Origin of the sequence: Rhodococcus wratislaviensis, from assembly GCF_041228765.1 — a bacterium.
Classification (GTDB): domain Bacteria; phylum Actinomycetota; class Actinomycetes; order Mycobacteriales; family Mycobacteriaceae; genus Rhodococcus_F; species Rhodococcus_F wratislaviensis.
This window is the reverse complement of record NZ_CP150488.1, coordinates 238,187-293,047: the sequence shown is the minus strand read 5'-3', so window position 1 is coordinate 293,047 and position 54,861 is coordinate 238,187. Positions and strand designations below refer to the sequence as shown.

Here is a 54,861-nt window from a genome sequence, read left to right as displayed (position 1 = left end):
CCGAGCCGTTGGCGGAGTTCGCCGTCTTCGGCCTGCTGGCCGGCGCCAAGACCCTCCCGCGCCTCCTCGCCCAGCAGCGCGACAAGGTGTGGAGCGGCCGGTGGGCCATGGGAACCGTGTCCGGGCAGCGCATCGTCATCGTCGGACTGGGCAGCATCGGCCGCGCGACGGCGCTGAAGCTGAAGGCCCTCGGCGCCACCGTGGTGGGAACGAGCAGGCGCGACACCGCGGTCGAGGGCGTCGACGAGATCGTCCACCCCGACCGGCTGGCCGATGTGGTCGGGGACGCGGACGGCATCGTCGTGACGCTTCCCGGAACCAGCGCCACCGAAGGCCTCGTCAGCGCAAAGGTATTCGGCGCGGTCAAGCCCGGAGTCACGGTGGTGAGCGTGGGCCGGGGAACCGTCGTCGACGAGGAAGCCATGACCGCCGCGATCGAAGACGGGCGGGTCGGGTTCGCCGCGCTCGACGTGTTCGCGTCCGAGCCCCTGGCATCGGACAGTCCGCTGTGGGCTCATCCGAACGTGCTGGTCAGCCCGCACACTGCAGCGTTGAACCCCGCGGAGGATCGCCTCATCGCGGAACTGTTCGCGCGCAATGCCACCCGGTTCCTCGACGGCGAGGAGCTCATCAACCGCGTCGACACCGTCGAGTTCTACTGACGATTCGGCTCACCGCATCTTCAGGACTGGAGTAGTTTCGCCTTCGCCGCGGAAAACTCCTCGTCCGTGAGCACGCCGGCCTCCTTCAGGCGGGCGAGTTCCTGGATGCGGGACACCAGATCGTCGCCCGCGGGTGCCGGTGGCGGCGGAGGCGCCTGCTGTTGCGCTGCTTGCTGTTCCGCATACTGCTGCTGGGCGGCCTGGTCGATCCGCTCCTGCTCCTCCGCCTGCTTGCTGGCGGCGTGCCGGTTCATCGCGTTCGACGTCGCCCGGGCGGTGCCGGTGATGACCGCCGTCCGGGCCACCGTGCCGAGCAGCCCGGGACGTCCCATGCGGCGTGGACCCCTGAAAACCATGATGTGCTCCGTTTCTGTGGGTGACGAGTCAGACCGCGGCGGCGATGGCCGCCTCGACCACCTCGCGCGGGATGTGCACGTGGAGGGCCACCTCGCCACCGGCCTGCCGGGAGGCGGCCGCGACCTTCCGCGCCCACGTCTGCTCGTACACGATCGCCACCGCGGACGTGCCCGGCTCCAGTGATTCGCGCACCACCTCGAGGTCCTCGTCGCTGATCAGGGCCTTGGCTTCGAGGGACAGGGCGGCGAGACCGATGCTGTCGAGGTCCTCGTCCACCTCCACCTGGCGCAGCGTGCCGTCGGCTCCCTTGGAGATGAACACGAGATCGAGAATGGTGACCACTCCCTGGGCGACGACGTCGCGGAACGTGTCGATCACCTGGGGATCGGCCCGCTCTCCCGGAAAAGTGAGGAAAAGAAACGCGACCGGACCGACATCTTCAGCTGTATTCGACATCATCTCTCCCTGCGCTGGGTGCCCTGTGTCGATGCTCGCCATCGGCCGGGAATTGCGCATCATCCACGACGGGTGATGTCCAGTGGTCCGGGCTCTGTGAGGCTCGAACGCAGAGCTGTGTCCGATGGTTCGAGAGACGAGGTGATGCATGCCGTCCGTGGGAGCCTCACTCTTCTGGATCGTGGCGTGCGCCGTGATCGCCCCGCTGCTCGCCGGGTTGTTCCCCCGGAAGCTGGTGCCCGAGGTGGTGCTACTCCTCGTCGCCGGGATCGTCATCGGCCCGCACGTCTTCGACCTGGCGATCGAGGGTAGCGAGATCGAGCTACTGCGCGACCTGGGGCTGGGCCTGCTCTTCCTGCTGGCCGGATACGAGATCGACACGGCCGAGATCACCGGTCGCGGCGGCAGACGGGCCCTGCTGACATGGCTGGTCTCGCTGGCCCTGGCATTCGGGGTGGTATCGCTGCTGAGCCTCGTCCACGTGGTCGACGCCGGAACCGCGGTGGCCATTGCCATGACGTCGACAGCCCTCGGCACACTGCTCCCGATCCTTCGTGACGCGGGCGCCCTCGACACCCGGCTGGGCCGGACGATCCTCAATCACGGCGCCTTCGGCGAACTCGGACCGGTCGTCGCCATGGCGGTCCTGCTCGGCTCCCGCGGGTCGGTGGCGTCCATCGTGGTCCTCGGGCTGTTCACGGCCGCGGCGGTGCTGGTCGCGTTCATACCCGCCCGCGTGCGGCGGGAGGGTTCCCGGATCACCGCGATCATCCGGTCGGGCTCGGAGACGACGTCGCAGACCACGGTCCGGCTGACGATGCTGCTCCTCGTCGCACTCACCGTGCTCGCGGCGTCGTTCGGGCTCGACACCATTCTCGGTGCCTTCGCGGCCGGATTCATCCTGCGGCGGGCCACACCCGAGGGCGACGAAACGCTCGAAACGAAGCTCGACGGCCTCGCGTTCGGGTTCCTGATCCCCATCTTCTTCGTGACGTCCGGGATGGCCATCGACGTCGCCGCGGTGGCGTCCGAACCCGGCGTCCTCGTCGCGTTCGTCGTGCTGATCCTGCTTGTGCGGGCAGGCCCGGTCTACGTCGCCGGGAGGTTCGATCGGGGCACCGACGGCACGGATCCACCCTTCACCGCCCGTGAACGCACCCAGCTGGCGCTGTACGCGGGAACCGGTCTGCCGCTGATCGTGGCCGTCACGGGAGTCGCCGTCGACTCCGGGGACATGACGTCCGCGAACGCCTCGGTGCTCGTCGCGGCAGGCGCGATCACCGTCCTCCTCTTCCCGCTCGCCGCGTCGCTGCTCGCGTCGAGCCCCGAACCGGCGGCCGACGCGGCACGCCCACGAGGAGACCAGAACCCCGGGAGCGGACAGTGACTCGAACCGAAACGACGCAGGCGCCGGCCCGAGCGACGCTGATCCTCGCGACCCTCATCCTCGTCGCCGCCGTCGCCAACCTGAACCTGTCCGTCGCGAACGTCGCGCTCCCCGACATCGGCCGGGCCTTCGACGCGAGTCAGACGCAGCTGAATCTCGTCGCCGTGGCGTACTCCCTCGGGCTCGCCGCCTCCGTCCTCTACCTCGGGGCGCTCGGCGACCGCTACGGGCGCAAGCAGATGCTGGTGCTCGGCATGGCGCTGTCGCTGCCGGCATCGGCGATCGCGGGATTTGCCGGGAACTTCGAAATACTCTTCCTCGCACGTGTTCTCGGCGGTGTGTCCGCCGGTCTCGCGTTCCCCACCACGCTCGCGATCATCACCGCGCTGTGGTCGGGACCGCCCCGGACCAAGGCGATCGCACTGTGGTCGGCCCTCGGTGGCGCGATCTCCTCGCTCGGGCCGATCGTGTCGGGTGCGTTGCTCGAGCACTTCCATTGGGGCTCGGTGTTCCTCGTGACCCTTCCGCTCGCGGGTCTCGCCCTCGTCGCCGCCATCCTGTGGGTGCCCGCCCACGTCAACGAGACGACCGATCCCGTCGACAATCTCGGCGGCATCATCTCCGTCGTCTTCATCGCCGCCCTCATCCTCGCGATCAATTTCGCACCGGTGGACGGCGCCGGTGCGGCGGCTCTCGGCCTCGGGGTGATCGCCCTCGCCGCGGGAGCCGCGTTCTTCCTGCAGCAACGGCGGGCGGCGCACCCGCTGTTCGATCTGCACGTCGCCGCCCGCCCGACGTTCTGGGTGGCCGCCGTCGGCGGGGTGATCGTGTTCGGCGCGTTGATGGGTGCGATGTTCATCGGGCAGCAGTTCCTGCAGAACGTGCTCGGGTACTCCACGCTCGCCGCCGGATCGGCGATCATCCCGGCCGCCGTCGCGATGGTCATCGTCGCACCGCGCTCCGCGAAACTCGTCGAATCGCACGGGGCCCGGTTCACACTGCTGCTCGGCTACCTGTTCGTCGTCCTCGGACTGGTTGTCGCGCTGGTGTGGTGGGATGAGAACGCGACCTTCTGGTGGGTGGCGCTCGCCTACGCGTTCGTGGGCATCGGAGTCGGGTTCGCCGGGACCCCGGCGTCGCGGTCGCTCACCGGTTCGGTGCCGGTGTCGCGGGCGGGCATGGCGTCCGGCACGTCCGACCTGCAACGCGACCTCGGCGGCGCGATCATGCAGTCGATCCTCGGCGCGGTGCTCACCGCCGGTTACGCGAAGTCGCTGTCGGCGACGATCGCCTCGTCGCCGGACTCGAGCCAGATCACCCCGGAAACTCAAGCCGCGCTGACGAAATCGTATTCCAGCGCCGAGGTGCTCGCGGAACGCTACCCGCAGTACGCCGAGCAGATCATCGCCGCCGCCCGCAACGCCTTCCTCGACGGCGACGATCGCGCGTACCTCGCCGCGATCCTGGTGGTGTGCGCGGGGGCCGTGGTGGTGTTCTTCTTCTACCCGCACCGGGAGAAGGAGAAGCGGCTGCTGGCCGAATACGCGACCGAGAGAGCGCAGTAGGGCGGCAGCAGGGCGAATGTATCGCCGGTCGCCTCAGAAGCGCCGAAAGGTACATTCGCCCGGCGGTCGCGGAGTAAGTTCCCGAGAGGGGCACCTCGACGACGGGACGCACGATGACAGCTCAGGTCGTGACCAGGACGAATCGGCGACGAGGCCTCGCGGCGGCCGCAGCGGCACTGCTGCTGGTAGTGCCTGCGGCGTGCTCCGACGACTCGTCCTCCACAGGCACCTCCGCTACCTCCACGACGACGCAGACGGGATCACCGAACGCCGGGGCCGACGCGCAGATCGACCCCGGTGTCGCGGACCGACTCGACGAGGCGATCGAGAAGACGATGTCGATGGCGGCGATTCCCGGCGCGATAGTGGGCGTGTGGGGGCCCGACGGCAACTACGTGAAGGCGTTCGGTGTCGCCGACAAGACGACGGGCGCGCCGATGGAGACCGACTTCTACCACCGAATCGGAAGTGTGACAAAGACTTTCACGGTCACGGGTGTGCTGCAACTGGTCGACGAAGACAAGGTCGCACTCGACGACCCGATCTCGAAGTACGTGGAGGGCGTGCCGCTGGGTGATCAGATCACGCTGCGCCAGCTCGCCCGGATGCAGAGCGGGCTGGCCAACTACTCGGCCAACGAGGACTTCCAGAAGGCGTTGCTCAGCGACCCGCAGGCCGCGTTCACCCCGCAACAACTGCTGGGTTACGCGTTCGCGCAGCCCGCGACGTTCCCGCCCGGACAGGGATTCGAGTACTCCAACACGAACACGACCCTGCTGGGACTCGTCATCGAGAAGGTCAGCGGACTGCCGCTCCCGGAGTACGTGACGCAGAAGATCGTCCAGCCGCTGAAGATGGCGGGCACGAGCTTTCCGACCACCAACGCGTTCCCCGAACCGCACGCGCAGGGCTACACCGAGCAGACCTTGGACGACAAGGAAGCCGTGGCCACCAACTGGAATCCGTCCTGGGGATGGGCGGCGGGCGCGATGATTTCGACCCTCGACGACCTGCACATCTGGGCGCCCGCCCTCGCCACCGGCACCCTGCTGCAGCCGGCCACGCAGGCGCAACGGCTCGAGACGGTGAACGCACCGGGTCTGGCATCCGACGTCGGCTACGGACTGGGCATCTTCGACGTCGCCGGCTGGATCGGGCACAACGGCAGCCTCCCCGGGTATCAGACGGTCTGCGTCTACCTCCCCGAGCAGGAGACCACCCTCGCGATCATGATCAACACCGACGTCCCCTACCAGGGCAGCGAACCCAGCACGGCGCTGGCGGGGGCCGTCACGGAGATCATCTCGCCGGAACACATCTACAAGCTCAGCGCCGGAGTGCAGAATCCGGACGCGTCGTCCCCGGCCACGCCGACGCCCTCGGAGACCCCGGCGACGTCCACGACCTCCGCCCCGCCGACCAGCTGACCCCATGTGAGTGGCAAAGCGTGCGCGAGCACACTTTGCCACTCACATGCCTTGCCGCGGCGTGACCCGGCTCAGTAGCGTGCAGGGCATGACGATTCTGGTGACGGGGGCAACCGGGAACATCGGCAGAATGCTCGTCGACCACCTGCTCGCGCGGGGTGCGACGGACGTCCGGGCCCTCACGAATCATCCTGACAAGGCGCAACTTCCGGGCTCGGTCACCGTCGTCGAGGGATACCTCCGCAGGCTCGACAGCCTGCCCGCGGCGTTCGAGGGCGTTGATTCCCTCTACCTCGCACCGACTCCCGACACCGCCCCGGACGCGCTCGCTCTGGCGAAGCAGGCCGGCGTCCGGCACGTCGTCGACCTGTCCGGTCCCCACGACGGCCACTGGGGTGACGTCGCACGGGCCGTCGAGGCGTCCGGCATCGAGTGGACGCACCTGTGGCCCGGCGAGTTCATGGAGAACGCGGGAATCCTGGCACCGCAGATCGCCGCGGGAGACACCGTGCGCGAGCCGTACCCGACGGCGGCGAACGCGCCGATCGCCATGGACGACATCGCCGAGGTCGCGGCCGTCGCTCTCCTCGCGGACGGGCACATCGGCGCGTCGTACGAACTCACCGGACCCGAGACGATCACCCGCGCCGACCTCGTCCGGGAACTCGGCGCCGCCCTCGGCCGGAACATCGAGTACCGGCAGGTGTCGCTGGACGAGGCCGTCGGCGTCCTGACGCCGGCGATGGGGGAGTACGCCCGCTGGTACCTGGAAGGGATGGCAAGCCTGGTCGACGCTCCCCAGCAGGCGAACCGGCTCGTCGAGCAACTCACCGGACGCCCGGCGACCACGTTCGCGCAGTGGGCGTCGGGGCACGTCGACGAGTTCCGCTGACGTCGTACCGGGGCGCTCGACCGAGTCAGCGGTTCGGGGTGAGCGCGATGACGGGAATCGGCCGGTCCGTCTTCTTCTGGTAGTCGCGGTACCGGCCGTGGTTGATCTCGTTCATCGTCGCCCACATCCGGTCGTAATCCGGGTCGCCCGGCAGAACCTTCCGCGCCACCACGGTGATGTGGTCGCGGCCCACCTGGATCTCGCAGGTCGGCGCGGCCAGCACGTTGTGCATCCACGCGGGCGACGTGGGCGCACCGCCCTTCGACGCGACGACCAGAAACCGTGCGCCGTCGCGGCCGTACGTCAACGCGGACGTGCGCGACTGCCCGGACTTCCGGCCGACGCTGTGCAACAACAGGGTCGGCATCCCGAACAGCAACCGATGCCCCACCCAACCGCCGCTGCGTTCGTAGACGAACTGATGCAGCTGAAGGGCTTTCACGAACAGGTCGGCCACGGCGTCCTCGTCTCGGCACTCGGAACAGATCGTGCCCACACAGTAGACCGTCGTCAGGCCCGGCGAACCGCGTGCAGAACGGTGTCGTGGACGGTGACGGGCCGGCCCTCGGGGTCGCGCGTCTCACGCGAGGGCGTCGCCGACACCAGAATCTCCCACTCCCCGGCGTCCAGTACGGCAGCGACCTGGTCGGGTGTGAACAGCATGTCGGGAACATTGGGCCGCCCGGCCGACGTCTCCAGATCGGAAGGATGATGTCCGACGACGAGAAGCCGCCCGCCGGGGCGGACCGCTCCCGCCAGGCGACGGTGCAGGGCCTCGCGGGCAGGTCCCGGCAGATGCATGAAATGCGCCGACACCAGGTCGAATCGGCGGGCCGGCGGCTCCCACGACAGGATGTCGGCCTGCTGCCACGTCGTCCGGTCCGCGATGCCGGCACCGGCTTCGGCGGCCCGTTCGGCAGCGCGTTCCACTGCCACCGCCGACACGTCCATTCCGGTGACGTTCCACCCGCGGGCCGCCAGCCAGATCGCGTCGGCGCCCTCGCCGCTGCCCACGTCCAGGGCACTGCCCGGAGTCACGTCCGCGACCTCCTCGACGAGGTGCGGGTTGGGGTCGCCGCTCCACACCGCGGTCGTCGAGCGATAGCGCTCGTCCCAGAACTCCTGGCTGAAGAAATCGGTCATGTCCGGTGCCTGCTCGTGGGTCATGCTCCCACTGTGGCCGCCGGAGCCGTCGAACCGGGGATCCTGTTGCCGGAACGGCAACCGGCTACGGGCTGGGGAACGTGTAGATGCGGCAACCGCTCATGTTCGCGGCCGACACGACCCCGTCGGCACGCGCAAAATCGCCCTTCGAGGCGAGGTTGTTGGCGAGGGCGGCCTGGTCGTCGCAGAAACTCTGGTCCGTCGGCTTGGCTGGGGGGTTGCTGATGTAGGTGTCGCCCGGTGCAGCCACCGCAAACGGTGCCGGACCGACGAGTGGGACGGCCGCTGCTGCAAACGCAATGGAGGCCGCCGCGACGATTCGGCGGATCATCATGCCCCTCCGAAGGTGGTCCGAATGGTTGCTGTGACACCATCCTGCACCGATCCGCCGTCGGCGACCAGACCCCTAGGGGTGGAAAATGCAACACCTACGTCGTCAGCGAAGCAGAGCTTCCTGAACCCTGTCCGCGGCGACCGCCGGATTCTCGTGCTCCCAGACCCGCACCACCGTCCACCCGGCGTCGGCCAGCCTCGTGTCGGTGTCCCGGTCGCGGGTGACGTTCCCGGCGAGCTTCTCGGCCCACCACTGTGCGTTGTTCTTCGGGAACGTGGCGTGCTGCGGGCAGCTGTGCCAGAAGCACCCGTCCACGTACACGGCCACCTTCCGGCGCGGAAACACCAGGTCGGCGCGCCGCCGGACGCCCTTCATCGGCGCCCGGTCCACGTAGTACCGGACCCCGCGCCGGTGCAGTTCCCGGCGAAGCGCGAGTTCGGGTGCTGTGTCGCGGCGCCGCTGCGCCCGCATCCGGGCGCTCGTCGCGGGATCGGTGGCGGGCATCGCGGGTCCGTCCGCCTACGCGGCGGCCTCGGGAAAGCCGCCCATGCGGTCGAGGTGGCTCTCGACGTCGTCGATGAAACCGGGAACGAAACGCAGATTGCCCATCCGCGTCCGCTTCAGGAAGCCGGCGGTCGCGCGCGCCGACAGCAAGCGGGTGTCCTCCAGGAATCCGCTGAGATCCTCGTACGGCTCCTGCACCGGCCACGTCGAGGTGTGCACGCGGAACGCCTGACGATTGCTGCCCCACGCCGCCACCGGCCACGCGTCGCCGGGCTTCATCGGCGTCTCGATGCCCCGCTCGTAGTCCGCCGACTCGAGCAGACGCCGACCGACCCACGACGCCATCCGCACACTGACGGCGTTGCCGACGAGCTTCCACCGATGACTGTTCCGCAGACCGGGGACCAGCGCGGCGGGCGCCGTCCAGTCGGGGTCGAAACCCTGCAGGCGTTCGGCGTCGATCAGTCCGGGGGTCACGATCTCACCCGACGGCAGTCGCACGGCGGGTGGGCTCGCGATACCGACGGACGACCCGCCCTTCAGCGTGGGGACCGCGTTGACCGCCCAGCCGAGGCCGCGGGTGCCCTCGGTCCAGTAGAAACCGCACGGGAAGTCGGCGTGGTCGTCGACGGGGCGTTCCCCGGCGTCCTCACCGAACAGCACCGCGCGGGGGTCCTCGGTGCGCGAGGCGAGCATCAGGACCCGCTGACGGCGCTGGGGGAGTCCGAACGCGCGCGCATCGACCACCCGGTACGCCCACGTGTAGCCGAGGTCCTCCAGGGCGTCCGTGATATGCCTCATAGCCGCCCCGCGACCCAGCTGCAGCATGAACGGCACGTTCTCGATCAGAAGCCAGCGCGGACCCTTCTTCCGCTTCACCAACCGGAACACCTCGTCGACGAGGCCGGAACGCGAACCCGTGATTCCGGCGGTCCGGCCGGCCTGCGAGAGGTCCTGGCACGGGAAGCCGGCGGCGACGAGTTCGATGTCCTGGGGGAGGGAACGCAGCTTGGTGACGTCGGAATGCACAGGGACGTCCGTGAATCGGGTACGCAGAACCGCCTGGGCGCCCGGGTCGATCTCACAGAGCAGTTCGGTGTTCCAGCCGTGCTCTCTCAGACCCAACTCGAGCCCGCCGATACCGGCGAACAGGCCCACCATGCTCCCGGTTGACGTCACGGCACCCTTCCTCACGAACCAGTCACCCGAGAACGTTACTCGAGATCTGTGCTCCCTTTGACCAACGACCCGTGAGTACTTATCAACGGCGGGCGGTTAATAAGTACTCACGGGTGGCGAAGCCACATATGGCAGGCTGCTTCGCGGGCAAACGACCGGGTAGAAGAATTGAGCCGAGGAGGCGTCCCCAGCGTGGATCAGCTGATCGTGGTGATCGGGCTCATGCTCGTCACAGTCCTGATCGTCGGCCTCGGTGACCGATTCCACGCACCTTGGCCGGTATTGCTCACGATTGTCACCGCCGGTGCCGCGTTCGTGCCCGGCATCCCGCACGTCGAACTCGAACCCGAACTGATCCTGCCGCTGTTCCTGCCGCCACTGCTGTGGGCGCTGGCCCGCCGGACGTCGTGGGCGATGTTCGTCGACCGCTGGAAGACCATCGTCGTCCACTCCGTCGGCCTGGTCATCGTCACGACAGCTGCGGTCGCGTGGACGGCCTGGGCGCTCGTGCCCGGCATCACCCTGGCGGCGGCGATCGCGATAGGTGCGATGACCGCCCCACCCGACCCGGTGGCCGTCGAGGCCGTCGCCGAACCCGTCGGGATTCCGCGTCGACTCGTCGGCGTCCTGCAGACGGAGGGCCTGTTCAACGACGCCGCCGCGCTGGTCGCGTTCCAGGCGGCGCTAGCCGCGACGATCGCCGGTGAAGACCTGCACTTCGGCTTCGAGGTGCTGCACTTCCTGTACACCGCGGTCGCGGCGGTGCTGATCGGTCTCGCATCCGGCTGGGTGGGGTCGTGGCTGGTCGTGCGGATCGTGGACGTCCCGGGCCGCAGCGGACTGACCCTGGTCATCCCGTTCGTCGTGTACCTGCTGGCCGAGGAGATCCACGCGTCCGGGGTCATCGCCGTCGTGGTGGCCGCGGTGCAGATGAGCGCCGCCGACTCCGAGGTCGACGCCGAGGACCGCCTGGCGAGTGCCTCGTTCTGGCACGTCGCCGAATTGCTGGTCACCGGCATCGCGTTCGGGTTGATGGGTCTCGAATTCCGTCAGATCGTCGACGACGCGGGCAGCGACCTGTGGACGATGGTGCTGCACGGCGTCGTCATCGGAGTGGTGCTGGTGGTGGTCCGCGCCCTCTGGATGGGCGTCACGTGGCTGTACATCCGCGGGTACGAGGACAACGCCTCCTCCGCGCCCCGCACCCCCGCCGAAGCCGTGGTCATGACGTGGTGCGGGATGCGCGGCCTCGTCACCCTGGCGTTGGCGCTGAGCCTCCCGGTCGACGATTTCCCGTGGCGTTCCGAAGCCGTCGTCATCGCGGCGGTGGTGCTGGTGATGAGCATGGTCATTCCGGGATTCACCCTGCCGTGGCTGGTGAAGGCACTCGGCGTCGCCGGTGTCGCCGACGCGGAGGATGCCGAGGAGCGGGCACGGTCGAGCGGGCCCGGCACGCCGCGCTCGAGGTCGTGACGTCCGCGCCGACCAACCTGCCGCCCGAATCGGTGGCCCGGCTCAAGGCGCTCTACGACCGGCTCGAAGAGGACTCCGCGCCCGGCACCCACTCGCCGGAGTACTCGCAGCGCATCGAACAGCTCAAGACCCGCCGCGACGAACTGCGGGCGCTCCAGCACCGGGCGCTGGTCGCGGCGCAGGCCGAAGTGTTGCGGGCCCGCAACGAAAAGGGGCAGGACCCGCACGTCGTCGACCGCGTCCTCGAGCGTCTCGACCGCCTCTCCACCGCGAGCAACACGCAGACTTTCCACCACTGAGAGTCCTAGACTTCCTGTAGGTGGGAGCACAGGGAGGCGCCATGATCTCGGGTTTCCGGAACCGGCCGCACCTCCTGCGCGACGCCCAGGGCAGCGGCCTCGTCGAAGCGTTCGTCATCATCGGGATCGTCACGATCCTGCTCACCCGCGCCTACCTTCACCTCACCGGTTATCCGCAGGTCGGGGGTTCCTCGCTGCACATCGCGCATGTCCTGTGGGGCGGACTCGGCATGGTCGTGGCCCTGGTGACCGTGTTCTCGTTCCTCGGGATGAAGCCGCGCGTCCTCGGCGTCGTGATCGGCGGCGTCGGGTTCGGGTTGTTCCTCGACGAGATCGGCAAGTTCGTCACCAAGACCAACGACTACTTCTACCGGCCGTCCATCGCGATCATGTACGTGGTGATCGTCGTGTTGCTGCTGGTCAACCGGTCGCTGCACGACGTCCGGCCGCCGACCCCGACGGAGGACGTCGCCAACGCCGCCGCCATCGCCCTCGGCGGACTGGACCGTGGGCTGGACCGTGCACGCCGGGAGCAGGCGCTGGCGCAATTGCGCCGGGCGGCCGCCGCCGGCGCGGACGAGGCGACCCTGATTTCGGTCCGGGATCTGCTCGCCCACTGCCCGGACCGGAACGGCCGGACCGTGCCCACGGCCCGGGAGCTGGCCCGGCGCGCGACCCCCGCGTTCGCCAGGGGTCCGGGCATGCTCTGGACCGCGGCGGTCCTCCTCACCCTGTTCTCCACCCTGGGACTGCTCAGCGCCGTGATCACGCTCGACGACGACCTCCGCGGCGACGAGGGAACCGACATCACGACGGTCGGCCAGCTCACCGGGTCCGCGATCGCGTTCGTCCTGTGCTGGTCGGGCATCGTGCGACTGCGGAACGGGAAGCTGTGGCCGTTGCAGTTCCTGCGGGCCGCGGCCCTGGTCACGGTGCTGCTCACCGAGGTGTTCGACTTCGTTGCCCAGGAGTTCGGGGCGCTGCTGAACGTGGCGGTCGGACTCGGCGCCCTCGTCGTCTTCTCGTCGCGCATCGCGGTCACGGAACGAGCCCGGGCACTGACTCTCGACAACTCTGCTGCAACGAAACTCGGCCCGTTGCCACCCCGGGAGCCGTCGTCGCTTACCGTAGACAGGTGAGCATCCAAGCCTCCGGTGCCTCGACCTGGCCCGCAGTACTGACGTGGCGGGCGGACAACGCACCCCGAATGGAATCGGTGCGCGTCCAGCTCAACGGCGACCGCATCAAGGCAGCAGGCCGGATCATCGGCGGCGAGTGCCCCGAGCATCCCGCGTTCAGCGCGTCCTACGACCTCGTCACCGACGAAAGCGGCGTCACCCGCCGGCTGTCGCTGCGGACGTCCGTCGCGGCCGGTGAACGGCAGATGTCGATCAGCCGGGACGAAGAGGGCACGTGGATGGTGGAGCACGGCGCCAACCACCAGCGGTCCACGTTCGACGGCGCCCTCGACGTCGACATGGTGCTCAGCCCCTTCTTCAACGCCCTGCCCATCCGGCGGTACGGACTGCACCTCGGGTCCGAGGACGTCGAGGTCCCCGTCGTCTACGTGAACCTCCTGGACCTGCGGGTCGAGGGCGCGATCCTCACCTACAGCAGCGGTCCGGACGGCATCCACGTGCTGTCGCCGGTGTCGAGTTCCTCGGTGACCGTCGACCGCGACGGGTTCATCATCGACTACCCGGGCCTGGCCGAACGGATATAGGCGGCGCAGCCGCCCGTGCATGGTTAACGAGTCTCTGGACTCGTCGAGCACTCACAGGCGGCGGAGCCGCCCTCCCCGCCGACCCGCATCACGCATGTCGTCGATCCAGCCTTCGCGGCCGGGAACGATGCCGGTGATCTCCCACGTCTCCTGGTTGTCGTACGTCAGGCGCGCGGTGTGACCGGCCTCGACGAGCGTCGCCGTCGACGACTGTTCCGCCAGTTCGGTCCGCGCGTCCTGCAGCAGCACCAGCGCCTCGTCCAGGGCGATCAGCAGGGCGTCCCGGTTGCCTTCGCACATGGCCCGGACGAGTCCGGGCGCGCTGCCTGCCACGCGGGTGCCGTCGCGGAACGAGCCGGCCGCCAGGCCGAGCGCCAGCGGCCCGCCGCGCGCTCCGGTGATCGCGAGGGTCTCGGCCAGTAGGTGCGGCAGGTGCGAGATGCGCGCGACCGCCCGGTCGTGTTCGGCGGATTCGGCGGGCACGACGACGGACCCGCAGTCCAACGCGAGCTGCGCGACCTGCGTCCAGATGGCGGGGTCGACGCCGTCGTCGGTGCCGACCACCCACACGGCCTCCCGGAACAGGTCGGCGCTGCCGACGCTCCACCCGGACGCCGACGTTCCGGCCATCGGGTGCCCGCCCACGTAGCGGTCGGCGAGTCCCTGGCGGGCTGCCGCCGCCGCGACCTCGGCCTTGACGCTGACGACGTCGGTGATCGAGCAGTTCGGTGCGTACAGGGCGATCGCGGTGAGGGTGGCGGCGACGGCGGGCACGGGGACCGCGATCACGATCAGCGCCGACGCGGCCGACGCACGCTGGAGCACCGCGACCAGATCGGTGTCGGCGTCGAATCCGTCCGCCCGGGCGGCGTCGACGGACGGCGCGGATCGGTTGTGACCCCACGCGTCGCGGCCCGCCCGGACCGCCGCACGCAGCAGTGAACCGCCGATCAAGCCCAGGCCGAGCACGCACACGGGAGGTGCGGAAGGGGTATCAGACACCCGAACAGGTTGGCACATTCGAGTGCGGACTTCATTTACCGGCACCCCGCGGGCTACCGTTGCGCTCATGGGTGCACAGCGCGCGGAAAACAACAGCGCCTCCTCGGATCGGGCAGAGGATCTGGAGGGCTTCGGTGTCGCGGTAGTACACGAGGACGGCCGGTGGAAGGTCAAGGCCCTCACTTCGGCTGCTCTGACCAGTCTCAGCGTCGCGGAGGAGGAGCTTCGGGCCCTCCGTAGCGCGGGCGCGTTCTTCGGTCTGCTGGACGTGGACGACGAATTCTTCGTCGTGCTCCGGCCGGCGCCGTCGGGAACGCGTCTGCTGCTGTCCGACGCCACCGCGGCCATCGACTACGACATCGCCGCGGACGTCCTCGAGGCGCTCAACGTCGAGGTCCCGGACATCGACCCGGACGAACTCGACGACATCGAGCCGTGGGAGGAAGGCGACCTGTCGCTGCTCGCCGACCTCGGTCTGCCCGAACCCGTTCTGGCTGTGATCACGTCGGAGACGGACCTCTATCCCGACGAGCAGCTCGGGATGATCGCGCAGCGGCTCGGGTTCACCACGGAGCTGGCCGGGGTTCTCGACAAGCTTCCCCGGTAGTTTCACGTGCCGTGACTCTTCAGGACGACGAGCGGATGATCCGCGCGGCGATCGAGGCGGCCCGTGCCGCCACCGACGCCGACGTGCCGGTGGGTGCGGTGGTGTTCGACGCCGAGGGTGTCGAGGTGTCGCGGGCGGTGAACTCGCGGGAGGCGATGTCGGATCCGACGGCTCACGCGGAGATCATCGCGTTGCGGGCCGCCGCCCGGGTGTACGGCGACGGGTGGCGCCTCGAGGGGGCGACGCTCGCGGTGACGCTGGAGCCGTGCACGATGTGCGCGGGCGCGCTCGTGCTGGCCCGGATCTCCCGGGTGGTGTTCGGGGCGTGGGAGCCGAAGACGGGTGCCGTCGGTTCACTGTGGGATGTGGTCCGCGACCGCCGTCTCACGCACCGCCCGCAGGTCAGGGGCGGTGTTCTGGAGGACGAATGCGCAGGCATCCTCGAAGACTTCTTCCGTGAACGGCGCTGACCGGTTTCAAACTCTTTCGTGGGGTACTCGACACAATGTGGCCGGGTCCGCATGACCCGTGCTTCTCTGGAGACAGGCGCCGACGAGGCGCCGCCGGACCCGTCCCCGGGTTCGAAATCGGATTCACGGAGGTATCTCGTGGGAATCGCAGACAAAGCTTCGAACAAGGCGGAAGACCTCAAGGGCCAGGCGAAGGAAGCCACCGGTAAAGCCACGGGCGACCCGGACCTGCGCGACGAGGGCAAGGCCGACCAGGCGTCCTCGGCGGTGAAGGATGCCGGCGAGAAGGTCAAGGACGCCGCCAAGAACCTCAAGGACAAGCTGACTTAAACGGCTTCACCTGGCGATTTCGGGCTCGGGCGCCACATCCGGTAAAGTCACCGGCGGTGGCGTGTCCGAGCGGCCTAAGGAGCACGCCTCGAAAGCGTGTGACGGGTAACCCCCGTCCGAGGGTTCAAATCCCTCCGCCACCGCCAAAGCTCCCCACCTGCGCACGCAGGTGGGGAGTTTTTTGTGCATCCGTGCCGGGAATGTTCGTTAGCGTGTCCTGGAGGGAAGGGGCACAGACATGCGCATCGACTCGACGGGCAGGACGGCGCTGGTCACCGGATCGACGCAGGGCATCGGTGCCGCGATCGCAGCGGGTCTCGCCCGCTCCGGCGCGCGGGTGGCGATCAACGGCCGCACCGAGAAGTCCGTGGGTGCGGCGATCGAACGATTGCGGGCCGAGGTCCCGGACGGCGAATTCGTTCCGGCGGCCGCCGACGTCACGACGGACGAGGGCGCGCGCCGCGTCCTGGAGATCGTTCCGGGCGTCGACATCCTCGTCAACAACCTCGGGATCTTCGGCTCCCAGCCGGCCCTGGACATCGACGACGACGAGTGGCGCCGCTACTTCGAGGTGAACGTGCTGTCCGCGATCCGGCTGACCCGCCTGGTCCTGCCCGGCATGGTCGAACGGTCCTGGGGCCGGGTCCTCGACATCGCCAGCGACTCCGCGATCGTGATTCCCGCGGAGATGATCCATTACGGGATGTCGAAGACGGCGCTGCTGGCGGTCTCGCGTGGCTTCGCGAAAGAGGCGGCGGGGACGGGCGTCACGGTCAATTCGGTTCTGGCCGGTCCCACTCACACGGGAGGTGTGGAGGATTTCGTCTACAGCCTGGTCGACAAGGACCTGCCGTGGGACGAGGCTCAGCGCGAGTTCATGAAGAAGTACCGGCCGCAGTCGTTGCTGCAGCGCCTCATCGAGCCGGAGGAGATCGCGAACATGGTTGTCTACCTCGGTTCGGCGCAGGCGTCGGCGACCACCGGCGCCGCGGTGCGGGTCGACGGCGGCTACATCGATTCCATCGTCCCGTGACCGTCGTTCACAGCACTCTCCCAGGTCGTACCGAGTGACATCCATTGAAGCTGCAACTAGCCTGATCTCATGAAAAAGCTGTGGTGGTTGGTCGGCGCAGTCGTCATCGTCGTGATCGCGGTGCTGGTGGGCCCGTGGTTCTACGGCCAATTCATCGCAGAGGACGACGCACCGGCGGCCTCGGTGTCGACCGAGGGTGCGGAGGCGGCCACCGGATCGGTCGACGGACAGTGGACCGTCACGCCGGGGCAGGGCTCCAACCAGACGGCCGCGGGGTACACCGTTCACGAGATCCTCAACGGCGCGAGCGTCACAGTGGTCGGATCGACCGGCGACGTGACCGGCACCGCGACCGTCGAGGGCGAGAAACTCACCGCGGGTGAGGTGACCGTGCAGGTGGCGACCATCGCGACCGATCAGTCCCGCCGCGACAACCAGTTCCGCGGCAACGTGATGGACACCGGCACGTTCCCGACCGGCACGTTCACGGTCGATTCCCCGGTCGATCTGTCGGGGCTGCCTGCGGACGGTTCCGTGGGGACGGTCTCCGCCCAGGGCACGCTGACGCTCAAGGGGCAGTCGCGTCCGGTGACCGTCGACATCGACGTGCTCCGTTCCGGCGACGACCTGATCGCCTCGGGCAGCATCCCGGTCACCTGGACGGACTTCGGTGTGACGCCGCCGTCACTGGGCTTCGTGACCGTGGACGGCAACGGCACGGTCGACTTCCTGGTCAGCTTCGCGCGTTCCTGACGGCGTCCAGCCGGGCGGCCCGAACACGTAGCCGAGCTTGTCGCGCCACGACGACGCCCGGCGCCAGTCCCGGACGATGGCCCCGTATTCGTGGGTCTGCAGTTTCCAGATGTTGTAGGTGCCCACGGGTTTGGTGAGTCCGTAGGTGGGGCGGTGGGTTTCGGGCTGGAACGTGCCGAACATCCGGTCCCACACGATGAGGATGCCGGCGTAGTTGCGGTCGAGGTATTCGAGGTCGCAGCCGTGGTGAACGCGGTGGTGTGAGGGAGTGTTGAACACGAACTCGATGGGCCGGGGCAGCTTGTCGATGCGCTCGGTGTGGACGAAGAACTGGTAGACGAGGTTCACGGAGAATCCGATGAACACCATCCACGGCGGAATGCCGATCAGTGGCAAGGGAATCCACATCAGGATTTCGGCGCCGTTGTTCCACTTCTGGCGGAGGGCGGTGGAGAAGTTGAAGTATTCACTCGAATGGTGCGCCTGGTGGGTGGCCCAGATGAGGCGGATGCGGTGCGCCATCCGGTGGTACGCGTAGAACAGCGCGTCGACGCCGAGGACGAGGATCACCCACGTGTACCAGGCGTCCGGGGGGAGGTGCCACGGCGCGAGGTACACCCAGATGGCGGAGTACCCGATCAGGGCCAGCAGCTTCCAGAACGTGGTCGTCAGGATGGACACGGCGCCCATCGACACACTCGCGCGCGCGTCGCGGCGCTCGTAACCTCCGCGTACCGGGCGGGACCGTCCGTCGGGGTCGAACGTCGCGTCCTCGAGGTGCCGGGCCGCGAACCATTCGATGGCGAGGAACAGCACGAACGCCGGGATGGCCAGCGTGACCGGTTCGTGCAGAGGCGTCAGCAGCGCCGAATTCCACGCCGACGTCACGGTCTCCCACATGCTGCTTCCTCCATACAAGACGATCGTCCAGTTCAATGTACCTCGGAGTGACACGCATCACTATCGGCCCGAAACGCAGCGACGAAAAGTGCTCATTGGGTGCGCACTTTGCCGCGGAGAATGAATCCCGTCAGCAAGATCGGATCAGTCGAAAGGACTCGTCATGTTGCGAGGACTCACCACCATCAGTCTCTTCGCCGACGACATCGCGGCAGCCCGCGAGTGGTACAGCGCGCTGCTCGGCATCGCCCCCTACTTCGAACGCCCCGACTCCGAGAACCCGGCATACATCGAGTACCGGATCGGCGACTACCAGCACGAGCTCGGCATCATCGACCGTCGATACGCCCCGCACGCAGCCGCGGACGGTCCGTCCGGCGTGGTGGTGTTCTGGCACGTCGACGACGTGACCGCCGCCGTCGAGAAGCTGCTGTCGATGGGCGCGAAGGAGCATGAGCCGCGCACCGAACGTGAGTCGGGGTTCGTCACCGCGTCCGTTGTCGACCCGTTCGGCAACATCCTCGGCGTCATGTACAACCCGCACTACCTGGACGTTCTGGGTGCGCGCGGCGAAGCGTGAGTTGCCGGTTTTCATACTGGGATGGTAGGAATTCGGTGTGCACATCACCGCAAAGGTGGACTACGCCGTGCGGACGCTGATCGAACTGGCCGCTGCCGGGCCGTCCCCGTCCAAAGCCGAGTTCCTGGCACAGTCGCAGACCATTCCGCACAAGTTCCTCGAGGCCGTTCTCGCCGACCTTCGCCGCGGGGGACTGGTCAACAGCAGACGGGGACCGGACGGCGGGTACTGGCTGGCCCGTCCCGCCGAGGACATCACGATCGCCGACGTGATCCGGACCGTCGAGGGTCCGCTGGCGTCGGTGCGGGGTGAACGCCCCGAGGACGTCGACTACTGCGGGCCGGCCGCCAAATTGCAGGACGTGTGGATCGCGGTGCGGGTGAACCTGCGGGCCGTGCTCGAGAACGTGAGTCTCGCGGACGTCGCGAACGAGCAGCTGCCGGGTTTCCTCACCACGCTGACGTCCGACCCGGGGGCCTGGGAGCGTCGTACCCGACCGGTCACGACGGCTGACGAGGGCGCAGCGCGCGGCTGATCGTCCGGCCGGCCGCACGCACCAACGGGACCAGTGCGTTCAGCGACGCATTCTCCGCCGACACCACGAGCGATACCGCCGCGATCGCCGTTCCGGGGCGCTCGAAAATCGGTGCCGCGACGGAGACGGCGTCCATGGTCACCTGACGATCACTGATCGCGACCTCGGATCGGCGGATCTCGGCAAGCGTCCGCCGCAGTACGACGGGGTCGGTGACGGTGCGGTCGGTGAACTTCTCGATCGGCCCGCTCAGCACCTGCTCCTGCACGTCGGCGGGCATGTACGCGAGCAGGGCCAGGCCGATACCGGACGCCGTCAGCGGGAACCTACCGCCGACGCGGGTCTGGACGGGCACGGCCTTCTGTCCGGCGATGCGTTCGACGAACACGACCTCGGTGCCCTCGGCGATGCCGAGCTGGACGTTCTCCCGCGTGATCTGCGACAGGTCCTCCATCACCGGCATCGCCAGTTCGCGCAGCATCGTGCCGCGCGGCGCGAGCGACGCGATCTCCCACAGCTTGAGCCCGACGGTGAAGCGGCCGCTGCTGTCACGTTCGAGGGCGCCCCATTCGATGAGGTCGCTGGTCAGCCGGTGCACGGTGCTCAGCGGATACCCGGACTTCCGCGACAGATCGCTGAGGGTCAGCCGCGGCGCCGAGGGGGTGAAGAGCTCGAGGAGCCGCAACGAGCGAATGGTCACCGATCCGGTGATCGCCATTGCTCGTTCTCCGTCTCACAGTTCCAGCGTCAGACGTGGACAGCTCGCACGCGAGACGCAGATCATCATGGTGTCGCCCTCGGCCTGCTCGTCCGCTGTGAGCAGGGAATCCCGGTGATCGACAGTACCGCCGAGCACGGCCGTCTCGCAGGTTCCGCAGGTCCCTTCCTCGCAGGACGACAGCACCTGGACGCCGGCGGCGGTGACGGCCTGCAGGATCGACTGCCCGGGTGCGACGGTGACGGTCTTGCCGCTCAGTGTCAGCTCCACCTCGAACCCCTCGGCCCGGACCGGCTCCTCGAGATCCTTGGCCGCGAAGCGCTCGGTGCGCAGCGCGCCGGACGGCCAGCTGTCGCAGTGACCGGTGACGGCGTCGAGCAGCGGCGCGGGCCCGCAGCAGTAGACGAGGGTGTTCTCCCGGACGTCGCCGAGCAGCCCCGGTAGGTCGATGAGGCCGTGCTCGTCCTCGGGGTGGATCACCACCCGGTCGCCGAACTTCTCGGCGAGTGCGTCGGCGAACGCCATCGAACCACGGCTGCGTCCGCCGTAGACGAGGGTCCAGTCGGCGCCGGCGTTCTCCGCGGCGTGCGCCATGGTGAGGATCGGCGTGATCCCGATGCCGCCCGCGACGAACACGTACTGCGGTGACGGCTCGAGCTCGAAATGGTTGCGCGGTCCCCGGACCGTGACGCGGTCGCCCTCGCTCAGCTTGTCGTGCACGAACTGCGAACCCCCGCGGCCCATCGCCTCCCGTAGCACGGCGACGCGCCAGATCCCGGTGTCGGCCGGGTCGCCGCACAGCGAGTACTGGCGGGTGAGCTCCGGAGTCAGCACCAGATCGATGTGCGCACCCGGCGTCCACTTGGGCAGGTCGGCGCCGGACGGGTCGCGGAACTCCAGGACGACGACGCCGTCGGCGCCGGTGGTCCTCGTGGTCAGCTCCAGCTCGAGTACGGGTTCGGGTGGGATAGGCATGGCGGTCTCTCCGGGGTCAGACGGGAACGGGAGCGGATTCCGGCGCGGCGGGCAACGGCGTGGCGGTCACCGGCGGATCGACGGGGTGGTGCCCCTCTGGGTGGGCGAGCAACCATTCCCAGAGGGCGGCGGGTTCTTCCGCGACGTGGCGTGCGCCGCAGTGGCACTCGCCCTCGAGCAGGTCCGACCCGGGAAGCCAGACGATACGCATCACGTTGGCGCCGCGGAGCATCCTGGTCGGCTCCACGGTTCAGCCCACCGCCGCGGCGGTGACGGCCTGCGGCGCGTCGACCAGCTTCTTCAGGATCCGGCGTGCGCCGAGGCCGCCGGCGTCGATGTTGATCGACAGTTCCTGGTAGCCGTCCTTCTCCGTGTCGAGCGCCTTCTGCAGGATGTTCAGAGCCACGACGTCCTGCATCACGACGGTCCGGTTGTTCTCGGCGAGGAACGTCGTGACGGCGTCGTCGCCGAGTGCGAAGTCGCGGGCCACGGCCCAGAAGTCGAGGGTGGAATTCTCCGTGGACGGGGTGATCGCGTAGACGATCTCGCTGTGGAACGCGTGCGGGTCGGTGCCCTCGTCGCCGGGCAGGGGTGCGCCGATCGGGGCGATGCGGCTGTGCAGCAGGTACAGGCACGGCGGCGTGTACTCGATGTCCTGCCAGCGGGTGATGCGGCCCTCGATGCCGGTGGACTTGGAGTAGAACGGCGGGCACTCGGCGTCGTCCATGTGCCGGGACACGTAGATGACGTTCCGGTCCTCGTCGATCTCCGTGGTGATCGGGGTTTCCGCCACCTCGGGGGTGCCGATGTAGCCGCCGTGCAGGTACGTCTCGTGCGACAGGTCCATCAGGTTGTCGACGAGCAGGCCGTAGTTGCAGTCGATCGGTTCCATGCCGCTGACCACGGTGTAGTCGGGGGAGTCCATCCACGGTGCGCGGGGGATGCGGGTCGGGTCGCCCTGTTCGGGGTTCTGCGGGTCGGCGATCCAGACCCACACGAACGAGTCCTGCTCGACCACCTGGTACTGCTTCAGCCGGGCGGTGCGGGGAACGCGCTTCTGGCCGGGGACGAACACACAGCCGCCGTCGCTGCCGTAGGTGAAACCGTGATAGCCGCAGACCACCGTGTCGCCGTCGAGCCGGCTCGGCGCCTCGGACAGCGGGTAGCGGCGGTGCACGCAGCGGTCGCTCATCGCGACGGCCTCGCCGGCCTCGGTTCGCCAGAACAGAATCGGCTCCTCGCAGATGGTGCGCGAGAACAGTTCGCGTCCGACCTCACGGCCGTAGGCTGCGACGTACCACTGGTTGCGGGCGATCGTGGACATGAGGGCCTCCGGAATATGCTGGGCTGCTGCGTTGTTCGTGACGCCGGACTCGGTGGGGCATCAGCGTCGTCCCCACCACTGTGCGGCACCGGAGGTGATCCACCACACTCGGTTTCCGAATGTCGGAAGGGTTTCGTCAGGGCTGGCGGACGAGGTAGGCGAACATCGTCACCGACATGTGGAAGTCGCCGCGGCGGGCGGCGGCGTTCAACTGGTCCAGCAGTTCGGCGCTCTGCACGTCGGTGATCGCACCCTCGGCGATCGCCGCGGCGGTCATCATCTGGACGAGTGGGCCGGTCACGTCGCCCGGATCCTGGATCAACGCCTCCGTGCCGATGTCCTCGACGACGAGCCCGGCGGAGGTGAGCTGCCCCGGGAGCAGCCGTCCGGAGTGCGGGTTCGCGGTGTGCGAGAGCATCACGTCCATGATCTTCTGCAGGACCAGGGGATCGCCGGGGTGCATGATCGCCGTGCCCCAGTCGCTGTCGACGATCACGCCGCGCCCGCCCGGCCGCAGAACGCGGGCCACTTCCGCCGCCGCGCGGTCCGGTTCGCTCAGGTGCTGGAACACCCGCTCGCACCGCACGACGTCGAGGCGGTCGTCGGGGAACGGCAGCGAGTAGGCGTCGCCGATCACGAACTGCGCGGTCGAGCCCTCCTCCTCGGTCCGCTCCCGGGCGAGGAGGGCCATGCCGGGATTGGGATCGAGTCCGATCGCGCGGCCCGACGGGGTGACCGCGGCGGCGAGGGCACGCGTCTCCGACCCGGTGCCCGAGCCGATGTCGAGGGCGCTCTCACCCGGCTGCACCTGCAGGGCCGCAAGCGACCACTCGCGCAGTCGCCGGATTCCCGGGCGCGCGGCCTGCAGGTCGAGGACGGCGGCGAGTTGGTCCAGGGCGGCGCGGTCGATCTCGTCCGCCCGGAACGACAGCGGCGCCGTCGGATCGGACATGTTTCCACCGTAACGCCGTGGTGACTCCCGACACAGTGCCGCGCGGACTGTGGGCAAGAACATAAAAGTTGCACGGTCACGCAAATTTGCAGAGCTCTGCAAGTTCTGTACCGTCGGAGTAGTGATTTCGGAAATCGGACTGCGGGACCGCAAGAAGGCCGCCACGCGCGCAGCCCTCAGCGGCGCCGCCGCACGCCTGGCCCGCGCGCTGGGCATCGAATGCGTCACCGCCGACGCCATCGCGTCCGAGGCGGGAGTCTCGACTCGGACGTTCCACAACTACTTCTCCAGCAAGGAGGAGGCGGTACTCGCGCACTTCGAGCAGTCCGTCCACGACTGGGTCGACCTGCTCCGCGCCCGTCCCGAGGACGAGCCGATCTGGGATTCCCTCGAGCACGTGGTGGTCCAGATCGTCACCGATCCGGCGAAACCGCTCGAAGAGACCGCGGTGATGATGGAACTCGTCGAGACCAGCCCCGCGCTGCTCGCGAAGAAACTCGAAGTGCACCTGCGCGTCACCCGTCTGGTCGGTGAGGTGATCGCCGAACGCACGGGCACGAACATCGACACCGACCTCTACCCCAACCTGCTGCACCTGGCGGTCGGATCGGCGTGCAAGGCGTCGCTCGACCTGTGGATGAGCGGCAAGTCCGGTGCCAGCGGGCCCGAAGAACTGGTCCGCGACGCCATGCGTCAACTCCGTCAGGGAATCCCGCAGCCGTAGCCGGCTGCCCGAATCAATCTTCGTTCCACCGACTCAGAAGGAGTCTCTCGTGGCCACCTATCTCTATCGGATCGGCAGATTCGCCTACCGGCGAAAAGGCGCGGTCCTCAGCGTCTGGTTGGTGATCCTGGTCCTCATGGGCGTCGGCGCGGCAACGCTGTCGGGGCCCACGAAGGACTCGTTCTCCATCCCGGGCACCCCCGCGCAGCAGGCGCAGGACCTGATGGCCGAACGGTTCCCCGAGGCCGCGGGCAGCGACCCGATGAACGCCGTCAGCGCGCGCTATGTGTTCGCCGCACCCGAGGGGCAGACCCTCGAGAGCGAGCAGAGTCAGCAGGCGATGGACGCGGTGCTCGCCAAGGTGCGCGGCATCGAACAGGTCCAGGACGCCGCCAAGGTCGATCCCGCCACCGCCTCGGGCGCCGACGCCGCGAAGGCGCTGGTCAACCCCGTCACCGCGAACGAGCAGCTCGTCGAGATGGCGAAGTCGTCCGCGGCCGACAAGGGAATCAGTGAAGACGCCGCCGTCGCGAACGCGCAGGCGCTGTCCCCGCTCAACGCCGACAAGACCGTCGGCTACGTCGAGGTGCCGTTCAAGGGCGGCATGGGCGACGTCGACCAGGCTCTGCGCGACCACATCTCGGCCGCAGCCGACGCCGGCCGCAACGCCGGACTGACCGTCGAGATCAGCGGTTCGGCCGCCAACGAAGCCGAACCGCCCGGCGGCGCCACCGAACTCGTCGGTATCGGCGTGGCCGCTGTCGTGCTCGCGCTGACGTTCGGTTCTCTGGTCGCCGCGGGTCTGCCGTTGATCACCGCGATCATCGGCATCATGATCGGCAGCCTCGGGATCACCGTCGCCACCGGCTTCACCGACCTCAGCTCGATGACACCCACGCTGGCCATCATGATCGGCCTGGCCGTCGCCATCGACTACTCGCTGTTCATCGTGTCGCGGTTCCGGCACGAACTCTCCCTCACGGACGACCGCTCGGAAGCGGCCGGACGTGCCGTCGGCACCGCCGGTTCCGCCGTGGTGTTCGCCGGTCTCACGGTGATCATCGCCCTGATCGCGCTGCGCGTCGTCGGGATCCCGTTCCTCTCCGACATGGGTGCGGCCGCCGCGTTCACGGTGTTCATCGCCGTCTCGATTGCGTTGACGCTCCTGCCCGCGATCCTCGGGCTGTTCGGGAAGAAGGCGTTCGCAGGCAAGATCCCGTTCCTCAGCAGTCGTGACCTCGAGGACGACGAGGGCAAGCCGAGCCTCGCCCTGCGATACATCAGCGCCGTGGTCCGCAGGCCCGCGATTCCGCTGATCGCCGGAGTCGTGGTGCTCGGGGCGCTCGCCATCCCCGCGACCGGACTGAGCCTGGCCCTGCCCAGTGAGGGCACCGGCGACCCCGCCACCAGCTCGCGGCAGGCCTACGACCTCGTGAGCGAAGGCTTCGGCCCCGGCAAGAACGGTCCGCTGCTCGTCGTCGTCGACGCCAAGGACGTCACCACCGGCACGCCCTCGGAGGCGTTCGGTGAGGTCGTGAAGACCATCACCGCACAGGACGACGTGTCCAACGCTCAGGTCGTCGGCGTGAACAAGGCCGGTGACACCGCGCAGATCCTGGTGACGCCGAGCAGTGCCCCCAGCGATCCGGCGACGATGGATCTGGTGAACAACATCCGCGGTGCGGAGACAGATCTGCACGACTCGATCGGCGTCAACTACGGCGTCACCGGGCAGACCGCGCTCGAAGGCGACGTGTCCGAGACGCTCCAGGACGCGCTGATCCCGTACCTCGCGGTGGTCGTGGGCCTCGCGTTCCTCCTGCTGCTCCTGGTGTTCCGTTCGGTGCTCGTGCCGCTGACCGCCACGCTCGGCTTCCTCCTCAGCGTCGCGGCCACGTTCGGTGCCACGGTCGCCGTGTTCCAGGAGGGCTGGGGCGGCATCATCTCCAACCCGCAGCCGATCGTCAGCTTCATGCCGATCTTCCTCATCGGCGTCGTGTTCGGTCTCGCGATGGACTACCAGGTGTTCCTGGTGACCCGGATGCGGGAGGAGTACGTCCACGGCGCGACCGCGAAGCAGGCCGTCACCGTCGGCTTCAACCACGGTGCCCGGGTGGTCAGCGCCGCCGCGGTCATCATGATCTCGGTGTTCGCGGCCTTCATCGCCGAGCCGAACTCGTTCATCAAGTCGATCGGCTTCGCCCTGGCGGCGGCCGTGTTCTTCGACGCCTTCGTCGTGCGCATGGTGATCATCCCGTCCGTGATGGCACTGCTCGGCGACAAGGCGTGGTGGCTGCCGAAGTGGCTGGACAAGATCCTGCCCAACGTCGACATCGAAGGCGAGAAGCTGAAGAAGGTCCTGCACGACGCGGACAGGCGCTTCGCGCCCGTGAGTGGTTGACGAGTCTCTGGACTCGTCAACCACTCACGGGGCCGCAGGCCCCGAAAATCTGCGGGCCTGCGGTCGTTTCTGTTGGTAACCTTCGGACATAATGATGACCCGCCAGGATCGCTGCCCATGTTGAATGCCCTGCTCACCACGTACCTCCGCCCGTACAAGCGGGAGCTCACGGCGGTCGTCCTGTTCCAGCTCGTCGCGACCGCGGCAGCCCTGTACCTGCCCAGCCTGAACGCCGATCTCATCGACAACGGCGTCACCAAGGGCGACACCGCGTACATCCTGTCCACGGGCGTCATGATGCTGCTCGTCACCGTCGTGCAGATCATCTGCTCGATCGGTTCGGTGTTCTTCGGCGCCCGTGCCGCAATGGGTTTCGGGCGCGACGTGCGCCGCGCCGTGATGCATCAGGTCGGAAGCTTCTCGTCCCGCGAATTCGGCCGTTTCGGCGCGCCGTCCCTGATCACCCGCAACACGAACGACGTGCAGCAGGTGCAGATGCTCGTCGTGATGAGCTGCACGATCCTGGTGATGGCGCCGATCATGTGCGTCGGCGGTGTCGTGATGTCGATCCGGGAGGACGCCGGGCTCGCCTGGATCCTGGCGGTCACCGTGCCGGTACTCGCGCTGTCCATGGGTTTCGTGATTTCGCGGATGGTGCCCGCGTTCCGGGAGATGCAGACCCGCATCGACGGGGTGAACCGGGTGCTGCGTGAGCAGATCACCGGTATCCGGGTGGTGCGGGCGTTCGTCCGCGAGCGCTCCGAGATGCAGCGGTTCGGCGACGCGAACGAGCAGCTCACCCAGACCGCCCTGCGGGTCGGCAGGCTGACCGCGGTGATGTTCCCCCTCGTGATGGTCATCGCGAACATCACCAGCGTCGCCGTCATCTGGTTCGGCGGTCACGAGATCAACAGCGGCACCATGCAGGTCGGCTCGCTGACCGCGATGCTCAGCTACATCATGCAGATCCTGATGTCGGTGATGATGGCGTCGTTCATCGCGATGATGGCGCCCCGCGCCACCGTCTGCGCCGAACGGATCGGCGAGGTGCTCGACACGGATTCCACCGTCGTGCCGCCGGTCGATGCGGTCACCGTGCTGGAAAGCCCCGGTGTGGTGGAACTGCGCGACGCCCAGTTCAAGTTCCCCGGCGCCGACGAACCCGTGTTGCGCGACATCAGCTTCCGCGCCGAACCGGGCAAGACCACGGCGATCATCGGCGGCACGGGTTCGGGTAAGACGACGCTGCTGTCGCTGATCCCACGCCTCATCGACGCCACGTCGGGTGCGGTCACCGTGTCCGACACGGATGTGCGTCGCATCGACTTGGACATTCTGCGGTCCGGCATCGGACTCGTTCCACAGCGGCCGTACCTGTTCTCCGGCACCGTCGCCACCAACCTCCGGTACGGCAAACCCGACGCCACCGACGAGGAACTGTGGCGGGCGCTGGAGATCGCGCAGGCCGCCGATTTCGTCCGCGCCATGCCCGAGGGTCTCGACACCCCGATCGCGCAGGGCGGCACGACCGTCTCCGGCGGTCAGCGGCAGCGGCTCGCCATCGCGCGGGCACTCGTCCGTCGTCCGTCGATCTACCTGTTCGACGACTCCTTCTCGGCCCTCGACCTCACCACCGACGCGCGGCTGCGTGCGGCGCTCAAACCCGAGACGTCGGACGCGTGTGTCATCGTCGTCGCCCAACGCGTCTCGACGATCGTGGAGGCCGAACAGATCGTGGTCCTCGAGGACGGCGCCGTCGTCGGAATCGGCACGCACGACCAACTGCTCGAGACGTGTCCGTGTTACGTCGAGATCGTGGAATCCCAACGATCGGTCCAGGAAGCACTATGAGCGATCGCGCAACCACCACCACCACCGAAAGGCCCGCCGGCCCGCGTATACCGGGACCGGTCGCTCCGGGTGCCCCGGGGTCCAAGCCGAACGACCTGTGGCCGTCCACCAAGCGGCTGCTGCGGCGGCTGCGTCCCCACCGGATCGCCGTCGGCGTCGTGCTCCTGGTCGCTGCCGTGTCGGTGGTGCTCACCTCGATCGCGCCGCGCATGCTCGGTCAGGGCACGAACCTGATCTTCGACGGCATCATCGGCGCGCAGTTGCCCGCCGGGATGTCGAAGGACCAGGCCGTCGCCGCGCTGCGGGCCGACGGTCAGAACACGTTCGCCGACATGGTGTCCGGCATGGCCGTCGTACCCGGTGTCGGTATCGACTTCAGCGCGCTCGGCCGGGTGCTGGCGATCGTGCTGGCCCTGTACCTGGGGTCGTCGGTGTTCATGTGGCTGTCGGGTTTCCTGCTGAACATCATCGTGCAGGGCGTCGTGAAGAATCTGCGCGCCGAGGTCGAACGGAAGATCCACCGACTTCCGCTGCGCTACTTCGACTCCCACTCCCGCGGCGACCTGCTCAGCCGCGTCACCAACGACATCGACAACGTCTCCCAGTCGCTGCAGCAGACGATGAGTCAGCTGATCGTGTCGGCGATGACGGTGATCGGCATCCTCGTGATGATGATCGTCATCTCCCCGCTGCTCGCGTTGATCGCGGTGCTGACGGTGCCGCTGTCGATCCTGGTGACCGCGCAGATCGCGAAGCGGTCCAAGACCCACTTCGTGTCGCAGTGGAAGTCGACCGGAGCGCTCAACTCTCACGTGGAAGAGGCGTACACGGGCCACGAACTGGTCACCGTGTTCGGCCGCAGCCGTGAGGTGGAGGCCCGCTTCGAGGAGCAGAACGAAGCGCTCTACCAGGCCAGCTACCGGGCCCAGTTCATCTCGGGCCTGATCATGCCGGCGATCATGTTCCTCGGAAACCTCAACTTCGTGGCCATCGCCGTGCTCGGCGGCATGCGCGTGGCGTCCGGCACGATGAGCCTCGGCGACGTGCAGGCATTCATCCAGTACTCGCGCCAGTTCACCCAGCCCCTCACCCAGATCGGGGCCATGGTCAACCTCATGCAGTCGGGTGTCGCGTCCGCCGAGCGGGTCTTCGCCATCCTCGACGAGGACGAAGAGCAGCCCGACCTCACCGAAGCTCCGACGCCGGCCGAACCACTGGGCCGGGTGGAGTTCTCGGACGTGTCGTTCAGCTACTCGCCGGAGAAGCCGCTGATCGAGAACCTGTCGCTGGTGGCGGAACCCGGTCAGATGGTCGCCATCGTCGGACCCACCGGGGCCGGCAAGACCACACTCGTCAACCTGATCCTGCGGTTCTACGAACTGGACGGCGGCAAGATCCTCCTCGACGGCGTCGACATCGCCGAGATGTCGCGCGACGACCTGCGGTCCCGCATCGGCATGGTGCTGCAGGACGCGTGGCTGTTCGGCGGCACCATCCGCGACAACATCGCGTACGGACGTCCCGACGCCACGGAGGAGGAGATCCAGGCGGCCGCCCGGATCAGCTACGTCGACCGGTTCGTCCACTCGCTGCCCGACGGTTACGACACCGTCATCGACGAAGAGGGCAGCAACATCAGCGCGGGTGAGAAGCAGCTGATCACCATCGCCCGCGCGTTCATCTCGCAGCCGTCCATCCTGATCCTCGACGAGGCGACCAGTTCCGTCGACACCCGCACCGAGCTGCTGGTGCAGCACGCGACGGCGGTTCTGCGCAGTGATCGCACGAGTTTCGTGATCGCGCACCGCTTGTCGACCATCCGCGACGCCGACCTCATCGTCGTCATGGAGGACGGCCGCATCGTCGAGCAGGGCAGCCACGACGACCTGCTCCTCACCCGCGGAGCGTACTACCGCCTCTACAACAGCCAGTTCGTCGGCGCCGATGTCTGACGACTTGTGAGTACTTATCAACCCCCCGCGGTTGACAAGTACTCACAGGCAGGCGGCGGCGCCTCCGGATTCGAAGGTGGCGGTGTCGCAGTAGGCGGAGCGCGGATAGTACGGACCCATCGTGGTGGCGGGGTCGGTGTGATTGCTCTGCGAGGCCTGCACCGACTGTGGGTAGAAGGCGTCGGACGGCAGCATGTACCGCAGGAACAGCACCTTCTTCGCGACGTCGGTGGAACCCCAGGGGATGACGGTGACGGTCGGGTCGGATGCGGCGCGAGCGGGGACGTCCTGCGGTGCGGCGACGACGTAGGTGTAGTTGCCGTCGCCGTCGGTGCGGGTTTGGAAGTCGGCGGCGCATGCGACGACCGGATAGGGCGTCACCTGATCGTTCTGGCACATCGACCAGTACCGCACCTGGCGGCCGGGTGCCGTGACGGGTTGGCCGGCACGGGTGTCGGGGAACGTCGGCGCCCGGCCCTGCACGACGACGATGCGTCCGGGCTGATACGTCAGCCCCGCCCCGACATACTTGTTGTCGCCGTTGGGAAACAGGCCCGACGTGCTCGCGGGGTTCACGAACGTCGCCTCGGGCACGTTGCCGGGGAACGCGCCGGACGCGGCGCCGGCGATGACCTGATCGAATCCGGCCTCCGCGACCTGCCCGAGTGGGCCGTCGTCGTAGGCGGAGGGATCGAATGCGGATCCGCAGGTCGGCACGGGCGACGTGCGGCCCCCGGATGTCAGCGTCACGTCGGGAAGGGGAACGCCGCCCGTGGGCGATGCCGGGTCGTCGGGCACGTACACCCGGATGATGAGGAATCCGACGGGTACCGACTGCGCGTTCGCACCGGTGGGCAGGGCCTGAATCTGGTTGCGCGAGTGATCGGCCGGACCGGTCACGACCGTCGCGTGCCAGCGCTTCTGCGCGGAGGGCAGGGAGCCGGCGGCAGCGTCGGCGAACGGGTTTCCGCTGCCGGGGTCGGGTCCGATCTGGTTGTCGCGCAACGTGTCGACGGTGTCGAAGTTCGTCCCGTACGTGTTGAGCGAGAAGTAGCGGGCGGCCGGATATGTGCCGCTCAGTTCGATGGTGTCGCCCGGCCCCAGCGCGTAGGGCAGAACCCAGTACGTCGCGTTGGCGTCGGGGAAGGCGACGTCGAGCACGGTCGAGTCGGACATGAACTGCCACGCGCACTGCGTCGTCGGGGCGGGCTGCGCGTACGCGAGGGATGCTCCGCCGGACCACAGCAGCAGAACCAGCACGGCGGCAACGACTTTCCCGGCCATGGCCGTCAGAACACCTCCCCGAACGCGGTCAGCTTGTCGATGCCCTCGCGGTCGATCTCGCCGGGTGTGTACCGGTTGATCAGCTGGATGTAGGCGAGGTACCGGGCCATCGCGTCGGCACCCTGCTGGGCGAACGCCGGGGGGAGCGGCGCGGCGAGCTGAGTCGGCAGGTACTGGGTCATCAGCTGGGCGGCCATGGCCGGACCGCGCGGGTCGTGATCGAAGGTGTTGTCGAGTTCCGCCCGACCGCGTTCGGTGGCGTAGTCGTAGAACTCGTACTGGAACGACGCCGGGTCGACGTAGGCGGTGGGCCCCAACCACTTCGAGTACACCGCGACCTTCGCCTCCGGGGTGCGCAGCACGTAGATGTGGGTGGGGGAGTTGTTCCAGTTGACCCCCTGCGGTGCGTGCTCGTTGGTGGCGAGGACGACGTGGTCGCGCCCGGCCGCGGCGTTGCTCCGCAGCAGCGGCACGAGGTCGACGCGTTCGGCGTACGTCGCGAACAGGTCCCCGGCCATCCAGTTCCGGTCGCCGTGCCCGAGCGTCGCGAGCAGCGGCACCACGTCGACGCTCGATGTGAGCTGCCCGCGCGGGGTGTCGGTGTCTCCGGTGAATCGCCCGGTCGGGTCGGCGACGATCAGCGGGATGTGGAAGGCCTCGTCGTAGGCGGTGGACAGTTTGCCGGCGACGAAGCCGTGCGCCCCGGCGTATTCGCCGTGATCGGACGTCATGATGAAGACGGTGTTCGCCGCGACGTCTTCCGGCAGCGAGTTGATCACCGTGCCGATGTGGTGATCGACCATCGACAGCACGTTGGTGTAACTGTCCAGGGCCCGCTCCCAGTACGTGTACGGCGCGAACGCGATGTGACGGTCGGGATCGGTGCCCTGACCGTAGGGCTGGAGGTAATAGTTCGACAGATTCTGGATGTCGTCGGTGACGCCGCCCCACACGAGGGCCTGGAATTCCCGCGCGAACACCTGGGTGCTCGGTTTCGACTGCAGTGCCTTCTCGGGTTCCCAGTTGGGCGGCACGGACGGATAACCCAGCCGCGGAGGGTCGCCCTCGCCGGTGGTCACCGACCAGGCCCGGGCGGGACTGAGCGGGGGAACGTTGTTCGCGTACAGCGACTGATACCGTTCCGCTTCCGTTCCGGCCCAGAAGAACTGCTGGTCGTGGGGATTGACGAAGCTCGCCGTGAGGCAGAACGGGCCGTCGCCGGGTTTACGTGTCGACAACCACGCCGCGGCCTGGTCGGCGATGTGCCCGTCGAATTCGAATCCCTCACCGTTCAATCCGATGATGTCGGGCATGGTCAGTCCGTCGAACCCGTACTCCTCGAGATAGCCGGGGGCGAGTCCCGAGTCCTCGTCGGGGGACGGCGACAGATGCCACTTGCCGACGTACGGCGTGACGTAGCCCGCCTGCCGCAGCAGCTTGCCGTACGTCGGAAAGTCCCTGCCCATCGCGGGCGACGGGACAGGGGAGGCTCGATTACCGGTCCGCGTCTGCAGCATCCAGTTCTGCAATGGATACAGCCCGGTGACGAAACACGCACGGCCGGGGCTGCAGGCCACCCCGGCCGTGTAGTGCTGCGTGAACTTCACCCCGGGCGCCCACAGCGTGTAGAGGTTGGGCATGAACCGCTGCAGGAACTGGTCGGCAGTGGTGATTCCGGCCGGAAAGACCTGGGGAAACCGCATCTCGTCGACGACGATGAACACGATGTTGGGCTGCACGTAATTGCTGGGCTGACGCCGCAGCGGCTTCTCCGACGCGTCCGCTCGACGATCGAACAGGCCCGACATCACGGTCACCCCGCCCGCCGCTGCCGCACCCGAGAGAAACGTTCGCCTGTCGATCCGATGGCCGGCCTTCTCGTCGCTCATGGCGGTTCCTCCGGTCGAAGGGATGGGATCGTCTCACTCTCTGTACCCACTTTCGAACGAAGTAGTGATGTGTCGCCGGAAATGTCGCCCGTGATTGGATACACCGGTGAATGCTGTAGTCCCGACCCCGCCCGATCCGTTCTTCACCGTCGGCACCCGACTCGACGGGCAGCTGGGCCGAACCGGAACCATTCACACCCCGCACGGCGACATCGCGACGCCGTCGTTCGTCGCCGTCGGCACCAAGGCCACCGTCAAGGCGGTGCTGCCGGAGAGCATGAAGGAGCTGGGCGCGCAGTCGCTGCTCGCCAACGCGTACCACCTGTACCTGCAGCCCGGGCCGGACATCGTCGACGAGGCCGGCGGTCTGGGCAAGTTCATGAACTGGGACGGCCCGACGTTCACCGACAGCGGCGGATTCCAGGTCATGTCGTTGGGCGTGGGGTTCAAGAAGGTCCTCGCGATGGAAGCCGTCGGGGTGCGTTCCGACGACGTCATCGCGAAGGGCAAGGAACGCCTCGCGACCGTCGACGACGACGGCGTCACGTTCAAATCGCACCTGGACGGGTCGCGGCACCGGTTCACGCCCGAGGTGTCGATGCAAATCCAGCACCAGCTCGGCGCCGACATCATGTTCGCGTTCGACGAGCTCACGACGCTGCTGAACACCCGCGGGTACCAGGAGCAGTCGGTGGAGCGGACGCAGGCGTGGGCGGTGCGCTGCATCGCCGAGCACGAGAAGCTCACCGCGGAGCGTTCGCATCGCCCGTACCAGGCGCTGTTCGGGGTCGTGCAGGGCGCGCAGTACGAGGACCTGCGGAGGCAGGCGTGCCGAGGGCTCGAGTCGATCACGGGGGAGAGTGGCCGCGGCTTCGACGGGTACGGCATCGGCGGGGCACTCGAGAAGCAGAACCTGGGCACCATCGTCCGCTGGTGCAACGAGGAGCTTCCCGAGCACAAGCCGCGGCACATGCTCGGCATCAGCGAGCCGGACGACTTCTTCGTGGCCATCGAGAACGGCGCCGACACGTTCGACTGCGTGAACCCGTCTCGGGTCGCGCGCAACGCCGCGATCTACCACCCGGACGGCCGGTTCAACATCAACACCAGCCGCTTCCGTCGTGATTTCACGCCCATCGACGAGAACTGCGATTGCTACACCTGCGCGAACTACACCAGCGCCTACATTCACCATTTGTTCAAGGCGAAGGAAATGCTGGCGTCCACGTTGTGCACCATCCACAACGAACGCTTCACCGTCCGGTTGGTCGATCAGATCCGCGCCAGCATCGAAGGCGGCTACTTCGGCGAGTTCAAAGCCGACACTCTGGGCCGCTTCTACCGCACGTGAGTGGGAAAGCGTCCTCGGGCACGCATCCCCACTCACGTGGGCGGGTCAGAGCTGGTAGGTGGGTTCGCGCTTCTTCACGTAGGCGATGACGCGGTACGTGATCGGCATGACCAGCACCTCCACGAGGGTCTTCCACAGGAAGCCGACGATCACGTAGTTGACGAAATCGCTCCACGTGCTGATGCCGATCGCGCCTGCGGCGATGGAGCAGAAGATCAGGGTGTCGGCGAACTCACCGACGATGGTGGAACCGATCAGCCGCGCCCACAGGTGCTTCTCCTTGGTGCGCTCCTTGATCAGGACCAGTGTCACCGAGTTCAGCATCTGCCCGACGAGGTACCCGGCCAGCCCGGCGAGCAGCAGTCGCGGGTAGACGCCGACGACGGACCGCAGCGCTTCCTGGTTCTCGTAGAAGTCGGCGGACGGCAGTTCGATGAGGAGCCAGAAGCAGAACGCGGCCAGGATCAGGGCGCCGAAGCCCAGGTAGATCGCGCGACGCGTCGACTTGAACCCGTACACCTCGCTGAGCACGTCGCCGAGAATGTAGGCCAGCGGGAACAGGAAGAAGCCGCCGTCGGTGATGATCGGCAGGATCTGCAGCGGCCCGACGGTCAGCGACGAATCGGCGAAGAATGCGACGCCCTTCGTCGCGCAGATATTCGAGATCAGCAGCGTCGCGGTGAAGAGGGCGACGAACGTGGGGTAGTACCCCCGGCTGACGTGCGCGAACGTCGCGTGGTCGTCTGGTTTGGTCTGCTGGTCTGAGGCTGTCACGCCGCAATCCAAGCACCTGCACGGGGAAGGGCGCGAATCAGGAACGGGTGAACGTACCTTTTGTCCGATCTGACGCGACGAAAGGTACGTTCACCCGCACGATAGGAAGTGGCTCGGACTAGCCCTGGACGACCCGCGTGCCGCCGGCCAGTTCGTCGTGCTTGCCCTGCTTGGTGGGGCTGCCGTTGATGGTCACGCCGATGACGACGGCGGCGACGACGCCGAGCAGTCCGAACAGGAACCCGAGGAACGGAAACCCGCCGAGCGCGGAGAGGACGTAAAAGCCGTTCCTGGTCAGCGACTGTTGCTGGGTGGGGCGTCCGCCGTTCGGACCCTCGACGCGCAGGCCAAGAATCTGCTTGCCCAGGGTCTGCCCCCTCGTCGTCTCGAGGAACACGAAGTAGCCGACGGCGGCGGCCGCGGTGAGGATCGCGCCGAGGACGCTGCCCAGGAAATTGCCCAGCACCAGCGCGAGAACGGTGCTGACCACAGCCATCGGGATGCCGACGATCAAGCCGTCGATCACCCGTGCGCCCAGGCGGGGAAGAAGTTCACCGGGGCGGGACGGGTCGAACCCGAAGTCCGGCTGGGCGAACGGCTGGGTGCCGAACGGCTGCGCCGAATCGAACTGCGGCGGTGCGCCGAACTGCTGTCCGTACTGCTGCTGCCCCGCCCCGTTGTGGTGCGGTTGCCCGCCGAACGGCTGTTGTCCCTGGCCTGGATCGAATCCACCGGTAGTCATGTGTTCCCCCTCGAATCTCGAGTCCTGAATGTCTCGGATGACGCCTGAGCACCTTACGCAAGGGGTGGGAGTGACTCGAGTGACGGGAGTAGCAAAACGGGTGAGCGTCCTTTCCGTCCCGAGGGACGGAAAGGACGCTCACCCGTGGGAGCGAGCAGTCAGGCCGCGACGTAACGGCCGGTGAGCACGCGGTACGCGTAGGTCGACGCGATGATCGTGATCGGGATCGAGACGAGAAGTCCGACGCCGCAGAGGATTGCACCGACGATGTTGATGCCGACGAGAGCGAGGGCCAGCAGCAGCACCGGGCCGACGTTCTGCGAGATCACGCGGAAACTCGACTTGATGCCGGTGATTGCGTCCTCGTTCTGATCGATGACGAACTGCAGCGTCCACCAGGTCAGGAAGATGACGATGAGGCCGGGGATGATGAGCAGGACGAAACCGATGGTGGCGGCCACACCGATGATCACGCTGGCGATGATGATCGCCGCGACGTTGGTGAACTGGAAGAACGAACCGAACGCCGGCTTGTTCCCGTCCACCTCGTGCAGTGCGCCCCGCACGAGAGCCGCATTGATCAGATAGCCGACGATGGTCGTGACGATCGTGCCGATGATGCGCCACACCGAGAACGCCGCGCTCATGTCGGACGACGTGCTGAAGCCGCCGAAGACGAGGTTCAGCACCACCTGGATGATGGCAGCGATCAGCAGGATGCCGATCCAGATGAGCGCGTTGTCCTTGAACTTGTTCCAGCCGTAGCCGATCGCGTCGCCCACGGAGAACTGCCCCGGCGTCTGCCCGGGCGTGCCGTAATCCGACATCGGAGGGGGCGGCGGATATCCGCCGGGCGGCGGTCCCTGCGGCGGCGGGTAATTGCCCTGCGGCGGCGGGTAATTTCCGCCGGGCGGCGGCGGGTAATTACCGGGGGGCGGTGGATAGTTTCCGCCGGGCGGAGGCGGGTAGTTTCCGCCGGGCGGCGGTGGCGGATATCCGCCGGGCGGCGGTCCCTGCGGCGGCGGCGGGTAATTCCCCGGGGGCGGCGGATAACCACCGGGTGGCGGTGGAGGATTGCCCTGCGGGGGGTATCCGCCCTGGTCACCACCTTCAGGTTTGTCGTTAGGGTCGTGTCCACCAGTCGTCATGTGATCCCCTCAGCAAGAGTTGAATGCTCGCGCGTGACAGTGCGAATAAACACTACGTGGACAATCCTTTACTCGCCTCCCTTTGGTCTGCTTCTTCTCCTGCGGTTTTGATGCTTTACGCTGGTTATCGTGACTAATTCTGGGGGATCGGACGATTCGAATCCGTACAACGGGCAAACACCACCCACTTACGGTGAGGTTCCCGGCTTGCCGCGCGACGGATACGGGGTCGACGAATCCGGTTATCCCACCTATTCGGCGCCCACCGAGAAGTACCCCGACTATCAGCAGCCGGGCGCGTACGGGACTTCTCCGAATCCGTATGCCGCGCCCAATCAGAATCAGTACGGCGGCGACCAGTACGGGGCTCCGAACCAGCAGTACGGGACGCCGAACCCGTATGCCGCCCCGAATCAGTACAGCGCCCCCAACCAGTACGGGGCTTCGGGCCAATACGGGGGTCCCGCCCCGCAGTACGGCCCACCGAACCCGTACGGCGCGCCCTACCAGCGGCCGCTGGGGACGAACGGTCTCGCGATCGCGTCGCTGATCACGTCGATCGTCGGCGGATGCTTCTACGGCCTCGGCTCCATCGTCGGCATCATCCTCGGCATCATTGCGCTGGGCCAGATCAAGCAGTCCGGGCAGGAGGGCCGGGGACTCGCGATCGCCGGAATCGCCATCGGCGGTGCCTACGTCGTCGGCTGGATCCTGTTCTTCCTGATCATGGTGATTGCGGCGGCGTCGGGAGCCTGACCACCCACGGTTCGCGGTGCAGGCGGGCGGGGTCGAACCGGTCGAGGAGTGTCCCGAGATCCACGACCTCACCCGGTTCCGCGAGCCGGAGTGACGTCGCCAGCACCCCGAGGACGTCGCTCGGGGTGCGTCCCAACGCTTTCTGGTCGGCGAGGGTGACGGCGCCGTCGCGTTTCGCGAGCCGGTTGCCGTCCTCGTTGAGCGCGAGGGCCACGTGCGCGTAGGTGGGGGCGGTCAAACCGAGCAGCCCCGCGAGGTAGGCCTGGCGGGGCGCGGACGAGAGCAGGTCGTCGCCGCGCACCACCTGATCGATTCCCTGGGCGGCGTCGTCGACGACCACCGCGAGGTTGTAGGCGGGTGTTCCGTCGCCGCGCCGCAGCACGAGATCGTCCACCATGCCGGAATAACTGCCGTGCAGGATGTCGTCGATGGTGAACGACGTGACGCCTGCGCGCAGACGCAGCGCGGGTGGTCGTCCGCCGGCGAGCCGGTCTGCGCGTTCGTCCGGTGTCAGGTTGCGGCAGGTCCCCGGGTACGCGCCCTGCGGCGCGTGCGGCGCCGACGCGGCTTTCAGGATTTCTCTTCTCGTGCAGAAGCACTCGTACGTGAGGCCGGCGGCGTGGAGTTCGGCAATGGCGGCGTCGTACCGCGACAGTCGGTGCGACTGCGACACGACGTCGCCGTCCCAGTCGAGGCCGAGTTCCGCGAGGTCGGCCAGTTGCCGGTCCCGGGCGCCCTCGCGGACGCGGTCGAGGTCTTCGACGCGCAGGAGGAACTTCCGGCCGGTGGACCGGGCGAACAGCCACGCCAGCACGGCGGTCCGCAGGTTGCCGAGGTGCAGGTCGCCGGACGGGCTGGGCGCGAACCGTCCCGCGCCCTCCGCCCGAGGTGACAGCGGTTCACTCTGACGAGACGGGTGTGACATCGGCCGAGGGGTCAGCTGGCGAGTTCGATCGACGATGACACGACGTCGGCACCCTGCAGAATCATGCCGATCTGGGTGTCGAGGGCGTGCTCGAGGTACTCGGGCGGGTACAGCGCCGGACTGCCGATCGCATCGAGGGCGAGGCCGTCGACGGTGGCGAGGAGAAGCGCCGCACGGGTTTCCGCCTCCGGGGTGCCGATCCCGATGAGCACGGCGGACAGTCCGGTGCGGATGGTGAACAGGGTCTTGCGCCGGATCTCGGCGAGCGACGGGGAGGTGGCGGCCCGGACGGCGAATGCCGCCATGACATGCGCCTCTCGCGACCGCGCCTCGTCGAGCGGCAGCAACTGGGACATCGCGGCGAACAGGGCCCGGGCGGGATCGCCGCCGCGCTCGACCTCCGACAGTCGGGTGAGCAGTGTGTCGACGAGGGTTCGCAGGGCGAACGCGAACATCTCGTCCTTCGTGGAGAAGTGGTGCTGCACGGCTCCGATGGACACACCCGCCCTCTTGGCGACCTCGCGCACGCTGGCGCCCTCGAGACCCGACTCGGCCGCGACGTCGAACAGGGCTGCGGCCAGGCGTTCGGGGCTGGTGGACGAGTATCGGCGTTCGCGCATGCCTCGAACATTACTGACGTATTGAATCAATACACGCGTCAGGTGCCCGTGTTGCCGCGAGTGGCGGGTGTGACTTCGGTTATCGGCGGACGTACGTCAGGAAGATCATCCCGCTCTCGAAGGCGCGGCTCGCCGCCAGCCGGAACCGCTGAGGGCCGAATTCGCCGTCGAACAGCGGAATGCCGGTGCCGATCGCGACGGGGTTGAGCTTGATCCGGAGCTCGTCGATCTCGGGTTGCACCGCGGCGGCGAGCTTGCCGCCGCCGCACAGCCAGATGTCCTTGCCGTCCTCCCGCTTGAGTTCGCGCACCTTCTCGATCGGATCGCCCGAGACGATCTCGACGTCCGGGTCGGGCGACTCGGTGATCGTGGTCGAGAAGACGTACTGCCGCAGATGCGCGTACGGGCTGGTCACGCCGAGGTCGAGGCCGGGCTGATAACTGGCACGGCCCATGAGCAGTGTGTCGAAATGTTTGTTGGGGGCATCGATTCCCAGCGGTGCCCGCATGTGGGTGGGGACCGTCTCGGGGTACTCGGCGATCATCACGGGCATGTGATCGCCCTCGATCTCGAAGATGGTGCCGGTGGGGTCCGAGCCGTCGGCGCCGGCGATGAATCCGTCGATGGTGGCGGCGGCGTAGTAGACGAGCTTTCGCATGTGAGTCCTCCCATGGTCGGTAACTACTCCATTTGTAGTACTATGACTGCAGTGGTTGCAAGTCCTTTTGTCGAGGAGTGTCGATGGCGCAGAATCCGGAACGACGTGCGGCTCTCGTGAACGCCGCGATCGAAGTGCTTGCGCGCGAGGGTGCGCGCGGCCTCACCTTCCGCGCCGTCGACGTCGAGGCGAACGTCCCCAAGGGGACCGCGTCCAACTACTTCGCCAGCCGCGATGACCTGTTCGATCAGGTCGGTAAGCGGATTCACGAACGCATGGGCCCCGACCCCTCGGTGATCGAAGAAAGCGGGCGCAAGCCGCAGAATCTCGCGCTCGCCATCGAGTACATGCAGGGCCTGTTCGGCAGGATCACCCGCGACCGCACCGGCTATCTCGCGTTGCAGGAATTGCGACTCGAAGCGGTCCGGCGTCCCGAGCTGCGGACCACGCTGACGCGCACGATCTCCGAGAACCTGGAGCGCGACATCGGGTTCCATCTCGACTCGGGACTGCCCGGTGATCGCAGCACCGTGCTGATGCTCTACCTCGCGATGAATGCGCTCATCGTCGAGCACCTGACGTTGCCCGGTGTGCTCGAGGGGATCGACACGGAGCGGCTCGTCGCCGATCTCGTGACACGTGCCGTCGCTACGCCGGACGCCTGAGCGCGTAGTCGTCCACGTACTCCTGGCCCGACAGCGTCATGAGGGCGTGCATCAACTCGTCCGTCGCGGCCCGGACGACGTGCCGGTTGTCGCGTAGCTCGGAGAATCGGGAGAAGTCGAGCGGTTCGCCGACGGTCACCGTCACCTTGCCCAACCGCCACATCCTCGATCCGACGGGGTTGACCTGCCGGGTGCCGTGCATGGCGACGGGCACGACCGGGGCGCCCGTCGCGAGCGCGACCCGGGCGATTCCGGTCTTGCCCTTGTGGAGTCGGCCGTCGGGCGACCGGGTGCCCTCGGGGTAGATTCCCCAGACCTTGCCGTCGTCCAGGATCTTCCGGGCGGTGTTCAGTGCGGATTCGGCCGCGGAGGCCCCGGATCGGTCGATCGGCACCTGACCGGCAGCGGTGAAGAACCAGCGTTTCGCCCGGCCCTTCGCGCCGCTCTCGGTGAAGTACTCGCTCTTCGCCACGAACGTGATGCGCCTGCGCACCATCAGGACGAGGAAGAACGAGTCGACGACGGTGAGGTGATTGCTCGCCAGGATCACCGGACCCGACGCCGGGATGTGGTGTGCACCGTCGATCGTGGGGCGCCCGAAGATGCGCAGCACCGGTCCGATCAGCAGGTATTTGAAGACCCAGTACCACACGGTGAACTCCTCACTCGGGTGCCGAAGCGTGCGTAGACATTGTCTACTCCGCCCATGATAGACACTGTCTACATGAATGGAGAAGTGCAACCCCTGCGGGTGCGGCTGCTCGACAGTGGCCGCGAATTGCTGGACCAGGGCGGCATCGACGCCGTAGGGCTGCGCGCCGTCGCCCGGCACGCGGGTGTCTCGCACGGCGCGCCGCGGCGGTACTTTCCCACCCACAAGGCGCTGCTCGCGGCGATCGCCGCATCGGGATTCGCCGAGCTGTCCGAAGAACTCCGGTCGGCGATCGCGTCCGAGACGGACCCCCACGCGCGGTTGCGGCGGACGGCACGGCAGTACCTCTCCTTCGCCGACACCCACCGCACCCTGTTCGAGTTGATGTTCCGGCACGACCTGCTCGAGGGGTCGGGAGAAGACCTGCGGCAACACTCGAAACCCCTGTTCGAGACGGTCGTCGCACTCGTCGCGGACGCCGGCGCCGAGGACCCGCACGTGGTCGCGTTGAACCTGTGGACCCAGCTGCACGGCGTGGCGACCCTCCGCGCCACCCGCAGCATCGAGGTGATCGTCGGCGACTTCGACGTGGAAAGTTTCGTCGCGCAGCTGATCGACCTACATCTCAGGGCGCGGGCATGACGGCGCGCGGCAGATCCGCCCGCAATTCCACATCGGTGACGAAGTCACCGTCACCGGGCTGATAGCGACGCTGCGGATCGAAGTCCTCCACCCGGAAGCTGTCCAGCGTGGGGGAGTGCGTCGTGACGGCGAGCGTTCCGCCGTCGAGATCGAACTGCAGGAGTCGCTGGAACCCGGTCTCCCGGCGGCTGTCCACCGTGAAGTACTGGTAGTCGGCGAGCAACTCCACGACCTTCCGGTCCGTGTCGCCCACCTTCCGGTCGGTGACCGTCGTCTGCCCGTCGACATGTCCCGCGAGCACCAGGAACACCGTGTCGAACGGAACGACGAGCCGGTTCCAGATCTGCTGTCCCGCACTGCTACCGATGTCGCCGAACCCGCTCATCCGCAGCGAGCCGTCCTCGTCCAGGTAGTAGTGACTGCCGATCACCACGTTGCGGTCCGGGTGCTCGGCGAGCACGCCCTCGGCCCACTGCAGCACGTGTTCGGGCGGGTTGTAGCCGATGTAGAGCATCAGGAATTTCGCGCCGGCGATGTCGAGCAGGTCGTAGTGTGCCGAATTGTCCGTGTCCGTGACGGATTCGCCCCAGTACGGCCGGTCGCGGTACCGCCACGGCCCGAAGAACTCGTTGTAGAGCGCGTGATTCTTCTCGTGCTCGCCGGGAATGAGCCGCCCGCCGACGTTCCACAGGTTGTCGTGGTTGCCGGGCAGGACACCGTAGGGAATGCCGGCCTCTTCGAGCGTCGCCATCGCCTTGTCCGCCACCTCGAACTCGGGCCGGGCGCGGGACTCGGGCGCTCCCGGACGAATCCAACTCTGGACGAGATCTCCGGTGTGCATGGAATAGGCGATCTTGCGTTCGGCGGCGTTCTCGGCCGTCCAGCGGGTCATGTCGAAGTACACCTCCGGCCGGTCCCGCGACACGTACTGGGTGTCGCTGATGTGCTGCAGCGCGAAGTCGTACGCGTTCGAGTCGGCGAACTGCTGATCGGCCATCGCGTTGGCCTCGCGGAAACTCCGGTCCCGTCGCGGACCGTCGATGACGAGGATCTCCGCGGAGTCCTCACCCTCGATCCGAGTGGTCAGGGTGACCGGACCGCCCGGTTCGGACGGCTGCGCCGTCGCGACCGGCTCACCCCAGCTCTGCTCCTCCTCGTCCCACACGTGCATCGCGAGGTCGTTGAGATTCACCGAACGCCCGTGCCAGGTCACGTCCGTGCCTGCGGAGTCCGGACCGAACCGGACCTCGTACCGCATGTACGGGTACTCGTCGAAGCGGTGGCTGGTGGCCGGCATACCGTCCGACTCCTCACCCGGAACCCGCTGAGAGGGAGCCTTCTCGCCGGTGGTCCCGGCGAACATGACCGCGGATGCGAGGGGCGCCGAGGTGACGAGGCCACGCGCCGGCAGACCGGACGCGCCCAAGGTTTCGGGATCGGCCACCGCGACCACGTCACCGCCGAGCAGCGCCGCGGCCAGTGACACCGCCGTCAGCGCGGCAATCCTGCCCGGCACGCTCATGACCCGAGGTTACAAGCGCGACCGGGCGGGCGCTCGGGTCAGGCCTTGCGGCCGAGGAAGGCCAGGACCCTGGTCTGCTCGTCGGCGTCCGCGGGGACGTCCACGGCGGGGCCGCACACCCCGGCGGTGCGGATGTTGTCGCCCAGCCCCTCGGCGACGCCGCCGACCCAGGTCAGGTCGTCGGCGGGGATGGTCTCGTCGAGGCCGGTGGCCCGGGCCAGGTCCCAGCCGTGGATCACCAGGTCGAAGCAGTAGAAGCTGTCGACCGTCTTACCGAGGTCGGTGCGGCCGAAGTGTCCGTCGTACTCGCGGCTCACGAGAGCCGGATCGTCCAGGATCGCCTGCATGCCGTCGCGTGTGGCCGCCCAGGCGGCAACCGGGTCTTCGTCGACGGACGGCGGCTCCGGCAGTTCCAGGTCGACGACGGTGACGATATAGCGCTGCGTGTCGATCACGTGCCGCACGACGTCGCGGGCCGTCCAGCCGTCACACGGGGACGCGTCGTCCCAGCGGTCGGCGGGCACGGATTCGACGCGCTTCGTGAACTTCGCGGCGAGGTCGCGGTAATGGGCTGCGGGGGTTTCGGTTGTCGAGGTCATGCTGCCGATTCTTCTCCCGTTCGGCGCCCGAGGGCTTGAACATTTCCGACATCGACGACGGATTCCGCCCCGTGCCAGTCGGGGGCCTCACTGGCGAGGAGGCCGGACGTGGTGAGCGAGGAGATCCGGCGGCATTCCCGCGACAGATGCGCCTGGTCGCTGTAGCCGGCGGTGGCGGCGAGTTCGGCGAGTCCGGTCCGCGTCCCCGACTGCGCCAGCGCCATGAACCGTTGCAGCCGCAGGATTCCGCGGAGGGTCGCGGGCCCGTATCCGAACGCGTCGTTGCATCGCCGCTGCAGTTGCCGCTCGGTGACCGAGGCGGCGTCGGCGAGCGCGCCCACGTTCCACGAGTGCCGGGCGAGGGCCTGCCGGACGGCGCCGATCAGCGGGTCGGCCTCCGGTCCGCGGGTTCGCCACGCGCGCACGGCGTTCTCGAACAGGGCGATTCGTTCCGCGTCGCCGGGCGCATTGTCGAGCCGGTCGGTCAGTTTCCGTTCCCACGTGGACCCGAGCACGTCCCCGAGACCGACCCGGATGTTGCGGATCTCGGCCGCCGACGTCCCGAGCAGATGCGAGGCGGCGCCGGGACGGAAACGGACGCCGACGGACTCGGTGCCCGGCGGCAGCGCGAAAGACCACGCCGTGGTTTCGGGACCGCACACGCGGATTCCCACACCCCGGATCCACAGGATGTCCATGCACGCGTCCGGCACCAGCAGGTGCTCGCCCTGCGTGCGCGCGGTCCACCCGCACACCAGGGTGTCGGCGAGGTCGGGCGACGGTGAGGTCGGCGAGTACCAGCCCATGCACAGGAGCCTAATCACGGATACCGACACGTGCGGGCCGGTCACATCGCCCGAAGTGCCCGCACCGGCACGCAACTCGAGGTGAACTGTATGCACGGGTCCGCAGAGGTTCCCCGAAGGCCCGCCACTTCGCCGTCACAGAGAACGAGGACTCCATGAGACGAACATGGGCGCTGGCCGCGATCGCCGCCGTCAGCCTGACATTCTCGAGTTGCGCCTACGACAGCACCGATTCCGGCGACACGGGCGGCAACGCCCCGGTATCGCCGACGCCGACGTCTCCGCCCGCCGCACCCGGAACACCCATCCTGAAGATGGGACCGACGACGCTCGGCGAGGTGATGGTCGACGACGGTGGCATGACTGTCTACGTGTACGACAACGACGAGGTCGGCTCCGGCGCCAGTTCGTGCCGGGACACGTGCCTGCAGTCGTGGCCGCCGGTCACCTCCGTCACGGAGAACCCGACGGTTCAGGGGTTGCAGGAAGTCGTCATCGACACCATCCCGGCGCCGGACGGCACCCATCAGCTCACCGTGAACGGCCGCCCCGTGTACCGCTACAAGGACGACAACGAACCCGGTGACGCATTCGGGCAGGCGGTCGGCAGCGTGTGGTGGACCCTCGACTCCGCCGGCAACCCGGTCACGACAACTGCGGGCGGCGAGTAGCCCGGTCGATCCCCAGGTGGACGGTGACGGTCAGCGCTGTCGACAGCACGGCAGCGAACCACAGGGCGTCCAGCCCGATCCAGTGGTGCGCGAGAGCGCCCGTCACCGCTCCCACCACCAGGCCGGCCCACAACGCGAAGTGTCGTAGCCACGCCCACCGCGGCCCGCCGAACAGTGCCCCGGCCAGCCGATGTCCCATCTTCACGAGCGCGCCCGTCATGTAGGTGAGACCGATGGTCACCTCACCGTCGCGCTGGAAGAAGGAGTTCTCGGCGCCCATCGCGAGCAGCATCGCGGCGACGGCCACGGTGCTCGCCCCGAGAGTCGCGGCCACCGCGCCGACGATCAGCAGTCCCGACACGACTGCGAGCACCGTCGTCCGGATGGGCAGGCGCCGACGATCGGACAGGTGCACGACCACGGCGCCCAGGGCGCAGCCGAGGACGAACATGCCGATCACCGCGGCAGCAGTCGCCGCGTGCGCCCACGCGGCGTCCGCGAACCCGACACTGAACCGGGTGAGGTTGCCGCTCATGAACGCGACGAAGAACCCGCCGAGCGTGATGAATCCCAGGGCGTCGACGTAACCGGCCAGCGTGGACAGCACCACCGCCAGCGCGAGCATCCGCCTGCTGTCGTCGATCGGCACACCCCACATCAAACACCGCAGTCGACGACAGTGGCCCCCGATCCGGAGATCGGGGGCCACTGTGGCGTAGGTCAGGCGGTCACGACGCCTGGCTCAGGCGGTGCCGAGGGCGGGCGCGAGAGTGCTGGCCCAGGACTCGTGCAGGCGGTCCTGCCAGTAGTTCCACGTGTGGAGGCCCTCGTCGGCGATGTGCGTCTGCACGTTGGCGCCTGCTGCCTTCGCCGCGGGGACGAAGGTCCTACTGCTCAGGCCGGAGGCGGTCTCGAGGGGAACCGTCTGCGAGAACTTCACCGGGTCGAACGAGTCGCTGTCCGGGTCGACGGTCGGATCGCCCGCCGCCGCACCCGCACCGGACGAGATGTAGACGGACTTGCCGCGCAGTGCGCCGACGTTGAGCAGCGGATCGTTGCGAAGCCACGCAGCCGACGGCCAGAAGCCCCACATGTTCAGCGCGTTGCCGCCCATCTGGGCGACGGACACCTGGATGCCCTGCGCGAAGCCGGGCGAGCTGGCCGTCGGGTAGCCGCTGTAGGACGCGACCGCCTTGTAGAAGTCGGGGCGGTGAGTGGCCAGGTTCAACGCGGAGGTTCCGCTCATCGACAGACCTGCGACCGCGTTGTTCACCCCGTCGCTGCCGAACTGCGAAGCCATCACCGGGGGCAGTTCCTTGGTCAGGAAGGTCTCCCACTTGACCCGGCCGAGCTTCGGGTCGTCGCGCAGCCAGTCGGAGTAGAAGGTGCCGCCGCCGCCGAACGGGATGACCACGTTGACGTGCTTGCCCGCGAAGAAGTTCTCCACGTCGGTCTCGATCAGCCAGCCGTTGTTGTCGTCCGGTGCCCGCAGTCCGTCGAGCAGGTACAGGGTCGGCGCGGGACCGCCGCCCGCGGCCTTGAGCACCTTGACGGGAATGTCCTTGTCCATCGACGGTGAATACACCGAGATCAGGGCGGAGTCGGCGTGGGCGACGCCGGTTCCCGCCAATACGGACACGAGGCCCGATGCCAATACTGCGACCAGGCCCACGATCAGTGCGCGGGTGCGACGAATCGCCATACGAATGTCCTTTTTATCTCGAATCGACACACAGCACAGCGAACGCTGCACCGCAGACGATAACAGGGAGATAACGGATTGCGCCCGCTGTGGCCAGGACTTTCTTCGCCGGTCGGTGTTCGCTGACACAAAAAGGAACCCCTGTGAACTGCTTTTCAGCAGTTCACAGGGGTTCCTGTGGCGGAGGATAGGGGATTTGAACCCCTGAGGGCGTTAACCCAACCCGCGTTCCAGGCGAGCGCCATAGGCCACTAGGCGAATCCTCCGTGGAGGAGCATACCCAACGACGGCGGCTCACCGTTAAACGACCAGGTAGCCGCCCGTTCTAGGCCCACTTCAGCTGGGTGAGGGCATGCTCGGCGAGGGGGACGGACCGGTCGCAGGACGTGTCCGGGTTCGCGGTGGCGTCGAGGCCGAATTTGGTCTCGATCGACAGGGTGCCCGCATCGGTGGTGACCTCGAGGATGCACTGGTACTTGCTCTCGGCGAGTGCGCGCCCCTCGAGCCCGCCGACGTCGATCGTGCGCAGGGGGTCGACCGGTTCCGGCGCGCTCGTAGTGGTGATCGTCACAGTGTTCAGCGCCTCGGGCTTGCCCCACGTGCAGGCGCGACGTTCGGGACTGTCGGTGGCGGTGCCCTCGCCGGCGCCTGCCGTGAGAAGCGGTGCGAGCGTCGCATCGTCCGCGAGCGTGCACGGCTCGGCCGCGTCCCAGCCCACCGCGTCCGACGTGGCTGCGTCGTCGCTGCCTCCGCCGCACGCCGACAGTGCTGCCACGACGGCGGCGAGTGTCACCGCGTGTGCTGTCCTTCTGAGTTTCATCCCGATCCTTTGCCGAAGGTGGCCGAATGCGGGGGCGACGGTAGCACTGGCCGTGGTCAGAGGTGCGGCGTCGGGCCCGGGCCGGGGTGGATCCCGACCACGGCTCGGGGCCGTCTACACTCTGTGGTGGATCCCGCGCGGCGCGCATCCTGTGAACTCCCCCAGGGCCGGAAGGCAGCAAGGGTCAACGGGCTCTGCCGGGTGCGCGGGGTCCCCTATCTTTCGCATACCCGACCCACGATGTCGGTGAGAGGCCGCTCCTGATGACCAACCAGACCCAGATCGGGTTGATGAGCCATGAGGAACTAGTTTCGGAGCACGAGCGCCAGACTGCGAGTTACGCGCAGCTGAAGACCGAGAAGCTCACGCTCGACCTCACTCGCGGCAAGCCCTCGCCCGAGCAGCTCGATCTGTCGGCGGCGCTGCTGACACTGCCCGGCGACGGCGACTTCCGCGACGGCAACGGCACCGACACCCGCAACTACGGCGGGCTCACCGGCCTGCCGGAGCTGCGCGCCATCTTCGGTGAACTGCTCGGCATCCCCGTCGAGAACCTGCTCGCCGGCAACAACGCCAGCCTCGAGATCATGCACGACAACGTCGTGTTCGCCCTGCTGCACGGCACCCCCGACTCCCCGCGCCCGTGGTCGCAGGAGGAGAAGGTCAAGTTCCTGTGCCCGGCGCCCGGTTACGACCGCCACTTCGGGATCACCGAGACGTACGGCATCGAGATGATCCCGGTGCCGATGCGCCCGGACGGCCCCGACGTCGGCGTCATCTCCGAGCTGGTGGCCAAGGATCCGCAGATCAAGGGTCTGTGGGCCGTACCCAACTACTCCAACCCGACGGGCGCGGTGTACTCGGAAGAGGTCACCCGGGCGCTGGCGTCGATGCCGACCGCCGCCCCCGACTTCCGGCTGTTCTGGGACAACGCCTACGCCGTCCACCCGCTCGTCGGCGAGACGGCGCCGTCGCTGGACATCCTCGGGATGGCCGCGGAGGCCGGTAACCCGAACCGGCCGCTCGTGTTCGCGTCGACGTCGAAGATCACGTTCGCCGGTGCGGGCGTCAGCTTCTTCGGTTCCTCGACCGCGAACCTGGCCTGGTACCAGAAGTACCTCGGTAAGAAGAGCATCGGTCCCGACAAGCTGAACCAGCTGCGGCACCTGCGGTTCTTCGGCGACGCCGAGGGCGTCCGCGCTCACATGGAGAAGCACCGCGAGATCCTGGCGCCGAAGTTCGCGCTCGTCCTGAAGATCCTCGAGGATCGTCTCGGGGCGTCGAAGGTGGCGTCGTGGACGGAGCCGAAGGGCGGCTACTTCATCAGCCTCGACGTCGTCGAGGGCACCGCGAAGCGTGTCATCGCTCTGGCGAAGGACGCGGGGATCGCGCTCACCGCCGCCGGATCGGCGTTCCCGTACGGCGTCGACCCCGAGGACAAGAACATCCGGCTCGCGCCGAGCTTCCCCTCGATGGAGGATCTGGACAAGTCGATGAACGGTGTCGCGACGTGCGTGCTGCTCGCCGCCACCGAATCACGCCTGGACCTGCCGAAGTCCTAGGGTGTGTCTCCCAATGATTTGTGGTGTTGTGCTGCAGACTCTTCGGTGTGGCAGACGTTGTTGATCGGTTTGAGGTGTTGACGGACAAGCAGTGGGAGTTGCTCGCGCTGCTGTTGCCCAGTTCCGATGGGCTCCGGGGGCGGAAGTTCCGGAACAATCGTGTGGTGGTCGAGGGGATGCTGTATCGACTGCGGACCGGGTTGCCCTGGCGAGATCTCCCGTCGCATTTCGGGCCGTGGAAGACGGTGTGGAAGCGACATCGCCGATACGCCGGAGACGGAACCTGGGATCGGGTGCTGACTGCTCTGGTCGCGATGGCCGACGCCGGCGGGAACCTGGACTGGGCGGTATCGGTCGATTCCACAGTGGTCCGTGTCCATCAGCACGGTGCGAACGCCGCCCGCCACACAGGGGGATCTACCGAATTACACGAACCTGCGTGACGAGCCTGCCGATCACGGCATCGGCCGGTCGAGGGGCGGGTTGACCAGCAAGGCGCACCTGGCGTGCGACGGTCACGGGCGCCCGCTGTCGGTGCTGGTCGGCCCAGGCCAAGCCGGTGACAGTCCGATGTTCGCCCACGTGCTGGAGGGCATCTGCGTGCCGCGGCTCGCGGGCGGAGCGCACCGCACGCGCCCCGACGAGGTCCGGGCCGACAGGCGTACTCATCACGGGCAAACCGGGAACTGCTGCGAAGCAGAGGCATCAAGGCGGTGATCCCCGAGAAGACCGATCAGGCAGCGAACCGGGTGAACAAGGGCCGCGCGGGCGGGCGGCCACCGAACTTCGACCCGGAGTCCTACAAGGGGCGCAACGTGGTCGAACGGGCCTTCAACAAGGCGAAACAGTGGCGTGCGGTGGCCACTCGCTACGACAAACTCGCCCTCACCTACCGCGCCGGATTCCTGCTCGCCGGCATCGTCGAGTGGCTCAAGTTATTGGGAGACATGCCCTAGTAGTACACGACGTCCGGCCGTTCACCCTCGCAGGTGAGCGGCCGGACGTGCTCTACATCCTGGCGTAGCGCGCCATCACGAAGCTGTACACCCCGTACGCGGCGATGCCCAGTGCCGCGAGGATCAGCAGGAACTGCCCGAACGGCGCCGAACCCAGGGTTTTGACCGCGCCGTCGAGTCCGGTGGCCTTGGACGGGTCGGCGTTGAAGACCGCCACGATCACCAGCACGCCCGCGCCCGCGATGACGAGGCCCTTGGCTACGTAGCCGACCAGTCCGAGGGGCTCGACGAGCTTCGACGGGGTGCCCTTCAGGTCGTCCAGGAAGTTCTTCGACGCCCCCTTGTAGATGTGGTAGCCGCCGATCGCGATGGCGACCAGACCCACCACCACGAGAAGAATCTTGCCTCCCCCGGACTCCATGAGGCGTGCACTCATTCCGGCGTTCTGCTGACCACTCGATTTCCCGCCGCCGCTCGCGAACTGGTATGCCGAAAAGGCGAACGCGAAGTAGACGACGGCCAGGCCGAACGCCTTCGCACGGTCCAGCAGGGACGTCTCGTCGCCGTCGCCCCCGGAATTCTCGGTCGCGTGGGGTCCGAGGACGGTCTCGGCGAGCCGCCACAGTGCCATCGCGATGAACGCGACCATCGCCACCCACAGCACTAACCGGCCACCGGGTTTGGCGGCCAGGGCGCCGAGGGCCCCGGACTGATCGGCGTTGCCGCCGGTGCCGAACGCCAGCTGAACGATGATGTACGCGATCAGCAGGTGGACGAAACCGCTCATCACGTGGCCCGCGCGCGCGACGCGTTCGAAAGTGTTGCTGTCGGTTGCCCTGTCGACGGCGCGGCTCATCCCGTTGGCTCGATTCGTTTCGTTCTGGGCCATCGGGTGTCCTTCGGGGTTGAGTGAACGGACCGGAGTCCCTGTGAACGTAGATGTACCCGATATGGGCCGCGCCGACACGGGGCGAGCGTTATCGCACTGCGTTCGTGACCCGGTCGATCAGGTTGGACGCGCTGTAGTAGTCGAGGCGGAAGCTGTCCTTCCCGAGCCCGATCACCTGCTTCTTCTCCGCGGACGGGGTCTGCTGCAGCGTCGGATCCGCAAGGAACCTGTCGGCGTCCGCTGCTTCACCGATCACGATGAACGTGGTGTTGCCGGGCACCGCTCGCGGCAGGTTCTCCTGCCCGGCAGGCACGACGTCCTTGCGGCCGGCCATGATGCCCTTGTCGGCGGCGGTGAGGTCGGACGGCAGCTCGGCGAGCGAGAATCCGAGGCGTTCCAGCAGGATGCCCTGCGCCGATTCGGCAGTGAAGATCCGCGACTCCTCCGGCGAGTTGTACGCGAGCACATTCACCGGGTTCGCCGCGGCGACCCTGTCGCCCAGCGCCGACTTGGCGTCGTCGAGTTGCCGGTCGAACTTCGCGACGAGGGCGTCGGCCTGCTCCTCGGCCCCGATGGCCGCGGCGATCTGTCCGCTGAGGTCCTGCCACGACTTGTCGTCGTACCGCAGCACCACGACGGGTGCGATCTGCTTCAGCGTGTCCACCTGATCGAGTGCCGAGTCGCCGCCCGTGGCGGACACGAAGATGAGGTCGGGATCGGCGGCGGTGATCTTCTCGACGTTGGGCTCCCCCTGATACAGCGTTTCGACGCCGCGCTCGGCGGCGATGGCCGCCCACTGGGTGAACAGACCGTGCTCGTCGGTGACGTCGCTGGCTCGCTGCGCGCCGGTACCGATCAGGGGGGCGTCGAGGGCGAGCAGTGAGCCGGTGAGGGTGACGCTGGTGGACACGATCCGCTCGGGCTTCCGGTCGATCGTGATGCTGCCGGTCTCGTCGGTGACGGTGCGGGGCAAGCTCTGGTCGGCCGCGGCCGGGGTGCCGGCGGTCGCGGCGTCGGAATCGGGATCGGACGAGCACGCGGCAGCGCCGATCCCGACGGCGAGGACAGCGACGGCTGCCAGTGAGCGACGAAGTTTCACGGTAAGACTCTCTTTCGCACGGGTAAGAAAACTAATTTAGGCTAGCGTTACCTACATTCGAAGGGGAAGTGGATGCTGCAACGAGTGCCGGGGCCCGAGCGTCGCGTCGTGCGGGCACGGTGGATCGACGACCTGACGCGTGACGGCGTCCCCGCGTTCTGGGACCGCCTCGCCGCCGCGGGCAGTCCGCTGATCGAGCCGGACGGGGCAGGCCCCGGCTGCGTGATCGCGACGTTCTGCTGGCGCGATCCGGACGGCGACGAGCGCACCTCGCGCACGCGGCACGTCTACTTCGACGCCAACGGAATCACCGACCGCTCCCGTCCGGAACGGGCCGCGCTGTCGCGGCTACCCGGCACCGACCTGTGGTCCCTGTCTGTCGAGGTCCCCGAGAAGTGGCGGGGCGCTTATCGTTTCATCCCCCGCGCGGAATCATTGACGGTTCCCGGCGACACCCCGGGCTGGCAGTGGTGGCGAAGCGTGCTCGTCGACGCGCAGTCCGACCCGTTCAACCCGCTGCCGACGCGGGTGGTGAAGACCGGCGACAGTTCCGAGGCGGTGATGCCCGCGGCACCCGCGCAGCGCTGGTGGACGGAGCGGCCCGGCCGTGGCGCACTCCACGAGACGACGTTCAGCCTGTCGGGCACGCGGCGGTCGGTGTGGGTCTACGAACCGCGCGGACTCGCTGCTCGGAATCGTCCGGTCGTGGTGATGCTGGACGGCCGGACGTGGGCGATCGACCTGCCGATCGCGGGGGCCGTCGATGCGCTCGGACGTGCGGGGCATCGGGTTCCGCTCGTCGTGATGGTCGACAGTGTCGGGCCCGAACTGAGATCCGAAGAGTTGGGCTGCAGCCCCGCGTTCGCCGCCGGTCTCGCCGGCGAACTGCTGCCCTGGCTGCGGCGCGAATGGGGCGTCACCGACGACCCTGCGTCGACGATCGTGGCCGGCTGCAGCCTGGGCGGACTGACGGCGTGCCACCTAGCATTGACGGCACCGCAGGTGTTCGGCTGCGCCGTCAGCCTGTCCGGATCCTTCTGGTGGCCCGGCTCCGGGCCGGGGGTCTCATTCCAGGACCGCGTCCGCGCCACGCCCCCGTCGAACAGCCGGTTCAGCGTGGAGGCCGGGACACTCGAATGGATGCTCGTCGAACCCAATCGCGAGGTGCGCGACCTGTTGGCCGGCACCGGCCACGACGTCCGGTACCGAGAGTTCTGCGGGGGCCACGACGTCCTGCACTGGCGCGACGGTCTGATCGCCGGCGTGGCCGCGATGCTGGAGCGTACCGACCGGTAATGCAGTGATGTGGATAACTCTGTGGATATGTCAGTCCGCGTCCGGCCGATAGCCGGCAATCACCTCGGCGTCTCGTTCCGGATGCACCAGGAGGACTGCAGCGAGCGCCCCGACCAGCATGATGATGCCGACGATCACGAATCCGCGGCCGTAACCGGCAGCGGTTCCGGCGGATCCTGCTACGAGGGAACCGATGAGCAGCGGTGCCGCGACGCCGCCGATGCTGTAGATCGCGACTGTGATGCTCATGACCGAACCACGCTGTTTCCGGGGCACCACATCGGACAGCAGTGAGAATGCCAAG

Annotated in this window: 59 protein-coding genes, 2 tRNA genes, 1 other RNA gene and 1 pseudogene (2 of these 63 only partly in view); 30 read left to right on the top strand and 33 right to left on the bottom strand. The window is 67.8% G+C overall.

Annotated features, from left to right (window positions below; all coding sequences use genetic code 11):
* Positions 1-662: the 3' portion of a D-2-hydroxyacid dehydrogenase gene (locus WKC72_RS01340; RefSeq protein ID WP_112301645.1), read on the top strand. The gene continues 412 nt to the left of window position 1, outside the view; 662 of the gene's 1,074 nt are visible here — the last part of the coding sequence; its start codon lies beyond the left edge, outside the window; it ends in the stop codon at positions 660-662.
* A 20-nt stretch (positions 663-682) separates the two neighbouring features.
* Here the strand turns inward: WKC72_RS01340 and WKC72_RS01335 are convergent, their stop codons facing one another.
* Positions 683-1,018: an SHOCT domain-containing protein gene (locus WKC72_RS01335; RefSeq protein WP_112301646.1), complete on the bottom strand. Its 336-nt coding sequence runs from the start codon at positions 1,016-1,018 to the stop codon at positions 683-685.
* A 28-nt stretch (positions 1,019-1,046) separates the two neighbouring features.
* On the bottom strand, positions 1,047-1,475 hold the full coding sequence (locus WKC72_RS01330; RefSeq protein ID WP_037228418.1) for a DUF6325 family protein: 429 nt from the start codon (positions 1,473-1,475) through the stop codon (positions 1,047-1,049).
* Between the two features lie 148 nt (positions 1,476-1,623).
* On the opposite strand from WKC72_RS01330, the gene WKC72_RS01325 reads away from it, so the two are divergent.
* From WKC72_RS01325 to WKC72_RS01310, 4 genes are all read left to right on the top strand, one after another.
* On the top strand, positions 1,624-2,862 hold the full coding sequence (locus WKC72_RS01325) for a cation:proton antiporter (RefSeq protein ID WP_370181523.1): 1,239 nt from the start codon (positions 1,624-1,626) through the stop codon (positions 2,860-2,862).
* A complete protein-coding gene (locus WKC72_RS01320) occupies positions 2,859-4,427 on the top strand; it encodes an MFS transporter (RefSeq protein WP_037228058.1) in 1,569 nt (522 codons plus the stop codon). The genes WKC72_RS01325 and WKC72_RS01320 overlap by 4 nt, the downstream gene beginning before the upstream one ends.
* 113 nt (positions 4,428-4,540) lie before the next feature.
* A complete protein-coding gene (locus tag WKC72_RS01315) occupies positions 4,541-5,854 on the top strand; it encodes a serine hydrolase (RefSeq protein WP_128640272.1) in 1,314 nt (437 codons plus the stop codon).
* 88 nt (positions 5,855-5,942) lie between these two features.
* Positions 5,943-6,746, top strand: a complete 804-nt coding sequence (locus tag WKC72_RS01310; RefSeq protein ID WP_112301649.1) for an NAD(P)H-binding protein — start codon at positions 5,943-5,945, stop codon at positions 6,744-6,746.
* Positions 6,747-6,771: 25 nt separating this feature from the next.
* On the opposite strand, the gene WKC72_RS01305 is transcribed toward WKC72_RS01310, so the two are convergent.
* From WKC72_RS01305 to WKC72_RS01285, 5 genes are all read right to left on the bottom strand, one after another.
* Positions 6,772-7,203 (bottom strand): nitroreductase family deazaflavin-dependent oxidoreductase, encoded by a 432-nt coding sequence (locus tag WKC72_RS01305; RefSeq protein ID WP_037228416.1) that lies wholly within the window; start codon positions 7,201-7,203, stop codon positions 6,772-6,774.
* 53 nt (positions 7,204-7,256) lie between these two features.
* Positions 7,257-7,913 (bottom strand): class I SAM-dependent methyltransferase, encoded by a 657-nt coding sequence (locus tag WKC72_RS01300; RefSeq protein WP_370181522.1) that lies wholly within the window; start codon positions 7,911-7,913, stop codon positions 7,257-7,259.
* Between the two features lie 61 nt (positions 7,914-7,974).
* Entirely contained in the window at positions 7,975-8,244 is a 270-nt protein-coding gene (locus WKC72_RS01295; protein ID WP_037228052.1) for a hypothetical protein, read from the bottom strand.
* A 102-nt stretch (positions 8,245-8,346) separates the two neighbouring features.
* The gene (locus WKC72_RS01290) at positions 8,347-8,748 is read right to left on the bottom strand and encodes a very short patch repair endonuclease (RefSeq protein WP_370181521.1); all 402 of its coding nucleotides are present in this window, start codon (positions 8,746-8,748) and stop codon (positions 8,347-8,349) included.
* 15 nt (positions 8,749-8,763) lie between these two features.
* Entirely contained in the window at positions 8,764-9,909 is a 1,146-nt protein-coding gene (locus tag WKC72_RS01285; RefSeq protein WP_112301652.1) for a DNA cytosine methyltransferase, read from the bottom strand.
* A 210-nt stretch (positions 9,910-10,119) separates the two neighbouring features.
* Between WKC72_RS01285 and WKC72_RS01280 the strand changes: the two genes are divergently transcribed.
* Genes WKC72_RS01280 through WKC72_RS01265 form a run of 4 tightly spaced genes read left to right on the top strand, consistent with a single transcriptional unit; the run spans position 10,120 to position 13,422 of the window.
* Positions 10,120-11,400 (top strand): cation:proton antiporter, encoded by a 1,281-nt coding sequence (locus WKC72_RS01280; protein ID WP_370181520.1) that lies wholly within the window; start codon positions 10,120-10,122, stop codon positions 11,398-11,400.
* Positions 11,397-11,699 (top strand): hypothetical protein, encoded by a 303-nt coding sequence (locus WKC72_RS01275; RefSeq protein WP_370181519.1) that lies wholly within the window; start codon positions 11,397-11,399, stop codon positions 11,697-11,699. The genes WKC72_RS01280 and WKC72_RS01275 overlap by 4 nt, the downstream gene beginning before the upstream one ends.
* A 41-nt stretch (positions 11,700-11,740) precedes the next feature.
* A complete protein-coding gene (locus tag WKC72_RS01270) occupies positions 11,741-12,838 on the top strand; it encodes a hypothetical protein (protein ID WP_037228041.1) in 1,098 nt (365 codons plus the stop codon).
* Positions 12,835-13,422: a putative glycolipid-binding domain-containing protein gene (locus tag WKC72_RS01265; RefSeq protein ID WP_005248751.1), complete on the top strand. Its 588-nt coding sequence runs from the start codon at positions 12,835-12,837 to the stop codon at positions 13,420-13,422. The genes WKC72_RS01270 and WKC72_RS01265 overlap by 4 nt, the downstream gene beginning before the upstream one ends.
* 51 nt (positions 13,423-13,473) lie before the next feature.
* On the opposite strand, the gene WKC72_RS01260 is transcribed toward WKC72_RS01265, so the two are convergent.
* Positions 13,474-14,442, bottom strand: a complete 969-nt coding sequence (locus WKC72_RS01260; protein WP_128640268.1) for a prephenate dehydrogenase — start codon at positions 14,440-14,442, stop codon at positions 13,474-13,476.
* A gap of 49 nt (positions 14,443-14,491) precedes the next feature.
* Between WKC72_RS01260 and WKC72_RS01255 the strand changes: the two genes are divergently transcribed.
* The 6 genes from WKC72_RS01255 to WKC72_RS01230 all read left to right on the top strand — a co-directional run bounded on the left by WKC72_RS01255 (position 14,492) and on the right by WKC72_RS01230 (position 17,617).
* Positions 14,492-15,031: a tRNA adenosine deaminase-associated protein gene (locus WKC72_RS01255; protein WP_037228037.1), complete on the top strand. Its 540-nt coding sequence runs from the start codon at positions 14,492-14,494 to the stop codon at positions 15,029-15,031.
* 11 nt (positions 15,032-15,042) lie between these two features.
* Positions 15,043-15,501 carry a nucleoside deaminase gene (locus tag WKC72_RS01250; RefSeq protein WP_112301655.1) on the top strand — a complete coding sequence of 153 codons (459 nt, stop codon included), beginning with the start codon at positions 15,043-15,045 and terminating at the stop codon, positions 15,499-15,501.
* Positions 15,502-15,639: 138 nt separating this feature from the next.
* Entirely contained in the window at positions 15,640-15,831 is a 192-nt protein-coding gene (locus WKC72_RS01245) for a CsbD family protein (RefSeq protein WP_009477222.1), read from the top strand.
* Between the two features lie 55 nt (positions 15,832-15,886).
* A tRNA-Ser gene (locus WKC72_RS01240) sits at positions 15,887-15,977 on the top strand.
* A 92-nt stretch (positions 15,978-16,069) separates the two neighbouring features.
* Positions 16,070-16,864 (top strand): SDR family NAD(P)-dependent oxidoreductase, encoded by a 795-nt coding sequence (locus WKC72_RS01235; RefSeq protein WP_370181518.1) that lies wholly within the window; start codon positions 16,070-16,072, stop codon positions 16,862-16,864.
* A 69-nt stretch (positions 16,865-16,933) separates the two neighbouring features.
* Complete coding sequence (locus WKC72_RS01230) at positions 16,934-17,617, top strand: YceI family protein (protein WP_037228032.1); 684 nt, start codon at positions 16,934-16,936, stop codon at positions 17,615-17,617.
* On the opposite strand, the gene WKC72_RS01225 is transcribed toward WKC72_RS01230, so the two are convergent.
* A complete protein-coding gene (locus WKC72_RS01225) occupies positions 17,549-18,517 on the bottom strand; it encodes a sterol desaturase family protein (RefSeq protein WP_370181517.1) in 969 nt (322 codons plus the stop codon). The two genes, WKC72_RS01230 and WKC72_RS01225, sit on opposite strands and share 69 nt — an antisense overlap.
* Positions 18,518-18,680: 163 nt before the next feature.
* Here WKC72_RS01225 and WKC72_RS01220 point away from each other — a divergent pair, with 163 nt between their 5' ends.
* Together WKC72_RS01220 and WKC72_RS01215 are read left to right on the top strand one after the other, a co-directional pair.
* Positions 18,681-19,097: a VOC family protein gene (locus WKC72_RS01220; RefSeq protein ID WP_112301659.1), complete on the top strand. Its 417-nt coding sequence runs from the start codon at positions 18,681-18,683 to the stop codon at positions 19,095-19,097.
* Between the two features lie 37 nt (positions 19,098-19,134).
* Positions 19,135-19,632, top strand: coding sequence for an Rrf2 family transcriptional regulator (locus tag WKC72_RS01215; RefSeq protein WP_037228026.1), 498 nt, complete (start codon positions 19,135-19,137; stop codon positions 19,630-19,632).
* Here WKC72_RS01215 and WKC72_RS01210 read toward each other — a convergent pair.
* The 5 genes from WKC72_RS01210 to WKC72_RS01190 form a co-directional block, all read right to left on the bottom strand.
* The gene (locus tag WKC72_RS01210; protein WP_037228023.1) at positions 19,598-20,350 is read right to left on the bottom strand and encodes an IclR family transcriptional regulator; all 753 of its coding nucleotides are present in this window, start codon (positions 20,348-20,350) and stop codon (positions 19,598-19,600) included. The two genes, WKC72_RS01215 and WKC72_RS01210, sit on opposite strands and share 35 nt — an antisense overlap.
* A 15-nt stretch (positions 20,351-20,365) precedes the next feature.
* A complete protein-coding gene (locus WKC72_RS01205) occupies positions 20,366-21,325 on the bottom strand; it encodes a 2Fe-2S iron-sulfur cluster-binding protein (RefSeq protein ID WP_370181516.1) in 960 nt (319 codons plus the stop codon).
* 16 nt (positions 21,326-21,341) lie between these two features.
* Positions 21,342-21,557: a hypothetical protein gene (locus WKC72_RS01200; RefSeq protein WP_112301662.1), complete on the bottom strand. Its 216-nt coding sequence runs from the start codon at positions 21,555-21,557 to the stop codon at positions 21,342-21,344.
* An 18-nt stretch (positions 21,558-21,575) separates the two neighbouring features.
* Positions 21,576-22,649 (bottom strand): aromatic ring-hydroxylating dioxygenase subunit alpha, encoded by a 1,074-nt coding sequence (locus WKC72_RS01195; protein ID WP_370181515.1) that lies wholly within the window; start codon positions 22,647-22,649, stop codon positions 21,576-21,578.
* A 136-nt stretch (positions 22,650-22,785) separates the two neighbouring features.
* Positions 22,786-23,601 carry a class I SAM-dependent methyltransferase gene (locus WKC72_RS01190; protein WP_037228012.1) on the bottom strand — a complete coding sequence of 272 codons (816 nt, stop codon included), beginning with the start codon at positions 23,599-23,601 and terminating at the stop codon, positions 22,786-22,788.
* A 121-nt stretch (positions 23,602-23,722) separates the two neighbouring features.
* Here WKC72_RS01190 and WKC72_RS01185 point away from each other — a divergent pair, with 121 nt between their 5' ends.
* The 4 genes from WKC72_RS01185 (at position 23,723) to WKC72_RS01170 (ending at position 30,529) form a co-directional block, all read left to right on the top strand.
* Positions 23,723-24,325 carry a TetR/AcrR family transcriptional regulator gene (locus WKC72_RS01185; RefSeq protein WP_005253325.1) on the top strand — a complete coding sequence of 201 codons (603 nt, stop codon included), beginning with the start codon at positions 23,723-23,725 and terminating at the stop codon, positions 24,323-24,325.
* A 49-nt stretch (positions 24,326-24,374) separates the two neighbouring features.
* Positions 24,375-26,726, top strand: coding sequence for an MMPL family transporter (locus WKC72_RS01180; protein ID WP_370181514.1), 2,352 nt, complete (start codon positions 24,375-24,377; stop codon positions 26,724-26,726).
* Between the two features lie 117 nt (positions 26,727-26,843).
* On the top strand, positions 26,844-28,577 hold the full coding sequence (locus WKC72_RS01175; protein ID WP_370181513.1) for an ABC transporter ATP-binding protein: 1,734 nt from the start codon (positions 26,844-26,846) through the stop codon (positions 28,575-28,577).
* A complete protein-coding gene (locus WKC72_RS01170; RefSeq protein ID WP_370181512.1) occupies positions 28,574-30,529 on the top strand; it encodes an ABC transporter ATP-binding protein in 1,956 nt (651 codons plus the stop codon). Before WKC72_RS01175 ends, WKC72_RS01170 begins: the two co-directional genes overlap by 4 nt.
* A 42-nt stretch (positions 30,530-30,571) precedes the next feature.
* On the opposite strand, the gene WKC72_RS01165 is transcribed toward WKC72_RS01170, so the two are convergent.
* Positions 30,572-31,813: a hypothetical protein gene (locus tag WKC72_RS01165; RefSeq protein WP_037239535.1), complete on the bottom strand. Its 1,242-nt coding sequence runs from the start codon at positions 31,811-31,813 to the stop codon at positions 30,572-30,574.
* Positions 31,814-31,818: 5 nt separating this feature from the next.
* Positions 31,819-33,702: a sulfatase-like hydrolase/transferase gene (locus WKC72_RS01160; RefSeq protein ID WP_268791954.1), complete on the bottom strand. Its 1,884-nt coding sequence runs from the start codon at positions 33,700-33,702 to the stop codon at positions 31,819-31,821.
* A 106-nt stretch (positions 33,703-33,808) separates the two neighbouring features.
* Between WKC72_RS01160 and tgt the strand changes: the two genes are divergently transcribed.
* Complete coding sequence (gene tgt, locus WKC72_RS01155; RefSeq protein WP_037239538.1) at positions 33,809-35,053, top strand: tRNA guanosine(34) transglycosylase Tgt; 1,245 nt, start codon at positions 33,809-33,811, stop codon at positions 35,051-35,053.
* A gap of 45 nt (positions 35,054-35,098) precedes the next feature.
* Here tgt and WKC72_RS01150 read toward each other — a convergent pair whose 3' ends face one another.
* The 3 genes from WKC72_RS01150 to WKC72_RS01140 form a co-directional block, all read right to left on the bottom strand.
* Complete coding sequence (locus tag WKC72_RS01150; protein ID WP_112301667.1) at positions 35,099-35,827, bottom strand: queuosine precursor transporter; 729 nt, start codon at positions 35,825-35,827, stop codon at positions 35,099-35,101.
* A 118-nt stretch (positions 35,828-35,945) separates the two neighbouring features.
* Positions 35,946-36,569 carry an RDD family protein gene (locus WKC72_RS01145; RefSeq protein WP_128640258.1) on the bottom strand — a complete coding sequence of 208 codons (624 nt, stop codon included), beginning with the start codon at positions 36,567-36,569 and terminating at the stop codon, positions 35,946-35,948.
* 158 nt (positions 36,570-36,727) lie between these two features.
* Entirely contained in the window at positions 36,728-37,396 is a 669-nt protein-coding gene (locus tag WKC72_RS01140) for a hypothetical protein (RefSeq protein WP_112301669.1), read from the bottom strand.
* 528 nt (positions 37,397-37,924) lie between these two features.
* Between WKC72_RS01140 and WKC72_RS01135 the strand changes: the two genes are divergently transcribed.
* On the top strand, positions 37,925-38,473 hold the full coding sequence (locus WKC72_RS01135; protein ID WP_370184233.1) for a DUF4190 domain-containing protein: 549 nt from the start codon (positions 37,925-37,927) through the stop codon (positions 38,471-38,473).
* Here WKC72_RS01135 and gluQRS read toward each other — a convergent pair.
* The 3 genes from gluQRS to WKC72_RS01120 form a co-directional block, all read right to left on the bottom strand.
* Complete coding sequence (gene gluQRS / locus WKC72_RS01130; protein WP_037239554.1) at positions 38,442-39,398, bottom strand: tRNA glutamyl-Q(34) synthetase GluQRS; 957 nt, start codon at positions 39,396-39,398, stop codon at positions 38,442-38,444. The two genes, WKC72_RS01135 and gluQRS, sit on opposite strands and share 32 nt — an antisense overlap.
* Before the next feature lie 11 nt (positions 39,399-39,409).
* Positions 39,410-40,018, bottom strand: a complete 609-nt coding sequence (locus tag WKC72_RS01125) for a TetR/AcrR family transcriptional regulator (RefSeq protein ID WP_037239557.1) — start codon at positions 40,016-40,018, stop codon at positions 39,410-39,412.
* 79 nt (positions 40,019-40,097) lie between these two features.
* The gene (locus WKC72_RS01120; RefSeq protein WP_128640256.1) at positions 40,098-40,676 is read right to left on the bottom strand and encodes a dihydrofolate reductase family protein; all 579 of its coding nucleotides are present in this window, start codon (positions 40,674-40,676) and stop codon (positions 40,098-40,100) included.
* An 83-nt stretch (positions 40,677-40,759) separates the two neighbouring features.
* Between WKC72_RS01120 and WKC72_RS01115 the strand changes: the two genes are divergently transcribed.
* Entirely contained in the window at positions 40,760-41,341 is a 582-nt protein-coding gene (locus tag WKC72_RS01115; RefSeq protein ID WP_144284723.1) for a TetR/AcrR family transcriptional regulator, read from the top strand.
* Here the strand turns inward: WKC72_RS01115 and WKC72_RS01110 are convergent.
* Complete coding sequence (locus WKC72_RS01110; protein ID WP_370181511.1) at positions 41,325-41,993, bottom strand: lysophospholipid acyltransferase family protein; 669 nt, start codon at positions 41,991-41,993, stop codon at positions 41,325-41,327. The two genes, WKC72_RS01115 and WKC72_RS01110, sit on opposite strands and share 17 nt — an antisense overlap.
* 54 nt (positions 41,994-42,047) lie before the next feature.
* Between WKC72_RS01110 and WKC72_RS01105 the strand changes: the two genes are divergently transcribed.
* Complete coding sequence (locus WKC72_RS01105) at positions 42,048-42,635, top strand: TetR/AcrR family transcriptional regulator (protein WP_112301672.1); 588 nt, start codon at positions 42,048-42,050, stop codon at positions 42,633-42,635.
* Here WKC72_RS01105 and WKC72_RS01100 read toward each other — a convergent pair.
* The 3 genes from WKC72_RS01100 to WKC72_RS01090 are packed head-to-tail and all read right to left on the bottom strand — an operon-like array spanning position 42,619 to position 45,562.
* The gene (locus WKC72_RS01100) at positions 42,619-44,157 is read right to left on the bottom strand and encodes a metallophosphoesterase (protein WP_370181510.1); all 1,539 of its coding nucleotides are present in this window, start codon (positions 44,155-44,157) and stop codon (positions 42,619-42,621) included. The two genes, WKC72_RS01105 and WKC72_RS01100, sit on opposite strands and share 17 nt — an antisense overlap.
* Positions 44,158-44,195: 38 nt before the next feature.
* Positions 44,196-44,756: a TIGR03086 family metal-binding protein gene (locus WKC72_RS01095; protein ID WP_037239580.1), complete on the bottom strand. Its 561-nt coding sequence runs from the start codon at positions 44,754-44,756 to the stop codon at positions 44,196-44,198.
* Positions 44,753-45,562, bottom strand: a complete 810-nt coding sequence (locus tag WKC72_RS01090; RefSeq protein WP_370181509.1) for a DUF6597 domain-containing transcriptional factor — start codon at positions 45,560-45,562, stop codon at positions 44,753-44,755. The genes WKC72_RS01095 and WKC72_RS01090 overlap by 4 nt, the downstream gene beginning before the upstream one ends.
* A gap of 155 nt (positions 45,563-45,717) precedes the next feature.
* Here WKC72_RS01090 and WKC72_RS01085 point away from each other — a divergent pair, with 155 nt between their 5' ends.
* A complete protein-coding gene (locus tag WKC72_RS01085) occupies positions 45,718-46,233 on the top strand; it encodes a lipoprotein (protein WP_037239586.1) in 516 nt (171 codons plus the stop codon).
* Here WKC72_RS01085 and WKC72_RS01080 read toward each other — a convergent pair.
* The 4 genes from WKC72_RS01080 to WKC72_RS01065 all read right to left on the bottom strand — a co-directional run bounded on the left by WKC72_RS01080 (position 46,208) and on the right by WKC72_RS01065 (position 48,755).
* Positions 46,208-46,891, bottom strand: a complete 684-nt coding sequence (locus WKC72_RS01080) for a YoaK family protein (RefSeq protein ID WP_370181508.1) — start codon at positions 46,889-46,891, stop codon at positions 46,208-46,210. The two genes, WKC72_RS01085 and WKC72_RS01080, sit on opposite strands and share 26 nt — an antisense overlap.
* A gap of 84 nt (positions 46,892-46,975) precedes the next feature.
* The gene (locus tag WKC72_RS01075) at positions 46,976-47,935 is read right to left on the bottom strand and encodes an alpha/beta hydrolase family protein (RefSeq protein WP_037239592.1); all 960 of its coding nucleotides are present in this window, start codon (positions 47,933-47,935) and stop codon (positions 46,976-46,978) included.
* A gap of 178 nt (positions 47,936-48,113) precedes the next feature.
* Positions 48,114-48,201: transfer RNA gene (locus WKC72_RS01070), tRNA-Ser, on the bottom strand.
* Positions 48,202-48,260: 59 nt separating this feature from the next.
* Positions 48,261-48,755 carry a hypothetical protein gene (locus WKC72_RS01065; protein WP_037239595.1) on the bottom strand — a complete coding sequence of 165 codons (495 nt, stop codon included), beginning with the start codon at positions 48,753-48,755 and terminating at the stop codon, positions 48,261-48,263.
* 125 nt (positions 48,756-48,880) lie between these two features.
* Here WKC72_RS01065 and ffs point away from each other — a divergent pair.
* The 3 genes and pseudogenes from ffs (at position 48,881) to WKC72_RS01050 (ending at position 51,273) form a co-directional block, all read left to right on the top strand.
* Positions 48,881-48,975, top strand: an RNA gene (gene ffs / locus WKC72_RS01060) — signal recognition particle sRNA small type.
* Positions 48,976-49,018: 43 nt separating this feature from the next.
* Entirely contained in the window at positions 49,019-50,317 is a 1,299-nt protein-coding gene (locus WKC72_RS01055) for an aminotransferase class I/II-fold pyridoxal phosphate-dependent enzyme (RefSeq protein ID WP_370181507.1), read from the top strand.
* Between the two features lie 47 nt (positions 50,318-50,364).
* A pseudogene (locus WKC72_RS01050) lies at positions 50,365-51,273 on the top strand (IS5 family transposase).
* 52 nt (positions 51,274-51,325) lie between these two features.
* Here the strand turns inward: WKC72_RS01050 and WKC72_RS01045 are convergent.
* Both WKC72_RS01045 and fepB read right to left on the bottom strand, forming a co-directional pair.
* Positions 51,326-52,162 carry a DUF1206 domain-containing protein gene (locus WKC72_RS01045; protein ID WP_037239601.1) on the bottom strand — a complete coding sequence of 279 codons (837 nt, stop codon included), beginning with the start codon at positions 52,160-52,162 and terminating at the stop codon, positions 51,326-51,328.
* Positions 52,163-52,250: 88 nt separating this feature from the next.
* A complete protein-coding gene (gene fepB / locus WKC72_RS01040; protein ID WP_370181506.1) occupies positions 52,251-53,261 on the bottom strand; it encodes a Fe2+-enterobactin ABC transporter substrate-binding protein in 1,011 nt (336 codons plus the stop codon).
* A 72-nt stretch (positions 53,262-53,333) separates the two neighbouring features.
* On the opposite strand from fepB, the gene fes reads away from it, so the two are divergent.
* Positions 53,334-54,557 carry an enterochelin esterase gene (fes, locus tag WKC72_RS01035; RefSeq protein WP_370181505.1) on the top strand — a complete coding sequence of 408 codons (1,224 nt, stop codon included), beginning with the start codon at positions 53,334-53,336 and terminating at the stop codon, positions 54,555-54,557.
* 30 nt (positions 54,558-54,587) lie between these two features.
* Here the strand turns inward: fes and WKC72_RS01030 are convergent, their stop codons facing one another.
* Positions 54,588-54,861, bottom strand: the 3' portion of a protein-coding gene (locus tag WKC72_RS01030) for an MFS transporter (protein ID WP_128640248.1). Its footprint extends 1,061 nt past the window's final position; 274 of the gene's 1,335 nt are visible here — the last part of the coding sequence; the start codon falls outside the window, past its right edge; the stop codon is at positions 54,588-54,590.

Coding starts and splice junctions, on each gene's coding strand:
- WKC72_RS01335 (WP_112301646.1), bottom strand. CDS start 1,018: ATGGTTTTCAGGGGTCCACGCCGCATGGGACGTCCCGGGCTGCTCGGC.
- WKC72_RS01330 (WP_037228418.1), bottom strand. CDS start 1,475: ATGTCGAATACAGCTGAAGATGTCGGTCCGGTCGCGTTTCTTTTCCTC.
- WKC72_RS01325 (WP_370181523.1), top strand. CDS start 1,624: ATGCCGTCCGTGGGAGCCTCACTCTTCTGGATCGTGGCGTGCGCCGTG.
- WKC72_RS01315 (WP_128640272.1), top strand. CDS start 4,541: ATGACAGCTCAGGTCGTGACCAGGACGAATCGGCGACGAGGCCTCGCG.
- WKC72_RS01310 (WP_112301649.1), top strand. CDS start 5,943: ATGACGATTCTGGTGACGGGGGCAACCGGGAACATCGGCAGAATGCTC.
- WKC72_RS01300 (WP_370181522.1), bottom strand. CDS start 7,913: ATGACCCACGAGCAGGCACCGGACATGACCGATTTCTTCAGCCAGGAG.
- WKC72_RS01295 (WP_037228052.1), bottom strand. CDS start 8,244: ATGATGATCCGCCGAATCGTCGCGGCGGCCTCCATTGCGTTTGCAGCA.
- WKC72_RS01290 (WP_370181521.1), bottom strand. CDS start 8,748: ATGCCCGCCACCGATCCCGCGACGAGCGCCCGGATGCGGGCGCAGCGG.
- WKC72_RS01285 (WP_112301652.1), bottom strand. CDS start 9,909: ATGGTGGGCCTGTTCGCCGGTATCGGCGGGCTCGAGTTGGGTCTGAGA.
- WKC72_RS01270 (WP_037228041.1), top strand. CDS start 11,741: ATGATCTCGGGTTTCCGGAACCGGCCGCACCTCCTGCGCGACGCCCAG.
- WKC72_RS01260 (WP_128640268.1), bottom strand. CDS start 14,442: ATGTGCCAACCTGTTCGGGTGTCTGATACCCCTTCCGCACCTCCCGTG.
- WKC72_RS01255 (WP_037228037.1), top strand. CDS start 14,492: ATGGGTGCACAGCGCGCGGAAAACAACAGCGCCTCCTCGGATCGGGCA.
- WKC72_RS01235 (WP_370181518.1), top strand. CDS start 16,070: ATGCGCATCGACTCGACGGGCAGGACGGCGCTGGTCACCGGATCGACG.
- WKC72_RS01230 (WP_037228032.1), top strand. CDS start 16,934: ATGAAAAAGCTGTGGTGGTTGGTCGGCGCAGTCGTCATCGTCGTGATC.
- WKC72_RS01225 (WP_370181517.1), bottom strand. CDS start 18,517: ATGTGGGAGACCGTGACGTCGGCGTGGAATTCGGCGCTGCTGACGCCT.
- WKC72_RS01220 (WP_112301659.1), top strand. CDS start 18,681: ATGTTGCGAGGACTCACCACCATCAGTCTCTTCGCCGACGACATCGCG.
- WKC72_RS01210 (WP_037228023.1), bottom strand. CDS start 20,350: ATGGCGATCACCGGATCGGTGACCATTCGCTCGTTGCGGCTCCTCGAG.
- WKC72_RS01205 (WP_370181516.1), bottom strand. CDS start 21,325: ATGCCTATCCCACCCGAACCCGTACTCGAGCTGGAGCTGACCACGAGG.
- WKC72_RS01200 (WP_112301662.1), bottom strand. CDS start 21,557: ATGCTCCGCGGCGCCAACGTGATGCGTATCGTCTGGCTTCCCGGGTCG.
- WKC72_RS01195 (WP_370181515.1), bottom strand. CDS start 22,649: ATGTCCACGATCGCCCGCAACCAGTGGTACGTCGCAGCCTACGGCCGT.
- WKC72_RS01190 (WP_037228012.1), bottom strand. CDS start 23,601: ATGTCCGATCCGACGGCGCCGCTGTCGTTCCGGGCGGACGAGATCGAC.
- WKC72_RS01175 (WP_370181513.1), top strand. CDS start 26,844: ATGTTGAATGCCCTGCTCACCACGTACCTCCGCCCGTACAAGCGGGAG.
- WKC72_RS01170 (WP_370181512.1), top strand. CDS start 28,574: ATGAGCGATCGCGCAACCACCACCACCACCGAAAGGCCCGCCGGCCCG.
- WKC72_RS01165 (WP_037239535.1), bottom strand. CDS start 31,813: ATGGCCGGGAAAGTCGTTGCCGCCGTGCTGGTTCTGCTGCTGTGGTCC.
- WKC72_RS01160 (WP_268791954.1), bottom strand. CDS start 33,702: ATGAGCGACGAGAAGGCCGGCCATCGGATCGACAGGCGAACGTTTCTC.
- WKC72_RS01145 (WP_128640258.1), bottom strand. CDS start 36,569: ATGACTACCGGTGGATTCGATCCAGGCCAGGGACAACAGCCGTTCGGC.
- WKC72_RS01140 (WP_112301669.1), bottom strand. CDS start 37,396: ATGTCGGATTACGGCACGCCCGGGCAGACGCCGGGGCAGTTCTCCGTG.
- gluQRS (WP_037239554.1), bottom strand. CDS start 39,398: ATGTCACACCCGTCTCGTCAGAGTGAACCGCTGTCACCTCGGGCGGAG.
- WKC72_RS01125 (WP_037239557.1), bottom strand. CDS start 40,018: ATGCGCGAACGCCGATACTCGTCCACCAGCCCCGAACGCCTGGCCGCA.
- WKC72_RS01120 (WP_128640256.1), bottom strand. CDS start 40,676: ATGCGAAAGCTCGTCTACTACGCCGCCGCCACCATCGACGGATTCATC.
- WKC72_RS01115 (WP_144284723.1), top strand. CDS start 40,760: ATGGCGCAGAATCCGGAACGACGTGCGGCTCTCGTGAACGCCGCGATC.
- WKC72_RS01105 (WP_112301672.1), top strand. CDS start 42,048: ATGATAGACACTGTCTACATGAATGGAGAAGTGCAACCCCTGCGGGTG.
- WKC72_RS01100 (WP_370181510.1), bottom strand. CDS start 44,157: ATGAGCGTGCCGGGCAGGATTGCCGCGCTGACGGCGGTGTCACTGGCC.
- WKC72_RS01095 (WP_037239580.1), bottom strand. CDS start 44,756: ATGACCTCGACAACCGAAACCCCCGCAGCCCATTACCGCGACCTCGCC.
- WKC72_RS01090 (WP_370181509.1), bottom strand. CDS start 45,562: ATGGGCTGGTACTCGCCGACCTCACCGTCGCCCGACCTCGCCGACACC.
- WKC72_RS01085 (WP_037239586.1), top strand. CDS start 45,718: ATGAGACGAACATGGGCGCTGGCCGCGATCGCCGCCGTCAGCCTGACA.
- WKC72_RS01080 (WP_370181508.1), bottom strand. CDS start 46,891: ATGTGGGGTGTGCCGATCGACGACAGCAGGCGGATGCTCGCGCTGGCG.
- WKC72_RS01075 (WP_037239592.1), bottom strand. CDS start 47,935: ATGGCGATTCGTCGCACCCGCGCACTGATCGTGGGCCTGGTCGCAGTA.
- WKC72_RS01065 (WP_037239595.1), bottom strand. CDS start 48,755: ATGAAACTCAGAAGGACAGCACACGCGGTGACACTCGCCGCCGTCGTG.
- WKC72_RS01055 (WP_370181507.1), top strand. CDS start 49,019: ATGACCAACCAGACCCAGATCGGGTTGATGAGCCATGAGGAACTAGTT.
- WKC72_RS01045 (WP_037239601.1), bottom strand. CDS start 52,162: ATGGCCCAGAACGAAACGAATCGAGCCAACGGGATGAGCCGCGCCGTC.
- fes (WP_370181505.1), top strand. CDS start 53,334: ATGCTGCAACGAGTGCCGGGGCCCGAGCGTCGCGTCGTGCGGGCACGG.